Origin of the sequence: Massilia genomosp. 1 (assembly GCF_011682185.1) — a bacterium.
Taxonomy (GTDB): Bacteria; Pseudomonadota; Gammaproteobacteria; order Burkholderiales; family Burkholderiaceae_D; genus Telluria_A; species Telluria_A rubra.
The window spans coordinates 57672-110348 of the sequence record NZ_WHJF01000009.1 but is presented as its reverse complement, the minus strand read 5'-3'; the positions used below and the strand labels follow the sequence as shown (position 1 = coordinate 110348).

The 52677-nt window shown below is 64.9% G+C and carries 48 protein-coding genes; 3 read left to right on the top strand and 45 right to left on the bottom strand.

Annotation, left to right across the window (positions count from 1 at the left end; genetic code table 11):
- Positions 1 to 225, top strand: a 225-nt coding sequence (locus tag F1735_RS05635; RefSeq protein WP_167236007.1) for a hypothetical protein, incomplete at its 5' end; no start/stop codon positions are given.
- Between the two features lie 554 nt (positions 226 to 779).
- Here F1735_RS05635 and F1735_RS05630 read toward each other — a convergent pair.
- Positions 780 to 1154: a DUF5412 domain-containing protein gene (locus F1735_RS05630; RefSeq protein ID WP_167236006.1), complete on the bottom strand. Its 375-nt coding sequence runs from the start codon at positions 1152 to 1154 to the stop codon at positions 780 to 782.
- A gap of 126 nt (positions 1155 to 1280) precedes the next feature.
- Positions 1281 to 2534 (bottom strand): NADP-dependent isocitrate dehydrogenase, encoded by a 1254-nt coding sequence (gene icd / locus F1735_RS05625; RefSeq protein WP_166890744.1) that lies wholly within the window; start codon positions 2532 to 2534, stop codon positions 1281 to 1283.
- A gap of 233 nt (positions 2535 to 2767) precedes the next feature.
- On the opposite strand from icd, the gene F1735_RS05620 reads away from it, so the two are divergent.
- Complete coding sequence (locus F1735_RS05620; RefSeq protein WP_167236005.1) at positions 2768 to 3331, top strand: pseudouridine synthase; 564 nt, start codon at positions 2768 to 2770, stop codon at positions 3329 to 3331.
- A 399-nt stretch (positions 3332 to 3730) separates the two neighbouring features.
- On the opposite strand, the gene rpsT is transcribed toward F1735_RS05620, so the two are convergent.
- Positions 3731 to 3994 (bottom strand): 30S ribosomal protein S20, encoded by a 264-nt coding sequence (gene rpsT, locus F1735_RS05615; protein WP_054267030.1) that lies wholly within the window; start codon positions 3992 to 3994, stop codon positions 3731 to 3733.
- Between the two features lie 233 nt (positions 3995 to 4227).
- On the opposite strand from rpsT, the gene murJ reads away from it, so the two are divergent.
- Entirely contained in the window at positions 4228 to 5778 is a 1551-nt protein-coding gene (gene murJ / locus F1735_RS05610; RefSeq protein WP_167236004.1) for a murein biosynthesis integral membrane protein MurJ, read from the top strand.
- A gap of 12 nt (positions 5779 to 5790) precedes the next feature.
- Here the strand turns inward: murJ and F1735_RS05605 are convergent, their stop codons facing one another.
- The 42 genes from F1735_RS05605 to F1735_RS05405 form a co-directional block, all read right to left on the bottom strand.
- Positions 5791 to 6177 (bottom strand): Rap1a/Tai family immunity protein, encoded by a 387-nt coding sequence (locus F1735_RS05605; RefSeq protein WP_167236003.1) that lies wholly within the window; start codon positions 6175 to 6177, stop codon positions 5791 to 5793.
- Between the two features lie 76 nt (positions 6178 to 6253).
- A complete protein-coding gene (locus F1735_RS36360; RefSeq protein ID WP_229505640.1) occupies positions 6254 to 7117 on the bottom strand; it encodes a type II secretion system protein in 864 nt (287 codons plus the stop codon).
- Positions 7083 to 7472 (bottom strand): type II secretion system protein, encoded by a 390-nt coding sequence (locus tag F1735_RS05595; RefSeq protein ID WP_229505639.1) that lies wholly within the window; start codon positions 7470 to 7472, stop codon positions 7083 to 7085. The genes F1735_RS36360 and F1735_RS05595 overlap by 35 nt, the downstream gene beginning before the upstream one ends.
- A gap of 17 nt (positions 7473 to 7489) precedes the next feature.
- Positions 7490 to 7969 (bottom strand): type II secretion system protein, encoded by a 480-nt coding sequence (locus F1735_RS05590; RefSeq protein ID WP_373888477.1) that lies wholly within the window; start codon positions 7967 to 7969, stop codon positions 7490 to 7492.
- Positions 7969 to 9885, bottom strand: a complete 1917-nt coding sequence (locus tag F1735_RS05585) for a secretin N-terminal domain-containing protein (RefSeq protein WP_308626725.1) — start codon at positions 9883 to 9885, stop codon at positions 7969 to 7971. The genes F1735_RS05590 and F1735_RS05585 overlap by 1 nt, the downstream gene beginning before the upstream one ends.
- A 35-nt stretch (positions 9886 to 9920) precedes the next feature.
- Positions 9921 to 10454, bottom strand: coding sequence for a hypothetical protein (locus F1735_RS05580; protein WP_167236000.1), 534 nt, complete (start codon positions 10452 to 10454; stop codon positions 9921 to 9923).
- Positions 10451 to 11017 carry a hypothetical protein gene (locus F1735_RS05575; RefSeq protein ID WP_167235999.1) on the bottom strand — a complete coding sequence of 189 codons (567 nt, stop codon included), beginning with the start codon at positions 11015 to 11017 and terminating at the stop codon, positions 10451 to 10453. Before F1735_RS05575 ends, F1735_RS05580 begins: the two co-directional genes overlap by 4 nt.
- Positions 11014 to 11559, bottom strand: coding sequence for a PilN domain-containing protein (locus F1735_RS05570; RefSeq protein WP_167235998.1), 546 nt, complete (start codon positions 11557 to 11559; stop codon positions 11014 to 11016). Before F1735_RS05570 ends, F1735_RS05575 begins: the two co-directional genes overlap by 4 nt.
- A complete protein-coding gene (locus tag F1735_RS05565; protein WP_167235997.1) occupies positions 11556 to 12368 on the bottom strand; it encodes a hypothetical protein in 813 nt (270 codons plus the stop codon). Before F1735_RS05565 ends, F1735_RS05570 begins: the two co-directional genes overlap by 4 nt.
- Positions 12361 to 14049 (bottom strand): GspE/PulE family protein, encoded by a 1689-nt coding sequence (locus F1735_RS05560; RefSeq protein WP_167235996.1) that lies wholly within the window; start codon positions 14047 to 14049, stop codon positions 12361 to 12363. The genes F1735_RS05565 and F1735_RS05560 overlap by 8 nt, the downstream gene beginning before the upstream one ends.
- A complete protein-coding gene (locus F1735_RS05555) occupies positions 14046 to 15233 on the bottom strand; it encodes a type II secretion system F family protein (protein ID WP_167235995.1) in 1188 nt (395 codons plus the stop codon). Before F1735_RS05555 ends, F1735_RS05560 begins: the two co-directional genes overlap by 4 nt.
- Before the next feature lie 41 nt (positions 15234 to 15274).
- Positions 15275 to 15718, bottom strand: coding sequence for a type II secretion system major pseudopilin GspG (gspG, locus tag F1735_RS05550; protein ID WP_167235994.1), 444 nt, complete (start codon positions 15716 to 15718; stop codon positions 15275 to 15277).
- 282 nt (positions 15719 to 16000) lie between these two features.
- Positions 16001 to 16615 (bottom strand): NF038129 family PEP-CTERM protein, encoded by a 615-nt coding sequence (locus tag F1735_RS05545; protein ID WP_167235993.1) that lies wholly within the window; start codon positions 16613 to 16615, stop codon positions 16001 to 16003.
- A gap of 10 nt (positions 16616 to 16625) precedes the next feature.
- Positions 16626 to 19673, bottom strand: coding sequence for an ExeM/NucH family extracellular endonuclease (locus F1735_RS05540; RefSeq protein ID WP_229505638.1), 3048 nt, complete (start codon positions 19671 to 19673; stop codon positions 16626 to 16628).
- 249 nt (positions 19674 to 19922) lie between these two features.
- Complete coding sequence (locus F1735_RS37405; RefSeq protein WP_267876645.1) at positions 19923 to 20051, bottom strand: hypothetical protein; 129 nt, start codon at positions 20049 to 20051, stop codon at positions 19923 to 19925.
- A gap of 55 nt (positions 20052 to 20106) precedes the next feature.
- Positions 20107 to 20460 carry a hypothetical protein gene (locus F1735_RS05535; RefSeq protein WP_167235992.1) on the bottom strand — a complete coding sequence of 118 codons (354 nt, stop codon included), beginning with the start codon at positions 20458 to 20460 and terminating at the stop codon, positions 20107 to 20109.
- A gap of 142 nt (positions 20461 to 20602) precedes the next feature.
- Positions 20603 to 21625 carry a TIGR03790 family protein gene (locus F1735_RS05530; RefSeq protein ID WP_167235991.1) on the bottom strand — a complete coding sequence of 341 codons (1023 nt, stop codon included), beginning with the start codon at positions 21623 to 21625 and terminating at the stop codon, positions 20603 to 20605.
- A 48-nt stretch (positions 21626 to 21673) separates the two neighbouring features.
- Positions 21674 to 22117, bottom strand: coding sequence for a hypothetical protein (locus F1735_RS05525; RefSeq protein ID WP_167235990.1), 444 nt, complete (start codon positions 22115 to 22117; stop codon positions 21674 to 21676).
- A gap of 396 nt (positions 22118 to 22513) precedes the next feature.
- Positions 22514 to 23941 carry a mannose-1-phosphate guanylyltransferase/mannose-6-phosphate isomerase gene (locus tag F1735_RS05520; RefSeq protein WP_167235989.1) on the bottom strand — a complete coding sequence of 476 codons (1428 nt, stop codon included), beginning with the start codon at positions 23939 to 23941 and terminating at the stop codon, positions 22514 to 22516.
- Positions 23942 to 24050: 109 nt separating this feature from the next.
- The gene (locus tag F1735_RS05515) at positions 24051 to 25196 is read right to left on the bottom strand and encodes a sugar phosphate nucleotidyltransferase (RefSeq protein ID WP_167235988.1); all 1146 of its coding nucleotides are present in this window, start codon (positions 25194 to 25196) and stop codon (positions 24051 to 24053) included.
- Between the two features lie 43 nt (positions 25197 to 25239).
- Positions 25240 to 26238, bottom strand: a complete 999-nt coding sequence (gene galE / locus F1735_RS05510) for a UDP-glucose 4-epimerase GalE (RefSeq protein ID WP_167235987.1) — start codon at positions 26236 to 26238, stop codon at positions 25240 to 25242.
- A gap of 44 nt (positions 26239 to 26282) precedes the next feature.
- A complete protein-coding gene (locus F1735_RS05505) occupies positions 26283 to 27023 on the bottom strand; it encodes a hypothetical protein (RefSeq protein WP_167235986.1) in 741 nt (246 codons plus the stop codon).
- Positions 27011 to 28291 carry a nucleotide sugar dehydrogenase gene (locus F1735_RS05500; RefSeq protein WP_167235985.1) on the bottom strand — a complete coding sequence of 427 codons (1281 nt, stop codon included), beginning with the start codon at positions 28289 to 28291 and terminating at the stop codon, positions 27011 to 27013. The genes F1735_RS05505 and F1735_RS05500 overlap by 13 nt, the downstream gene beginning before the upstream one ends.
- Before the next feature lie 62 nt (positions 28292 to 28353).
- Positions 28354 to 29091 (bottom strand): WecB/TagA/CpsF family glycosyltransferase, encoded by a 738-nt coding sequence (locus tag F1735_RS05495; RefSeq protein WP_373888476.1) that lies wholly within the window; start codon positions 29089 to 29091, stop codon positions 28354 to 28356.
- Positions 29088 to 30212, bottom strand: a complete 1125-nt coding sequence (gene wecB / locus F1735_RS05490) for a non-hydrolyzing UDP-N-acetylglucosamine 2-epimerase (protein WP_167235984.1) — start codon at positions 30210 to 30212, stop codon at positions 29088 to 29090. Before wecB (F1735_RS05490) ends, F1735_RS05495 begins: the two co-directional genes overlap by 4 nt.
- Positions 30213 to 30713: 501 nt before the next feature.
- A complete protein-coding gene (locus F1735_RS05485) occupies positions 30714 to 32708 on the bottom strand; it encodes a heparinase II/III domain-containing protein (RefSeq protein ID WP_167235983.1) in 1995 nt (664 codons plus the stop codon).
- A complete protein-coding gene (locus F1735_RS05480; protein ID WP_167235982.1) occupies positions 32705 to 33757 on the bottom strand; it encodes a glycosyltransferase family 4 protein in 1053 nt (350 codons plus the stop codon). Before F1735_RS05480 ends, F1735_RS05485 begins: the two co-directional genes overlap by 4 nt.
- On the bottom strand, positions 33757 to 35232 hold the full coding sequence (locus F1735_RS05475; RefSeq protein ID WP_167235981.1) for a phenylacetate--CoA ligase family protein: 1476 nt from the start codon (positions 35230 to 35232) through the stop codon (positions 33757 to 33759). The genes F1735_RS05480 and F1735_RS05475 overlap by 1 nt, the downstream gene beginning before the upstream one ends.
- A gap of 13 nt (positions 35233 to 35245) precedes the next feature.
- A complete protein-coding gene (locus F1735_RS05470; RefSeq protein ID WP_222852949.1) occupies positions 35246 to 36412 on the bottom strand; it encodes a glycosyltransferase in 1167 nt (388 codons plus the stop codon).
- A gap of 64 nt (positions 36413 to 36476) precedes the next feature.
- On the bottom strand, positions 36477 to 37760 hold the full coding sequence (locus F1735_RS05465) for a glycosyltransferase (RefSeq protein WP_167235979.1): 1284 nt from the start codon (positions 37758 to 37760) through the stop codon (positions 36477 to 36479).
- On the bottom strand, positions 37757 to 38914 hold the full coding sequence (gene wecB, locus F1735_RS05460; protein WP_167235978.1) for a non-hydrolyzing UDP-N-acetylglucosamine 2-epimerase: 1158 nt from the start codon (positions 38912 to 38914) through the stop codon (positions 37757 to 37759). Before wecB (F1735_RS05460) ends, F1735_RS05465 begins: the two co-directional genes overlap by 4 nt.
- A gap of 17 nt (positions 38915 to 38931) precedes the next feature.
- The gene (locus F1735_RS05455; protein WP_167235977.1) at positions 38932 to 40416 is read right to left on the bottom strand and encodes a lipopolysaccharide biosynthesis protein; all 1485 of its coding nucleotides are present in this window, start codon (positions 40414 to 40416) and stop codon (positions 38932 to 38934) included.
- Between the two features lie 61 nt (positions 40417 to 40477).
- Complete coding sequence (locus F1735_RS05450; protein ID WP_167235976.1) at positions 40478 to 41629, bottom strand: glycosyltransferase family 4 protein; 1152 nt, start codon at positions 41627 to 41629, stop codon at positions 40478 to 40480.
- Positions 41630 to 41643: 14 nt separating this feature from the next.
- Positions 41644 to 43161, bottom strand: coding sequence for an O-antigen ligase family protein (locus F1735_RS05445; protein ID WP_167235975.1), 1518 nt, complete (start codon positions 43159 to 43161; stop codon positions 41644 to 41646).
- 31 nt (positions 43162 to 43192) lie between these two features.
- Positions 43193 to 44800, bottom strand: coding sequence for an exosortase B (gene xrtB, locus F1735_RS05440; protein WP_167235974.1), 1608 nt, complete (start codon positions 44798 to 44800; stop codon positions 43193 to 43195).
- Positions 44797 to 45675, bottom strand: a complete 879-nt coding sequence (gene epsG, locus F1735_RS05435) for a chain length determinant protein tyrosine kinase EpsG (RefSeq protein WP_167235973.1) — start codon at positions 45673 to 45675, stop codon at positions 44797 to 44799. Before epsG ends, xrtB begins: the two co-directional genes overlap by 4 nt.
- A 34-nt stretch (positions 45676 to 45709) precedes the next feature.
- A complete protein-coding gene (gene epsF, locus F1735_RS05430) occupies positions 45710 to 47116 on the bottom strand; it encodes a chain length determinant protein EpsF (protein ID WP_167235972.1) in 1407 nt (468 codons plus the stop codon).
- 54 nt (positions 47117 to 47170) lie between these two features.
- Positions 47171 to 47959, bottom strand: coding sequence for a polysaccharide export protein EpsE (gene epsE / locus F1735_RS05425; RefSeq protein WP_167235971.1), 789 nt, complete (start codon positions 47957 to 47959; stop codon positions 47171 to 47173).
- A 50-nt stretch (positions 47960 to 48009) separates the two neighbouring features.
- Positions 48010 to 48996, bottom strand: a complete 987-nt coding sequence (locus tag F1735_RS05420) for an EpsD family peptidyl-prolyl cis-trans isomerase (protein WP_308626712.1) — start codon at positions 48994 to 48996, stop codon at positions 48010 to 48012.
- A 244-nt stretch (positions 48997 to 49240) separates the two neighbouring features.
- Positions 49241 to 50623: an undecaprenyl-phosphate glucose phosphotransferase gene (locus F1735_RS05415; RefSeq protein ID WP_166890637.1), complete on the bottom strand. Its 1383-nt coding sequence runs from the start codon at positions 50621 to 50623 to the stop codon at positions 49241 to 49243.
- Between the two features lie 8 nt (positions 50624 to 50631).
- Positions 50632 to 51876: an XrtB/PEP-CTERM-associated polysaccharide biosynthesis outer membrane protein EpsL gene (gene epsL / locus F1735_RS05410; RefSeq protein WP_229505637.1), complete on the bottom strand. Its 1245-nt coding sequence runs from the start codon at positions 51874 to 51876 to the stop codon at positions 50632 to 50634.
- A 40-nt stretch (positions 51877 to 51916) separates the two neighbouring features.
- Positions 51917 to 52636: a CAAX prenyl protease-related protein gene (locus F1735_RS05405; protein ID WP_222852948.1), complete on the bottom strand. Its 720-nt coding sequence runs from the start codon at positions 52634 to 52636 to the stop codon at positions 51917 to 51919.
- Positions 52637 to 52677: the final 41 nt, after the last annotated feature.

Here is a 52677-nt window from a genome sequence, read left to right as displayed (position 1 = left end):
ACCGCTCCTGCCGTGCTCGACAGTTTCATGTCGTCCACCGCGATGGTCGCGCTGCCGTTGGGGATCGAGATCGACAGCCCGTTCGGGGACACATTTTGCTGGGCGAAGACAGATGTCGTTGCCATGCCAAAAGTGATGCAGGCGATTGCGCCGAGGAGGCGGCGCGACATTCGGAATACAGCAGGGCTGGTCTGGGACATGTTCTTTTTTATTGTGATGAATTAAGGCGCGCCGAAACGCGCCCAGGGAAGGCATCAATCTTTGTGTTTCGTTAGGAGCCATGCTTTGCTACGCTTTGACGAACAGAATCCAGGCAAGGCGGCATAATGCCTTTCGTGTTGCAGTGAAGAAGGACGCCGAGCAAATCACACGGCCCGGAAACGTCGCCTGGCGAGGTCAACGGCGTCATTTCCGCTCGCTTTGACTGGCCCCTCAGGCGGCAGGACGGCCCGCTTGCATCGTCAGTAAGGCGCGTAGCTGACAAACCCTCGAAGGCTTCACTGATACCAAGGGCAGCCACCGTCCTATCAAAAATGACAATAGTGCAGCGGGGAAATCTTATCGAAAATAGTTCTCAGTTTCAATGATTTTATGAGATTTGGTTTTGATCGGAACAAAATGAGACGGTCATCTGAAAAGCGGAAAGTGACTGGCTGACCTGCATTGATTATGGTAGAACTGTAAAGACCGCAATGTGTTCTTGGCGCCGGGCACGCGCTGATGAATGTCCCGATCAGTTCCACACGCGCCAGGCGCCTCAGCCGGGCAGATGACTACGGTTACAGCGGCTCGTCGTCATAACGGATCTGCATGCCATTGAACACGCGTATTTCCAGATACACGCTCTTGCCGGCCGAACGCCGGATGCGCAGCACGTCGTGGCTTTCCCATGCGGCGGTGACGGGCGTGCCCCCCTCCGATACCAGCACATAGGTGCTGTTGTCTTCGCCGTCGAAGGCAGTGCCGCTCGAGCGCACTGCAACGACTTTCGCGTAGCCCACGGTGGCGCCGCAGTTTCTCCTGAAGGTCGTCACCGTCGAATATCCGTTCGGCGAGGTCGATTCGGATAAGACGTCGTTTCCGCACGGTCCACTCAAGTCCAGGCAAGCGCTCAGAGACGATGCCAGGGCCAGCATTGCAAGCGAACGCATCATGCAGTTCTCCCTGTTAAATCGCATGCACCAAGCATGCGGGTCGGTTCCGGATAACAAAAAGCCCCGCTCTCCTGCGAGAACGGGGCTGTGCGCGCCGCGCCTGGGCGCGGCGGCAATCGTACATTCTTACATCTGCTCGATCATCACATCGCCGAAACCGGAGCACGACACTTGGGTCGCGCCTTCCATCAGGCGGGCAAAATCGTAGGTAACCTTTTTCGAGGCGATCGATTTCTGCATCGACGAGATGATCAGGTCGGCCGCTTCCAGCCAGCCCATGTGACGCAGCATCATTTCAGCCGACAGGATCAGCGAACCCGGGTTCACATAGTCCTTGCCTGCGTACTTCGGCGCGGTGCCGTGGGTCGCTTCGAACATGGCGACCGAGTCCGACAGGTTGGCGCCCGGAGCGATGCCGATACCACCCACTTGTGCGGCCAGCGCGTCGGAAATGTAGTCGCCGTTCAGGTTCAGGGTCGCGATGACGCTGTACTCGGCCGGACGCAACAGGATCTGCTGCAGGAACGCGTCCGCGATCGAATCCTTGACGATGATGTCCTTGCCGGTCTTCGGATTCTTGAACTTGCACCATGGGCCGCCATCGATCAGCTCGGCGCCGAACTCTTTCTGTGCCAGTGCGTACGCCCAATCGCGGAAGCCGCCTTCGGTGTACTTCATGATGTTACCTTTGTGAACGATGGTCACGGAAGGCTTGTCATTGTCGACGGCGTACTGGATCGCCTTGCGCACCAGGCGCTCGGTGCCTTCGATCGACACTGGCTTGATGCCCAGGCCCGAGGTCTCAGGGAAGCGGATCTTGGTGACGCCCATTTCCTTGATCAGGAAATCCATCAGTTTCTTGGCGCCTTCGGAACCTTGCTGGTATTCGATACCGGCGTAGATGTCTTCCGAGTTTTCGCGGAAGATGACCATGTCGGTCTTCTCTGGCTCACGCACTGGCGACGGCACGCCGGTGAAGTAACGCACCGGGCGCAGGCAGACGTACAGGTCGAGCTGCTGGCGCAGGGCGACGTTGAGCGAACGGATGCCGCCGCCGACCGGGGTCGTGAGCGGTCCCTTGATCGACACAACGTAGTCCTTCAACACTTCCAGGGTTTCTTCCGGCAGCCACACGTCCGGGCCGTACACGGTCGTCGACTTCTCGCCGGCATAGATTTCCATCCAGCTGATCTTGCGCTTGCCGCCGTAGGCCTTGGCCACGGCTGCGTCGATGACCTTGATCATGACCGGGCTGATATCGACGCCGGTGCCATCGCCTTCGATGTAGGGAATGACTGGATTATCTGGTACATTCAGCGAAAAATCGGCATTGACCGAGATTTTTTGGCCGTCAGCAGGTACTTTGATATGTTGATACATCGTGATCTCCGAAGTGGACGCATAGCAGGCGACAACAATGTTGCGTCTGTCAGGCATGGTCTGCAATCTGAATTGGTTACTATAAATACGACGAGAGTAGTAGTCTTCTATAAGACATAAGACGCGCGTTTCATATTATGCACCAGTATTTTACTAGGCGCTACGGTTTTGCGACACTAACAAATGGCTTGCCGGCCGAACGGCGGGCCGAACATCTTTCCAGCGACTCAATTATGCCCCTCATTCTCTTTAACAAGCCGTTCCAGGTGCTGTGCCAGTTCTCGCCCCAGGCAGGACGCGAAACGCTGGCCGACTACCTGCGCACGCCCGAGATCTACCCGGCCGGCCGGCTCGACGCCGACAGCGAAGGCCTGATGCTGCTCACCGACGATGGCCGCCTGCAGCACAGCATCGCCCATCCGGACCACAAGGAAGCGAAGACCTACCTGGTGCAGGTGGACGGCGCGCTCGGTGTGGACGCATTGGCGCGACTGCAGGCGCCGCTCGACCTGGGCGATTTTGTCACCAAGCCATGCAAGGCGGTGCAGATTGCCGAACCGGGCTGGCTGTGGCCGCGCACGCCGCCGATCCGGGTGCGCGCCGACAAGCCGACCAGCTGGATCGCGATTACTTTGCAGGAGGGGAAGAACCGCCAGGTGCGCAGGATGACGGCGGCGGTGGGCTTGCCGACCCTGCGGCTGGTACGCAGCAGCATCGGGCCGTTTTCGCTGGCCACGCACCCCCTGATGCCGGGGGAATGGGTGGAAGTGCCGGCCGGGGACATGAAGAAAATCTGAAGCGTATCCCGAACCGGGCTTGTTTCTACGCCGGGGTCAGACCCCGGTTTTGCTTGTCTGGGGTCTGACCCCGGTGTAGAAACAAGCCCGGTTTTGCTTGTCTGGGGTCTGACCCCGGTGTAGAAACAAGCCCGGTTTTGCTTGTCTGGGGTCTGACCCCGGTGTAGAAACAAGCCTGGTTTTGCCCGATAAAGAGGACCCGGGCAGTTTCCAAATCGCAATTCTTAAACCGGGGTCAGACCCCAGGCACCCAACACCGGGGTCTGACCCCGGTTTAAGAATTGCGACTTGAAAACCAAAGCGCAGACGAAAAAAACCCGCCGGACCGAAGCCAGGCGGGTTTTTGTCATGCTCACAAGCTCAAACCAGCGGACCGAAGTCCACCGGCGGCACAGACTATTAAGCCAGCGCTTTCAGAGCGGCAGCCAGACGGCTCTTGTGACGCGCTGCTTTGTTCTTGTGGATGATTTTCTTGTCGGCGATGCTGTCGATGGTCGACACGGATGCCTGGAAGATCGACGCTGCGGCGGCTTTGTCGCCAGCCTGGATAGCCTTGCGCACTGCTTTGATAGCGGTACGCAGGGTCGAACGCTGCGACGAATTGTGAGCGTTTTGCTTAACTGCTTGACGAGCGCGCTTGCGTGCTTGTGCGGTATTTGCCATGGAATTTCCTAAATCGAGGTCAAGTTGCGTTTGCAAACAATAGCGTCTGTCAAACCAGTGTTTTTTCTACACCTTGTGTGTCAAACCAGTGCCTGCCAAACATTAGTGTCTGCGTAACAGAATTCTGTACAGCCTTCGATTATAGCGAAAAGTTCCGGTAAGGGCAATTCAAAAATCAACATTTGTCGGCCGACCCCGTCCGCACCACCCTTGCCGGGCTATAATCCCGGCCCATGAACTTGCTCAAAACCCTGGCTGCCATCTCCAGCATGACCATGCTGTCCCGCGTCACCGGCCTGCTGCGCGAAAGCCTTTTCGCGCGCGCCTTCGGCGCTTCGGAATTCACCGATGCCTTTAACGTCGCCTTCCGTATTCCCAACCTGCTGCGCCGCATGTTCGCCGAGGGCGCCTTCGCCCAGGCCTTCGTGCCGATCCTGGCCGACGTCAAGACCCAGCACGGCGACGAAGGCACGCGCCCGCTGGTCGACAGCGTCGCCACCGTGCTGATCTGGTCAACCCTCCTGATCACCATCGCCGGCATCATCGCCACCCCGATGCTGATCATGTGGATCATGGACACGTCGAAACAGACGCCGCAGGCCGAGCAGGCCGCCGTCTTCATGACGCGCATGATGTTCCCCTATATTATCTGCATGGCTTTCGTCTCGCTGGCCAGCGGCATTCTCAACACCTGGCGCCAGTTCAAGATTCCCGCCTTCACGCCTGTCCTGCTGAATATTTCCTTCATCCTGGCGTCGCTGTTCCTGGCCCAGCGCCTCGAGCAGCCAATCTACGCGATGGCCTTCGCGGTGGTGGTCGGCGGCCTGCTGCAGGTGGGCATCCAGATTCCCTCCCTGATGAAAATCGGCATGCTGCCGCGCATTTCGATCAATCCCATCGCCGCCCTGCGCGACCCGGGCGTACACCGCATGCTGAAAAAGATGGGACCGGCCGTGTTCGCCGTCTCCGCCGCCCAGATCAGCCTGCTGGTCAATACCGGCATCGCTTCGCGCCTGGGCGCCGGCAGCGTCTCCGCCCTCACCTACGCCGACCGCCTGATGGAATTCCCCACGGCGATGCTGGGCGTGGCCTTGGGCACGATCTTGCTGCCCAGCCTGGCCAAGGCGAATGCCGAGGGCGATACCTCCGAATACTCGGCCCTGCTCAACTGGGGCCTGCGCCTGACCTTCCTGCTGGCCCTGCCCGCCTCGGTCGGCCTGGCCATGCTGGCCGAACCGATGATCGCCACCCTGTTCCACTATGGCGCGTTCAGCGCCAGGGCGGTCCACGCCTCGGCCATGCCGCTGATGGCGTACAGCGCCGGCCTGGTCGGCATTATCCTGGTCAAGACGCTCACGCCGGCGTTTTATGCGCGCCAGGATGTGCGCACGCCGGTGCGCATCGCCATCGGCGTGCTGGTGGCGGTGCAATTGATGAACCTGGTGTTCGTGCCGTATTTGAAAGTGGCGGGCCTGGCGCTGTCGATCGGCCTGGGCGCGTGCATCAACGCGGCCGTGCTGTACACCATGCTGCGCAAGCGCGGCATTTATGTGCCGCAGCCGGGCTGGATTGTGTTCTTCGCCAAGCTGGTCATCGCCGTCGCCGTGATGGGCCTGATCGCGTACTACTGCAAGATCCAGCTCGACTGGACCGCGCTGCAAGCGCGTCCATGGCTGCGCGCCGGCGCCCTGTTCGCCATCGTGGCCGGCAGCGGCCTGGCTTACTTCGTGGTGTTGTTCGGACTAGGCTTCCGCTTCAAGGATTTCAAGCGCAGCGGGCGCTGAGCGGCGCGGGCGTCATCGTCGCGCCCCAGCCGCTTTACAAGGATACAGGCGCGCCAGGACGGCGAGCACGGCGGGAGCGGCGTCCCCCTTGAGCTTGTCCTTGCTCAGGCGCGATAAGTCTTCGACGATCAGATAATTCAGTTCATGGGGCACCGATTTTCTATCGGGACACCACTGATGTCCGGCAGCCGCACCCATGACGCCATCGATATAGCCCATGGCACGCTCGCGCCGAACCGAATTGAGCTGTCCTTGCGCAGGATCGGCAAGCATATCGCGAACCAGCTTTTCTCCCGTCATGTGCGAGTCGTAGGGGCGTGGCGGCGCGCCATGCGCGTGCGTTGCCACCATGATCAGCGCAGAGACAACTGCTCTGACGCGTTGAGCGGCGTGCTTCATGATCCAGATGCCATTTCCATGTATTACCTCCTGAGCCATGCTGACAACATGCTATTACCAATAACGTTTTTTGCGCCTACTTTTCCCTTTTAGGTTCGTTGCGGCGGCCGTCGTCGCGCTGGCGTTCGTCGCGCTGGCGCGCCTCCTGCCCCGCGCCGTCTTTCCCATCCCCCTCCTGCCCGGTCGTACCGGATTGATCTTCCTGCGGCGGCTCCACCGGTTCGTCCGGCTTGTCGGCCGGCGGATCGGCCTTCTCGGGCTGCGCTTCCTCGGGTGGCGTGGTGGCCTCGACGGGCGGCTCCTGGGCGGGTGCTGGCGGCATGGCCGGCGCCGGCTCCGGCGGCTTCGGCGCGCCGTCGGCGGGCGGGAACAGCGGCGCCGGCTGGCCCGGCTGGTTCTGGCCAGGCACCGTCAGCGGTTCCTGCGGCGCCATGGTCAAGGTCGACAAGGTGAACTTCCACTCCGACAGCTTGCTCTTGTTTTCCATGTTCAGGAAGCGCGCGTCGAAATTGCCGACCTTGAGCGGCGGCGAATCCGACAGGCTGTAGACCCCGAGCACGCCCTGCTTGTCGCCCACGTACATCACGCCCCATTCGGCCTTGCCGGTGATCGGGTCGACGAAAATCTTGCGCAGGTGGCGCCGGGTGCCGGGAAAGCGCGGGTCCTTGAGCAGTTCCTGCAAGGTGGGCGGCTGCTGCGGCTGGCCCGGCGGCGTGGCGGCGGCGTAGCTGCGCAGCGCATCGCTGAAGGCGGCGCCGATGGCGAGCAGTTCTTCTTCGGCGGCGGCGCGCTGCATGAGCGAGCCGACCTTCAGGCTGGCCGCGCCCACCAGCCCGATCACGGTGACCAGGATGATCAAACCCAGATAGGTAAAGCCGTGCGCGCGCGTCAAGCGCGGCGCGGCCCTACCAGTCGAGGTACGGTTTGCCGTTGCGGTCATTGCCGGGCGCCCCACTCTTGATGCTGTACAGGTTGCCCTTGGTGGTGTCTTCGGGAGCCACCAGGATCCAGCTGGTGCTGCTGTCGGCCACCGGGTCCACGGGAATACTGCGCAGGTATTTTTTCTCGACCAGCTGTTCCAGCGAATCGGGATAGCGCCCGGTGTCGGCGTAGTACTGGTCGATCACGGCGCGCGTGTTGCGCAGGTTGTCGGCCAGGATCGTATCCTTGGCGCTGTCGATGCTCGGAAAAAAGCGCGGCACCGCGAGCGTGAGCAGCAGCGCGACAATGCCCAGCACCACCAGCAGTTCGATCAGGGTGAAGCCGCGCGCCGGGCGGCCTTGGTTTGCTTGCATCCGTGCTTGCATCCTCTTTACCATTTGCGGTACGGTACATCGTTCAGGCCGACCCGGTCCGAGGTCGAATACACATCGTACACGTCCTCGCCTTCGCGCGGGTCAAGGGCCTCGCTGGCGTAGCTGCGCTTGCCCCAGGTCTGGGCGGGATTCACATCGCCGCTGGCGCTGAAAGGGTCGCGCGGCACGCGGCGCAGGAAAAAGATCTTGGCGCGGGTGGGACTGCGCACATCGGGCACGCCGTCGACCAGTTGCTCGAGCGACTTCGGGTAACCATTGCTGTTCAAGGCGCGCGCGATCCGACCCTCGTCGTAAGCGCGCTTGTAGGCGTCGATGCCCTGGCGGATTTCGCGCAGCGAGCGGCGCAACTCCTGCTCCTGCTGGCGTTGCATGGTCACTTGCGTCACCGGCACCACCAGGGTGCCGAGCAGGGCCAGAATCGCCAGGGTCACCAGCAATTCGATCAGCGTGAAGCCGCGGCCCCGCCCGTGCGCCATCATTGCTCCGGCGCGGGCGTGGTTTCCGGGACCGGCACCGGGGTGACGGCGGCGGCCGGCGCTTCCGGTAGCGCCGGGGCCGGGGCCGGGGCACGCACGCCCGGCGACGGCGGCATGAGCACCGGCGCGCGCGGCGTGGTATCCGGACGGCGCCGGAAGCTGGTCTCGGTACCGGCGCTGAACTCGGACGCGCTGGCCGGCGGACGCACGATGTTGCGGATCAAATGCGGCGTAATCGACAGCACGATCTCGGTGCGGTCGGCGCCATCGGCGGTGCGTCCGAACAGGCGACCCACCACCGGCAGGTTGCCGACACCAGGAATCTTGGTGCCGTTGCTGCGGTCTTCATTGTTGATCAGGCCCGCCAGCACCTGGTTTTCGCCATCCTTCAGTTGCAGCATGGTCGACGCTTCGCGGTTGCCGATGCGGTACGCCGTGGTGCCCGAGGCGGTGGTGATGGTGTCGAGCAGGCTGCTCACCGTCAGGCCGACGCGGATGCCGATTTCGTTATTCAGATAGATGGTCGGCTCCACGTTCAAGGTCAGGCCGACGTCAAGATACGTGATCGATTCCTGCGAAAAGCCGTTCGCCACGCCACCCGACGACAGGGTGGTGGTGATGTTCGGGACCTTGTCGCCAATAACGATCTTGGCCTTTTCCTTGTTGCGCACGCGGATGCGCGGATTGGCCAGGGTGTTCGAGTCGCCGTCGGTCTTGCGCGCGGTGATCGTGGTCGACAGCGACGACAGGCCGATATCGGCGCGTCCCAGCCCGCGCACGGTGTCGAGCGTGAGCGGCCCGCCGCCGGGCGTGGTCAGGGGCGCCAGGGTCAAGGTGGTGGGCCACGAGACGCCCAGTTCCAGCAGGCGGCTGCGCTTGATTTCCAAAATCTCGACTTCGAGCATGACTTCCGGCTCGGCCACGTCCTGCAGCGCCACCAGCTTGGCGGCCAGCTTGATCGCTTCCGGGTTGTCGCGCAAGATCACGAGGTTGAGCTTTTCGTCGATGACCACGTCGCGCGACTTCAAAATGGTCTTGAGCGTGTTGGCCACCACCTTGGCGTCGGCATTGGCCAGGAAGAAGGTCTTGACCGTCATTTCCTGGTATTCCTTGAGCTTGGTGGCCACGTTCTGGTACACCAGCAGGGTATTGCCGTCCATGACCTGGTAGTCCAGCTGGTTCGACACCATCAGGTAGTAGATGGCCGATTCGACCGTGCTGTTTTTCAGGAAGATGGAGGTCTTCTGGTCGGTCTTGACGTCCTTGTCGAAGATGAAGTTCAGGTTCGAGCGGCGCGCGATCACGTCGAGCACCTGCTTGAGCGGAGCGTCGCGGAACTCGATGCTGATCGGCGTCTTGTAGGCGGCCGACAGGCCGGTTTCGGCGACCGGCGCGGCGGTCTTTTCGGCCACCTGCAAGAGCAGCTGGCGCGCCGGTTCGTACTGCGGACGCTCGATCAGGATCGCGGCGGCACGCGCGCGGGCCGGCTCGTATTCCTTGCGCTCGAAGGCGGCCGTGGCCTCTTCCATCGCCCTGGCGTGGCGAGCGTCCATCTCGATCAGGCGCAGGCCGGCGCGGGCGCGCTCGTTGGCCGGGTCGAACCCCAGCACGCGCTGGTAATCCTGCAGCGCCGGGGCCGGCCTGCCGGCGGCGAGCGCGCGGTCGGCCTGGTCGAGCAGGCGCGTGGCGGCGCGGTCGCGCGCGCGCAGATAGGCGGCGCGAAAGACCGGGTTTTCGGGCTGGGCGTCGACTGCCTGGCGGTACTTGATCAAGCCCGCCTCGATTTCATCTTTCTCGACCAGCGAATTGCCTTCGAGGTAAGCGGCCTGCCCGGCGCAGCCAGCCAGCGCCAGCGCCATCAGAGGCGCCATCAGCGGACCGGCGGCGGCGCGCGCAAGGCGGCGCCAGGGTGGCAAATTCAGGCAACGTGTGCCAATCCGGTGACTAGCCATCAGTCGAAGACTCCAATGTTGAGCTGTTGAACCTGGTTCAAAGGCAGATAGGTCAGGGTCAATGTGGGCGGCGCGATTGCGTCCACCCGGTACACGCCGTCGATCACCATCTTGTTAAGTACGATATAGGTCTTGTCGCCGCGCGCGAGGAACACTTCCCAGGCGCCCTCGCCCACCGCTTTGCCGATGAAGACGAACGGCAGCGGCGGCGCGCTTGGCGGCGGCGCGGGCGGCGCTGGCGTGTTGTCCACCGGCGGCGCGGCGGGCGGCGGGTTCAGGTTGCGGCTGCCGAACACGCCGGCACCGAAGGCGTCGTCGTCGCCGATCAGGGTGTCGCGCGCGGCCAGGCGCAGGATCGCAGGTTCCGCCGCTTGGGCCGGCGCGGCGACGCTACTTGCGCGCACCACGGCGGCCTTCGGCGCGCTGCGTTCGACCGCTTCGGCCAGGTCCGACCCGGGCTTGTTGTCGCCGAAGATGAGCAGGCCGGAGGCCGCCAGCGCGGCGGCGCCCATGACGAGGTGGCGCGGGTTCATTGCGGCGCTCCCGCTGCATCTTGCAGGTAAAAGGTCATGCGCACGCGCGCTTCGAGCGCCGGCTCGCCGAGGTTGTCGCGCTTGAAGCTGATTTCGTCGAGCGAGGCAAAGGGAATGGCGCGCAGCGACAGGATGGTGAACTTCCAGATGGCGCCATAGCTGCCCTTGACCGGCAAGGTCACCTGATAGGTATGCAGGCGCGCGTTGCGGTCGTACGCGGCCTTGTAGTCGCCCTGCGAGAGCGACAGGCCACTCTTGGCGGCGATGCCGAACAGGGTCTTGACCTGCTGTTCGGCGTAGCGCTTCTCGCCCAGGGTGGCATAGAACAGGGCCAGGTTTTCATTGGCGATGACGGGCGCCGGCTTGGCGAGCGGTGGCGGCGTGCGCGCCAGGCCGAGGGCGACGGCGTGGCGCTGCGCTTGCAGCGCGCCCTGCGGCAGCAGCCAGGCGACGGCCGCGCCGCCGGCCAGCAGCAGCACGCAGGCGCCGCAGAAAAACGGGCCCCGAGCGGCTACGGCCAGGCGCGCGCGCAGCGCCAGCCTGGCCAAGGTCGGCGCGCTCATGGCGCCACCCATTCGGCTTCGAGCTGGAAGCGGATTGGCTTGTTCGGGTCCTGCTCGTTGATTTCGTGGCGGATCAGGGTCACGCCGGCGAACAGTTCCTCGCGTTTGAGCAGTTCGACGTATTCGATCATGGCATCGCTGCTTTTCGCTTCGGCGGTGATTTTCAGGCTGCGTTTGCGCGCGTCCGGCTCCAGCGCCAGCATGCCGATGGCGGGCGGCGTGGCGGCGGCGATGGCGTCGTACAGGGCGCGCCACGGCAGGTTCAGTTGCAGGATGGCGGCGTTCACGCCGGCCGCCTGCGCTTCCGACATGCGCGGGCCTTGCACCACGGGCGCCACCACCAGCGGCGCGCGCGAACGCAGGCGCGCCGCGTTCAATTCGGCGCTGTCGGCGCGCTGCTGCGTTACCAGGCGAAAGCCCAGGGCGGCGGCGCCGGCGCACAGCGCCAGGCCCAGCACGGCCACGGCCCAGGCGCCGGGACCGGCGCGGTGCAAGGTGCGCCGCATGGAGGGCGGCGCGAAATCGATGCGGACCGGCTTCATGCCCGGCTCCCGGTGGCCGCCAGGCGCGCGCAGTCGGACCAGCCGGCCCCCTGCCCCTGACCCAGCAAATGGCAAGCCAGGGCCGGATGGGCGGCGCCCTTGCTCCAGGCGGCGGGCGCGTGTCCCGATACGCACAGGCGCGCCGGCACCGATAAATTGAGACGCAGCGCTTCGCGCGCCACATGCGCGGCCAGCCAGTCAAGATCGGCGCCCTCGGGCAGCGCGGCGGCGCGCACGGCGCGGATCGCCCCGTCCTCGATGGCGGCAATGGTCAGCACGCGCTGCTGCACCAGGCCATACCAGGCGCCGGCCTTGAGCGCCGCGCGCCACTGGTTAAAGCCGGCGACGAATTGCGGCGCCAGTTGCACCAGCGGCGCGCGCTGGGCGGCGCACACCTGCTCGATCAGCGCCAGCAGGTGGCGCGGCAGCGCGGCCACCAGGAACGGCTGCGCCGCATCCCAGCCGGCGGCCAGTTGCCAGGCCCCGGTCGGCTCGCCGAACAGCGTTTGAAAGCGCAGCGCGGCGGCCGCTTCCAGGTCGGCCAGGCGCGCAGCGCCCGCGGGCGGCGTCACCTGCCAGATGCGCACCAGTTCATCGGCCAGCACGATGCTGACGGGCCAGTTGGCGCTGCCGGCGCCTTCGAGCAGCAGGCGCAGGGCGCCGGCGATCGACTCGGGGTGGCTGCCGCCGTCGAAGGCCAGTTCGGCCACCAGGTCGGGCGCGCTGCCGCCAAAGCGGCTGGTTTTAAGGAGCGCGACGGCGCCGGGCGCGATGCCGACCCGCAGCGATTGTCCGAACCGTCTACGCATGCAAGGTCACCCGCTTGATTTCGGTGAGCGTGGTGGCGCCGCGCTTGACCAGGTCGAGCGCGGCCAGGCGCAGGCTGCGGGTGCCGTTGGCGTGGGCCGCGGCCTTGATCTGGCGGATCGGGCGCTTGTCGACGATCAGTTCGCGGATCTCGTCGTTCAGGGTGAGGATTTCGGCGATCGAACGACGCCCCTTGTAGCCGGTGCCACGGCAATCGCCGCAGCCCTTGCCCTGCATGAAAACATAATCAATCACGTCGGCGCGTTCCAGGTTGACGGCATCGAGTTCGGCCTCGCTCGGGGTGAATTGTTCCGCGCAGTGCGGGCAGTTCATGCGCACCAGGCGCTGCGCCCAGATGCCGTTGAGCGCCGAGACGAAGGCGTAGGGGTCGATGCCCATGTGGGTAAACCGGCCGAACACGTCGAACACGTTGTTGGCGTGGACGGTGGTGAGCACCAGGTGGCCGGTCAGGGCCGACTGCACCGCGATTTCAGCGGTTTCGCGGTCGCGGATCTCGCCGACCATGATTTTGTCGGGGTCGTGGCGCAGGATCGAGCGCAAGCCCTTGGCAAAGGTCAGGCCCTTCTTTTCGTTGACCGGAATCTGCAAGATGCCGGGCAGCTGGTATTCGACCGGGTCTTCGATGGTGATGATCTTTTCGCGCCCGTTGTGGATTTCGGTCAGGGCCGCGTACAAGGTCGTGGTCTTGCCCGAGCCGGTCGGGCCGGTCACGAGCAGCATGCCGTAGGCTTCCTGCGCCAGCATGCGCAAGGACACCAGCGAGGCCGCGTCGAAACCGAGCGCCTCCAGGGTGAGCGCGCCGTAGGCTTCGATCATGGCGCGCTTGTCGAGAATACGGATCACCGCGTCCTCGCCGTGAATGCTGGGCATGATGGACACGCGCAGGTCGATTTCGCGTCCGCCCGATTCGACCCGGAAGCTGCCGTCCTGCGGCACGCGGCGTTCGGCGATATCGAGTTCGGCCAGCACTTTCAGGCGCGAGATGATGTGCTCGGCCACTTCGACGCCGCCGACCGAGGTGGCGTGATCGAGCACGCCGTCGACCCGGTACTTGACGGCCAGGCCGCCGGCGGTGCTTTCGAGGTGAATATCGGAGGCGCCGGCCTTGAGCGCGTCGTACAGGGTCGAGTTGACCAGCTTGACAGCCGGGCTGGCGGCCTCGGACACCGAGGCGAACGACAGCACGGCGGCGGTCTTGCCGTCGCGCCGGGCGTCGCCCACATTGGCCACCAGGGTGTCGACCGCGCGCGCCGATTCTTCCTGCTTGGACAGGTAAGCCTGGATATCGGCTTGCAGCGCCAGGCGCACATGCAGCGGCGCGGCGGGCGTGGCGCGCGCGCGGGTGCTCAACCAGGTTTGCAGGTCGACGTCGAACGGATCGGCGATCACGCCCAGCACCTGGCCGCCGGGCTCGCGCAGCAGCACGCAGTGGCGCGCCAGCGCCTGCGCCAGCGGCAGCAGGTCGAACGCGGTCGCGCAGCTGAGCATCTCGGCCGTTTCCATCACCGTCAAGCCAAACGGGTCGGCCAGGGCCTGGACGATCTGGCGCGCATCCAGGCCGCTGGCCGCTTCCAGTTCGGCCACCAGCGGGCGCTGCGTCTGCAGGCTGCGCGCGCGGGCGGCGGCCAGCAGGCTTGGATCGAGGACAAGGGAAATACTCAAGACATGTCTCCGGCCAGGTCGAAAATCGGCATATACAGCAGCACCACAATGGCGCCGACAACGAGTCCGATGGCGGCCATCAGCAAGGGTTCGAAAGTGCGGGTGAAGCGGTCGATCCAGCGGCTGATTTCGCCGTCGTAAAAGGCCGCCGACTGGGTCAGCATCGGCCCCATGTCGCCGGTGCGCTCGCCGACCCGCAGCATGCGCAGCGAAATCGGGGTGGTCAGGCTGTTCGCCTCGAACGCGCTGGAGAGCGGCAGGCCGGACTCGATGCTGATGCGCGCCGCGCCCAAGGAAGCGCGCATCGAACTCGACACCATGGCCTGCACGGTATCGATGGCGTTGACGATGGTGATGCCGCCTTCGCTGAGCATGCCGAGCGTGAGGTACAGGCGCGAGAGTTCGTATATGCGCACCCGTTCGCCGATGCCGGGCAGGCGCGTGACCAGGCGCGCCAGGCCGCCGTTGCGGGCCAGGCGGCGCCACAGCAGCACCAGCGCGCCCGCCAGCACGGCCAGGCCGCCCAGCAGCACGCTGGTGTGGCCGCTGGCGAACTGGCCCCAGCCGAGCAGCATCTGCGACATCCACGGCAGGTTGCGTCCGGCGCCCTGGTAGACCTCGGCAAAGCGCGGCACCACGTAGGTAATCAGGAACATGCTCACGCCGCCGCCGACCAGCAGCAGGATCATCGGATAAATGGCGGCGCTGACGATCTTGCTGCGCACCACGTCGATGCGCTGCTGGTAATCGATGTAGCGCGCAAGCGAACGCGGCAGGTCGCTGGTGCCTTCGGCGGCGCGCACGATGCCGATGTAGAGCGGCGAAAACAGGTCGGGCTGGTCGGCCAGCACGCTGGAAAAGCGCTTGCCTTCGCGCAAGCCGCCGAGCAGGCGTTCGAGCACGCTGCGGGTCGAGACGCTGGTTTCTTTTTCGAGCAGGGCTTCGAGCGCTTCGACGATGCCGAGGCCGGCCGTCAGCAAGGCCAGCAGTTCCTGGCTGAACAGCACCAGCGACAGGCCGGGGCCGCGGCTGCGGCGCAGGCCGGCGGCGCGCACCGGTTCGACCGCGCTGACGAACAGCCCGCGCGCCTCGCACTGGCGGCGGGCATCGGCCTCATCCTGGGCGTCGACCACCTGGCTGCTAATGCCCAGATCGGGCGCGAGGGTACGGACAGCAAACTGCATGAGGCCTTTGCGGAGAAAGGAAAAACTGCGGGGTCAGGAAACTACTGGGACGTGATGTCGGCGTTTTCGCCGGTGCCGCCGGGTTGGCCGTCCTTGCCGGTCGACATGATTTCGTACTCGCCCTTGGTGCCCGGCGCGCGGTACTGGTAGGGGCGGCCCCACGGGTCCTGCGGCACCGCCTTTTTCAGGTAAGGACCGTTCCATTTGGCGCCGGCGGTGGCGGGCGCGACCAGCAATGCGGCCATGCCTTCCTCGGTGGTCGGATAGCGTCCGACGTCGAGGCGGTAGGTGTCGAGCGACTTTTCGAACGCTTCGATCTGGGCCTTGGCGACCGTCACTTCGGACTTGCCGAGCTGGGCGAAATACTTCGGCCCCACGTAAGCGGCGAGCAAGCCGATGATGACGATCACGACGAGTAATTCAAGCAGGGTGAAGCCCGCGCGGCGCGTGTGCCGGGAGTGGTTGATTTTTGTTGCTGCAAACATCCGTTCGACTCCTCAATGCTCAATTTGGCGTGCAAGGCTACCATGCCGCCGACGGTTGCGACAACTATTCTTTCATAGCGGGCGCGCGGATATTTAGCATGCTTTCGAGCAAGGTTTTTCGGGGCGCGCAGGCGAAAAAAAAGCACACTCGCCGTCACCGGAAAATGTGCGATCGATGGAGGCGGGCCGTACGGCCCGCCCCGGGCGTGCCTGGCGCGCCGCTTGGCGCGTCGCCTGGCGCGCCGCTTGGCGCGTCGCTTGGCGCGTCGCCTGGCGCGTCGCCTAGCGCGCCGCCTTGCTGGTGCGACGACGCACGAAGGCAACCAGGCCCAGGCCGGTCATGACCAACAGCAGGTCGGACGGCTCTGGAACGGTGTTCGTGGTGACGGTCACGATACGGGTCGGCGTGTTGACGTCGATCTTTCCTGGAGGAGTCAGGCGGAACTCGAGCAGGTTACCGTTAGTGCCGTAATACTCGCCCGTGTTGAGGTCCACCAGCGCCACGCCGAATGTCGCGCCGAAGGCGCCCGGCATGGTTTCGAAGTCGCCATGGAATGCGACGTCGAAGCCGAACAGGCCACCGAGCTCGACATCCTGCGCCAGGTAGTTGTCCGCGCCGCTGTTAGCGAAGCTGACGGCGCCGGGAATATCGCCGTAGACACTGCCGCCACGATAGACTTCGTCCAGGAACGCGCCAGTGAAATTGCTAACATCCGCAAACGCCGAGGTGGCGGCTTTCAGGCTGTTGAAGCTGAACGTCATCGATCCGTTCTTGCCGGCAAATTTGCTGGAATCAATGGAAACGTGATAACTAGGACCCGCCCAGGCCGCCGTGGCGCCCATTGCAAAAGTAACAGCAAGCAGTGCTTTCGTGATGATTTTTTTGATATCGAACATTCTTTTTCCCTTAGAGTGAACCACTTAAAATTTTCGTGACGAAACCAACGCCTTTACGGGCGGGACTGCTGTAAACAACGGAAAGGGTGACTTGGGCGCCAACTGGTATTGTACCATTGTTAACAGTCATATATGGCTCGGTTCCCAACATTCCAGTCCGTGTAGCAACAGTTACGCCAGGAGTCAGTGAGGAAAATACAACATGGACCGGCCCGGTAATCGGCGCCTTGCTGGTGTTGGTGATGGTCAGGGTGCCGCTGTAGGTATGCTTGAAGATATCCACGCTCAAGCCGGAACCGCTGACCGCGAAACTGGACGTGACGTCGGCATAGGCCGGCGCCAGGTTCAGCGCGACCACCACCGGATCGTGGTCCGAGGAGCGGAAGGCATCATTCTTGAACAGGGCCTGGGCGGCGGCGCTCTTGGCGTCGGTGTTGTAGTCGATCACGGTCGGTTCATCCGCATTGGTATGCCATTCGGTGGCCCCGACCACCTGGGCGTCGAGCGAGGCGCTGGCCAGCGCATGGTCGAGGTAGCCGCTTTCGCCGTCGAAGACGTAGGAATAAGGAATGCCGGCCGGACGCACGAAGCGCTCGAGCTGGTTGACCAGGCCGGCCTGGTTGAGCAGGTGGATCGGATCTTCGAAGCCGTGCGCATTCATGTCGCCGATGACCAGCACGTCCGGGTCGCCCGCGCTTGCCACCACGTGCGGAATGAAGTAGCCAGCCAGGCGCTGCGCCTGCAGCACCCGGGTGGCGTTATTGCAGCTCTGGCCATCGCCCAGGTCGGCATTGGCGCCGGAACCGCAGCCGCCCTTCGACTTGAGGTGATTGACGATCACCGAGAACGTCGCGCCGTTGCCGGCCTTGAAGGTTTGCGCCATCGGCGGCCGGTTGTTGACGGCGTCGCCGTCGGACAGCGCGGCGCCGACCAGCGCCAGCCTGGCCGGCTTGTAGATCATGGCCACGCGGATCGCATCGGTGCCGGTGGCGGCCGGCTTGGGCACGTAGGCGTAGGTGTCGAAGCCGATCGCCGCGTTGAGCTGCCTGACCAGGTAGTCGACCGCGATGTCGTCGTTGTTCTGGATTTCCATCAAGCCCACCACATCGGCGTCGATGGCCTTCAGTTCAGCCACGATCTTGTCGCGCTGGCGCACGAATTCGGGCAGGTTGTCGGCGCCACGGCAGTTCGCGGCGCGCGTGGTCGAACCGACCTTGCAGCCCTGCCCCGTCCCGCCCCAGGCGTCGGCGCCGTCGAGGAAGGTGGTGAAGAAATTGAGCACGTTGGCGCTGGCCACTTTGACATTTCCCACGGGCAGTTCCGGTGCCGCCAGGCGCGGATTGCTGCGCGTAAACGATGGCGCCGCAGCCGGCTGGATCTTGAAAGCCGCGCCGCCGCCGCCGATGGCGCCGAAGTCGAGCACGCCAACGAGCTTGTCGACGGTGTCGCCGGCGCGCACCGTGCCATCCTGGCCGAGGTAAGGAATGCCCGAGCAGGCCACCACATCGGCGCACGGCGGGGTGGCGGGCGGCGGGGTGACGAACCTGCTGTCGTCGAGCACCAGCTGGTTGCCCGCGTTGGCCGCCGCCAGCGCCAGCGCCTCCGGCGTGCCCGGACGGAAGCGGTTGGTCGCGGTTTCGCGGCGCCCGACCGACAGGGTCAGCTCGCCCCGGTCGCCCAGGTAGCTGGTCTGGTTGACGGTCAGCGTATTGGTGATATTGACCAGCATCGCTTCGTAGCGCGCCAGGTCGATGCCCGGTTCGAAGGCGATATTGACTGGCGTCACGCTGTTGCCGCCGCCAAGCACATCGGTGCCAGTGACGTCCTTCATTTCAGTGTAGGTGCGCAGCGCGCCGGTCGGCTTGTACTCGACGATGGTGCCTTTCACGCGCACCAGGTCGCCCAGCGCCACGGTCGGCGCGGTGCCGGTGAAGACGAACAGGCCGTCCGAGGTGGCCGGGTCGCCGTCGCCGTTGGCATCCTGGATGAAGTAGCCGTTCGACACCTTGTGGGTGACCACGCCTTCGGTGCTCACGCTGACATTGGCGAACGGGCTGGCCGCGCCGGCGCCCTGGATTTGCGGAATCGTGGCCGCGCCCGAGACGCTGACATTGACCGGGCAAGTCGCTTCCTGGCCGGCATTGTTGGTGAAACGAATCACGAGCGGGTAACTGCCCGATGCCAGGGTCGCGCCCGCCTGCAGGTTGACGCTGGCGGACGCGCCATTCGCGCCGGCCGCCGTCAGGCTGCCCAGGCTGATGCCGGGCACGGCGCCGCTGGCGATGGCCGCGCCGTTGACGATGCTGTCTTCATCCGAGGCGCGCAGCAAGACCGCACCCGGTTTGCCCTGTTCGATGGCCAGGCTGGCCGGGCAGACGGGCACGATCGGCTTGGCTTGCGGCACGGTGGCGCCGCAGGTATTGCGCGCCGAGGCGCTGGTGCGCGGGGCCGGCGCGCCGGTGGCGAAATCGACGCTGTTATCGTCGCTATCGGCGCAGCCGCCGTTGGCGCGGAACAAGGCCAGCGCGGCCGACATGGCCGGCGCGCGCGTGCCTTCGGCGCCATTGGCGGTGCCGAAGCCGACCAGGTCGGCGATGTTATCGCCCGCCGGGGTGGCGCCGCTGAGCGTGACGGTGTCGCGCACCAGGGCCACTTTGCCGGTGGTTCCCGACATGTTAAAACCGCTTTGCGGCACGATCAGCGGGGTTGGCAGCGCCGGCTGGCCCGTGCCGCCGCTCTGCTGCTGGATCAGGATGTACTGGCCCGGCTCGACGGTGAAGGTCGGCAGGGCCGACTTGCCGCTCCAGGCGCCGGTGCTGGTGGCCGAGCCGTACTGCAGGCTCCACCCTTCGGCGGTGACCGGGGCGCTGCCGCGGTTGAAGATTTCGATGTAGTCGTGGGTAAAGAAAGTGGTGTTGGCATTGCCGCCGGCGCCGTACAACTGGCTGATCACGAGGTCGGGCGAGGCCGCCATGGCGGGAACGGCAAGACCTGCCATCAGTGCGGCCAGCACGGTAAGCCGGCCGGGAACGTGGATGGTTGCTACGGGCTTTTTCATCGAAACTTCCTGAAGGGAGTAGAGTGGAGTCGTCATTGCCATGCCGACCACGGGCGTTAGTCTTCTATGTTAGCAAAAAGTATTCTTCCATAGTAAATTTCATCATAGTTGTGATAAATGACAACATGATGACGAAGACGACTGGTGTGGATGCAATTTTCCTTACAGCGGCGGCATGCCGACGGAGCAGCTTACCCGCCGCGAAGGACAAGGCCGCTGCTCAGCGCAAGCGTGCGCGCTGGCCGGACATCAATGGTTCCAGCCGCGACAGGTCAACTGGCGCACGGTGTGGATCCCGGCCAGCTCGGCCGCGATGCCGAGTTCGCGGGCGTGCGCCCTGTCCAGGCAGGGAGAGCGCGCCCGCCCAGGCACATGCATGCTGCCATCCGACAGTTTTTTCGCCGTGATGAAGACCTCATGCGTCGGCCGGCGCTCAATAGCGCGAAGGGGCCGGGGAGCCGTCGGCGGATTTCTTCTTGTACATGACTTCCTTGTCGCCTATTCGGCCGCGCCTAAAGTTGGGGCCGATGAGCGGCTCATCGAGGGGCTCGATGACCTCCTCGTGGTCTGCGGGGGTCCCGTCGCACCAGGGGCATACGTCGACGAAATTGCGTGCTTCCATCAAGCCCGAGCCGTCGTCGTATCTGGTAAACGTTCCGGTGTTGTGGACTACCCCCGCTGACGTGCGCTGCTCGAAATGACCGTCCGGCATGAAACACACGGTATCGTAGGCGGACTGGTAGCAACCGAGCATATCCGGCAAGGGCTCGGCGCGGTCCAGGTACATGCGCAGGCCGATACACGAGGGGATCGCCAGCGCCAGCAGCCCGGCCAGGATCTTGACAATCCAGCCGAGCGTGGAGGCGACAAAACGGTTTCATGGATGGGGCGTGCCGATCTCGTGCACCGGCCCGGATTCGCCCAGCGGCTCAACGTCCATACGGCGCGGCCAGCGGTTCGCCGATGAACAGGCCCTGGGTCGGCCACGCCACGCTGCGCCAGTACGCTTCGATGGCGCTGCTGCCGCTCAGGTAATGCTTGAGCAGGATGCCGGGATGGGGAAACTTTTGCCAATGATTGCAAGGTTCGCTGACCGTGCCGTAGCTGGCCGTGGCGCCCGCTTCCAGCCAGCGCAGGCTGCTCATCTGGCTGGCGCCATGCAGGTCGCCGCCGAACGAGGTCAGGTGGTCGGCCAGCGCGCCCGGCAAAAACTTGACGCTGTCGAGCTTGTCGACCTTCGCCATGCCGGTCTGGTAGACCATGATGTCGCTCACGCCCTCAAGCGCGTCGCTGTGCAGGGTTTTGGTGCGGATTTTTTTGGCAGCGAGGTGTCCGTCGCGCGGAAACAGCTCGGCCCGCGAATTGCGCGCCGCCTGCGAGGTGACCAGGTAATACGCGGTGGCGTTCGGCACGCGGAAGCCACTGGCCACGCCACGGTCGATCAGGGCCTTGGCCTGCGCCACCGAATCGGTCGGCAGCAGCATCGACAGGCGCATGCGGAAGTCGGCCACGGGCTGGACCGAACTGGCATTGAAGTAGGCGCTGGGACGGCTGGGGGCGCAGGTATTGCCGCACTGGCCAGGGTCGAAGCCCATGGTGTAGGCGGCCGTGATGGCGTTGCAGTCAACGGCATACGGTGCGGTCCAGACCATCAGCACCGCTTCGATGCCGGGCGGAAGCTGGCTGTCGATACTGTCCTTCAGGGCTAGAAAGCGGGCGGCGTCGAGGCGCTGCGGCTTGCCGGGGATGCTCACATGGATGACGTTGGCGGCGGGAATGGCGCGCGCCTTGCGGTAATACGCGGCAATCGCCACGCTGTTCGGTTCGGCATCGTTGACGACCAGCGCCAGCTGGCTGGGGCGCAGGCGCGGCGCCGCGACGCCCTGGGCGCCGGCCTGGGCGGTGGTGGCGGCCAGGGCCAAAGTCAGGATCAGTGCTGCGCGCAGGGTCATGGAGTCGCCAGGGTCGGGTGAACGGGGCCACTTGCCCCGCAGCGCCGATTATAGCGGCTGGGCGGGCGTGACCACGAGCGGCGCCGCATCGGGCGGGCTGGCGGGACAGCCGGACGGCCGCGCCGGCTCGCAGGCCGCTTGCGCCGGGACAGGCTCGCCCTGCCCGCGCAAATGCTCGGGACGCTCCTGCGCGCGGCGCTGCATCTCGATCGAGAAGGCTTGCTCGTAGGGAACCATGCGCAGTTGCTCGGCTTCGCGCTCGGCCGCGCCGACCGCCGGCGCAGGGCGCACGGCGCCGGCGCTGGCGCTGGCGCTGACAGGAGTACTGGAAGATGATGGCAAAGGTAACTGCGAAGGCGACTGCTGCAGTGCGGAATTCGGTGCCGGCGGGATGCTGCCGCTGGTGCTGTCGACTGGCTCTCCACCGCCGCAAGCGCTCAGTGCAACGATGCCGGCGCTGACCAGCGCGTGCTTGAATACCTTAAAAAACATACTTCCTCACATCGGATAAATTCGGAGAACGGCTCGAATTCTATGCGTGGAGAAACAATTCTGCTGGGGAAATTTATTTCAGAATTTAACAAATTGCTTATTTTTATCATTTCTATGCGATGTTGACCAACTTTAGCCTAACGTAGCCGGAACATGTCTGTTAGGAAACATAAAAAATTTTCTGGAAACGTCAATTTTAGGACACGAAAAAAGCACTAAGTTGTAACTAAGTGTGTTTGGCAACATTTTGAGGCGCCGACGCGCTAGAAACCGCCGCATGGACTTTTGTTGCAACGCAGCATCCAAGTTGTCTGACAACTAATCGAACGCCCTCCTCGCGCTCGCCAATCAAAAAGGGAGCCGCGGCTCCCTTGCTTGCATTGCACCCGGCAAAGCCTAAGCGCGCTGGTAGATATCTTCGAAGCGCACGATATCGTCCTCGCCCAGGTAACTGCCCGACTGCACTTCAATGATGTGCAGCGGCAGCTTGCCCGGGTTTTCGAGACGGTGATTCATGCCGATCGGGATGTAGGTCGACTCGTTTTCGGACAGCAAACTCACTTTGTCGCCGCAGGTCACGCGCGCGGTACCGCTGACCACCACCCAGTGCTCGGCGCGGTGATGATGCATCTGCAGCGATAATTTTTCGCCCGGCTTGACGGTGATGCGCTTGACCTGGAAGCGCTCGCCCGCGTCGATGCCCTCGTAATACCCCCACGGGCGGTACACCTTGGTGTGATGCAAGTGTTCTGTGCGCTCTTTCAATTTCAGATGCTCGACGATCTGCTTGACCCGCTGCACCTGGTCCTTGTGCGCCACCAGCACCGCGTCCGGCGTTTCCACCACGACCAGGTCGGCGACGCCGACCACGGCCACGATGCGGCTCTCGGCGCGCACCAGCGAATTGCTCACGCCATCGAGGTACACATCGCCGCGCTGCACATTGCCCTGGGCGTCCGCGCCACGGCCCTGCTGCACCTGCCACAGCGCCGACCAGGAACCGACATCGCTCCAGCCGATGTCGGCCGGCACCACCACCGCATGACGGGTACGCTCCATCACGGCGTAATCGATCGAGTCCGAGGGGCAGCTGGCGAACGCCGCTTCGTCCAGGCGGCAGAAATCGAGGTCGCGGTAGCCGAGCCGCACGGCCGCTTCGGCCGCCACCGCAATGGCCGGGGCGAATTCGCCCAGCTCGCGCAGATAGCCTTCGGCGCGGAACAGGAACATGCCGCTGTTCCAGTAATAGCCGCCGTCGGCGACAAAACCTTCGGCGCTGGCGCGGTCGGGTTTCTCGACGAAACGGTCGACCTGGTAAGCGCCGCTGGCGCCGGCCGCCGGCGCGCCACGGTGGATGTAGCCGTAGCCGGTTTCGGGCGCCTGCGGCACGATGCCGAAGGTGGCCAGGGCGCCACCGGCCACCAGGGTCGCGGCCTGGGCCACCGCCTCGGCAAAGGGCAGGTTCTTGTCGATCACATGGTCGGCCGGCAGCACCAGCATGAGCGCGTCCGGATCGATGGCGCGCAGGTAATTGGCGGCCGCGGCCACCGCCGGGGCGGTGTTGCGCCCGACCGGTTCGAGCAGGATGCCGAGCGGGGTCACGCCGATTTCGCGCAGTTGCTCGGCCACCAGGAAGCGGTGCTCGTTGCCGCACACCACCAGCGGCGCCATCAGCTCGGGCCAGCCGGCCACGCGCAGGACAGTGTCTTGCAGCATGGTCTTGTCGGTCACCAGGGGCAGCAACTGCTTGGGCAGCACCGCGCGCGACAAGGGCCACAGGCGCGTTCCCGCGCCCCCGGACAGGATCACTGGGTAGATTTTCATTGCATCTCTTTCAGGTCGTTTTTATGCTGCTGTTTTTATGTGCCGCCCGGTGCTCACGCATGCCCGTACTTGAGCGCTACTTGAGCGCTACTTGAGCGCTACTTGAGCGCTACTTGAGCGCTTCCAGCGGCGCGTCGGTGCGCCGGGTAAAGCGGCGGTCGCGCGCATTGACCCACTCGTCGGACGCATACTCCGACACGTGCTTCATTTCGCCGGCCCGATCCACACTGTAATCCTTAAAGACGATCATTTCATCTAAAGTTACATCGCGCAAGACCCGTGTGTATTCGAACAACACACTGCGCACCACTTTCGCACCCGAGCAGATATGGCTGCCGTGCCCGATCCAGCTCGGCCCGATGATGGTCGCACCGGCTTCCACGCAAGCGCCCGAGCCGATGTAGACCGGCCCTTCGATGGTGGTGCCTTCCCACTCGATGCGGGTGTTCAGGCCCACCCACAGGCCGTCTTCGACCTGGATGCCGGGCACGTCCATGTGGGCGACTTCGCCCAGCAGCACGTTTTGCAGGGTCTGCCAGTAGTCGGACACGCTGCCGATGTCGATCCAGTTGAAGCCGCGCGTCTGCGCGTAGAACGGCATGCCTTCCTTGGCCAGCAGGGGAAACAGTTCGGAGCCGATGTCGAACGGCACGCCGGAGGGAATCAGGTCGATCACCTGCGGCTCGAAAATATAGATGCCGGTGCTGATGAAGTTCGACTTGGCCTCGGCTTCGGACGGCTTTTCCTGGAACTCGGTGATGCGGCCATCCTTGTCGGTGACCACCACGCCGTAGCTCGAGACCTTATCCCACGGCACTTCCTTGGTGATGACCGAGCACAGCGCGCCCTTGCGGCGGTGCTCGAACAGGGCCGACTTGAGGTCGAGGTCGATCAGGGCGTCGCCGCACAGCACGATGGTGGTGTCGTCGAAGAAGCCGCCGAATTCCTGGATCTTCTTCATGCCGCCGGCCGAGCCGATCGGCTGCGGCACGACCTCGCCCTCATCGTTGGTGTAGCCTTCGAAGGAGTAGCCGATCTGGACCCCGAACTGGTGGCCTTCGCCGAAATACTCTTCGATCTTTTCGTGCAGATAGCTGACGTTGACCATGATTTCGGTGATGCCGTACTTGGCCAGGTGCTCGACCAGGTAGGCCATCACCGGCTTGCCCAGGATCGGGATCATCGGCTTGGGCAGATCATAGGTCAGGGGACGCACACGGGTGCCTTTACCAGCGGCCAGGATCATCGCTTTCATGGAGTTCTTTCCTTGGTTTGTTCGTCGAGCACACGCTCAAACATTACTTGGGCAGGGATTGCCAGCGCCATGCGTCGGCGCACATCTGGGCCACGTCGCGCTCCGCCTTCCAGCCGAGCTCGTTTTCGGCGAGGCTGGCGTCGGCGTAGCAGGCGGCGATATCGCCGGGGCGGCGCGCCACGATCCGGTAGGGCACTTGCTTGCCGCTGGCCTGTTCGAACGCGTACACCATTTCCAGCACGCTGTTGCCGCGCCCGGTGCCAAGATTGTACGTAACAACGCCGGGACCTGTCGCCAGCTTGCTTAAGGTTTTGACATGGCCGATGGCCAGGTCGACCACGTGGATGTAATCGCGCATGCCGGTGCCGTCCGGGGTCGGATAATCGCCCCCGTACACCGACAGGAACTCGCGCCGCCCTTCGGCCACTTGCGCAATGTACGGCAGCAGGTTGTTGGGGATGCCGTTCGGCTCTTCACCGATCAAGCCGCTCTCGTGCGCGCCGACCGGGTTGAAGTAGCGCAGCAGCGCGATGCGCCAGCTCGGGTCGGCCTTGATCAGGTCGCGCAGCATGTCTTCAATGATCAGCTTGCTGCGGCCGTAGGGATTGGTGGCCGACAGCGCAAAATCTTCCTTGATCGGCACCGAGACCGGGTCGCCGTACACCGTGGCCGAGGAGCTGAACACCAGCGACTTGACGTCGTGGCGCGCCATGGCGTCGAACAGCACCAGCGAACCGGCCACGTTGTTGTCGTAGTAGCGCAGCGGCTGCGACACCGACTCGCCGACCGCCTTGAGGCCGGCGAAGTGGATCACGGCGCCAATCCGGTGCGCCTGGAAGACCGCGTCGAGGGCCGCGGCGTCGCGGATGTCGCCCTCGATGAAGGCCAGTGGCTGGCCGCTGATGCGCTGCACGCGCTCGAGCACGCTGCGCTGGCTGTTGGAGAGGTTGTCAAACGCGATCGGCTCATGGCCGGCCTTGATCAGTTCGACACAGGTATGCGAGCCGATGTAGCCAAGGCCGCCGGTAACAAGAATTTTCATGATGTGAGGCTTTCGGAAAAAAGTGAAGGCAGCCCGTGGCCGCCCTATTCGCTCTGCGGCAAAGCGCGCGCAAGGCTCATGCGATTAAACAGTAGGCCGACCGGCAACAGCACCAGTTGGTCGTCGAACTCGCCGCCGGCGGCCTGCGGATCGCGGCTCAGGGGGCGCTCGATGAAGGTGGTGATGGCGAGCGCGTTGAAGCGCTCATCGGCATTGGTGGCGGAGGCGTCGGGCTGGCGCACGCCATGCACGCTGGTGCCGCCATGCTCGCGCCCGTACGAAAACACCACGGCGGCGCCGCACTGGGTGGCCATCGAACATGCCGCCGCGCCGACCTGGCGTACCAGCCGGCCGTCGCGGCGCGTAACGATCGACTTGGTGCCGAAGGCCACGGTGGGATGGACCGGCGCCGCGCTCAGCGCCGGCGTGACGCTATAGCGCAGCAGCTTGCCCCAGCCGTCGCCGGGGGCCAGGCCCAAGCTCACCCAGGGCAGCAAGCCGCTGCAACGCTGTTCGCTGTCGCAGCGGCCGTCGAACTCGCGTCCGCCGCCGTCCTCCTGCGCCGGGCGCGGCAAGCGCCCGTTGACCAGCGCAAAGCCGATCAGCGCTTCGCGCGCCTGGGCCAGCGCGGTCGCGCTGCGCCGTTCCGGTCGCGCGCGCGTATCGGTCTTGCCGATCCCCGCCATGAGCAAGGAGGCCGCGCCCAGTCCCACCACGGCCAGCATCAGCAGCAGGGCGGCGCCGCGTTGGCGCCGCCCCGCCAGGACGCCCTTTACAGGCGCCATACCTTGATGCCGGCCTCGACCAGTGCAGCCTGGTCGAAGGCGGCCTTGACGTCGATGAAGACCCCACCCTTGATCAGCTTTTTCTGGAAGTCTTCGATCGAGGTGGCCATCAACTGGCGGTGCGAGACGGCGGCCACGATGGCGTCGGCGCGCGGCAATTCATCCCAGCCGACCAGCTTGACGCCGTATTCGTGCATCGCTTCGTCGGCGTCGGCGTACGGGTCGTGCACGAACACTTCGACGCCGTAGGTTTTCAGTTCGGTGATCACATCGGCCACCTTGGAATTGCGCAGGTCGGCGCAGTTTTCCTTGAACGTCAAGCCGAGCACGTTGACCTTGGCGCCCTTGATGTAACTGCCGGCGGCGATCATGTTCTTGATGGTGGTTTCGGCGATGAACTTGGCCATGCCGTCGTTGATGCGCCGGCCCGCCAGGATCACTTGCGGGTGGTAGCCCAGCATGTCGGCCTTGTGGGTCAGGTAGTACGGGTCCACGCCGATGCAGTGGCCGCCCACCAGGCCTGGCGAAAACTTGAGGAAGTTCCACTTGGTGCCGGCCGCTTTCAGCACTTCGGAAGTGTCGATGCCGATCTTGTCGAAGATGATGGCCAGTTCGTTCATCAGCGCGATGTTCAGGTCGCGCTGGGTGTTTTCGATCACCTTGCACGCTTCGGCGGCCTTGATGCTCGAGCAGCGATGCACGCCCGGCTTGACGATCGACTCGTACATGGTGGCCACTTTTTCCAGCGTTTCCGGGGTATCGCCGGCGACCACTTTCAGGATCGTGGTCAGCGTGTGTTCCTTGTCGCCCGGGTTGATGCGCTCCGGCGAGTAGCCGACGAAAAAGTCATCCTTCCACTTCAGGCCCGAGGCTTTTTCGAGCACGGGGATGCACACTTCTTCGGTCGCGCCCGGATACACGGTGGACTCGTAGATGACGGTGGCGCCCTTCTTCATGTGCTTGCCGACCACCTGGCTGGCGCCGATCAGCGGGCCGAAATCGGGATTGTGGGCGATGTCGACCGGGGTCGGCACGGCCACGATGATCAGGTCGGCGTCGCCCAGGCGGGCCGGATCGTTGGTGTACTCGGCATGCACGGCCGCGGCCATCTGCTCGTCCGACAATTCACGCGAGGGGTCGAGCCCGCGCCGGCAGGATTCGACTTTGGAGACCGAAATATCGAGGCCGATGGTCGGGCCCAGTTTCGCGAACTCGACAACGAGGGGGAGGCCGACGTAGCCAAGACCGATGACGCCAATTGTGCTCATAAAACTGCCTTTGAATGAATAGTGTAAATAGGATTCAGCAACGTGGATTCAGCAAGCGGGGCTCAGCGCCGGGTCGCTTCTTTGAGGAACAGCCAGATGAAGCCCATGTCGTCGATAAAGTAGCGGCGGAACATGCGGCGCGGCTCCTGCAGGAAGCGGTAGAACCACTCCAGGCCGCTTTTCTGCATCCACAGCGGGGCGCGCTTGACCCTGCCGACGGCAACGTCGAAGGTGCCGCCCACGCCCATCGCGAACGGAATTTTCATCTGCGCCTGGTACTGGCCCAAAAAATGTTCCTTTTTGGGCGAACTGATCGCCACGAACAGCAGGTCGGCCCTGGCGGCGGCGATCTGCTCGACCACGCCCGCTTCTTCTTCGGGTTTCCAGTAGCCGTTGCGGTAACCTGCCAGGGTCATGCCGGCGTATTTTTTCTCGTAGATGCGCTTGACGTCGGAGACGACTTCCTCGCGCGCGCCCAGCAGGTAGACGCGCCAGCCTTTTTCGGCGGCGCGCTTCATCAGCGCTTCGAACAGGTCGACCCCGGCCACGCGCTCCTTGAGGGGTTTGCCGAGCAGGCGCGCGGCCCACACCACCGGCATGCCGTCGACGTTGATCAGCGCGCATTCGTTGATGATGCGGCGCAGTTCCGGGTCGCGGTTGGCCTTGACCAGCTTGTCGACGTTGACGACCACGTGCTGGTGGGGGGTGCCGGCGGCAATGAAACCTTCCACTTTTCGCAAGGTTTCTTCCATCGTCAGGTTATCCATCAGACAACCCATCATCTCGATACGCTCGCTCACGCCGGTTCCTTGCTTGCCAGTTCCGTGGTCAACACGGCGACGATGCGCTCGGCCGCCTTGCCATCCCACAGGTGCGGACGGCGGCCCTGTTTGCCTTCGCCGCGCAAGACCTTGCGCGCCTCGGCCACGATGCGCGCCGGATCGGTGCCGACCAGCACGTTCGAACCTTCGTCGACGGTGACCGGGCGCTCGGTGTTTTCACGGATCGTGATGCAGGGCACGCCCAGCGCGGTGGTTTCTTCCTGCAAGCCGCCGCTGTCGGTCAGCACCACCGCCGCGTCCTTCCACAGGTTGAGGAAGGCCATGTAGGCTTGCGGGCCGACCAGGGTGACGTTCGGGCCCAGGTCGATGCCGAAGCTGTCGAGATTGGCGCGGGTGCGCGGATGCACCGGGAAGATCAGCGGCAACTCCTGGGCGATCTCGCGCAGGGCGCCGGCCAGGGTGCGCATCATGGCCGCGTCGTCCACATTGCTGGGACGGTGCAGGGTCACCACGCCGTAGCGCGCGCCGTTGGCGCTGCGCGTGGCCTTGATGGCGCTCGTTTCGTAGGCGGACGTATCGGCCGTGCTGAGCTTGTCTGCCTGGAACAACACATTATCGACCATCACATGGCCGACATAATGGATCGCCGACTCGGCCTTGCCTTCGCGTTGCAGGTGGGTCACGGCGCTGGGCTCGGTGACGAAGAACCAGTCGCTGATGCTGTCGGTGACGAGGCGGTTGATTTCTTCCGGCATGGTCATGTCGCCGCTGCGCAAGCCCGCTTCCACGTGGGCCACGGGAATGTTGAGCTTCTTGGCGGCGATCGAGCAAGCCAGGGTGGAGTTGACGTCGCCCACCACCAGCACGGCGGCCGGGCGCTCGGCCTGGCACAGCTCTTCGAACGCGACCATGATCTTGGCCGTCTGCTGGGCATGGCTGCCGCCGCCGGCGCCCATGAAGATATCGGGCTGGGGAATGCCCAGCTCTTCAAAGAACACATCGTTCATCTCGCGGTCGTAGTGCTGGCCGGTGTGGATGATCTTGAACGTGAGCGCGTCCTGCTGTTGCAAGGCGCGCACGATCGGTGCGATTTTCATGAAGTTGGGTCGAGCACCGGCAACCAGATAGATCAGTGGCATAGTCATCCAGATTTATAAAAAAAGCAATTATAATCGGAAAGGCAAATTCGTTGTCCGCACATTATCGAATGTGCGCGCCCGTCCGGCAAGCGGGCGTTGCGCCCGGAGCCGGTCCGTTGTCGAGACGCATCACGAAGCACGTTCTTGATGGCAACAAGGGGTGTTGAGGGTGAAGCGGATGGGGTCGAACGCCGGCATTGCGGCAAGTCGCTCAAGCGATGGCGGAAGGGGAAAGGCGGCGCTGCCGTTCAGGCAGCCCGTGTCGACCACGGGCCCGAACGCGCGCACCGGGCACCGCGCTTGCGTACCAGGTCCGCGTCGCCTTGCGCCAGCAGGCGCTGGCGCAAGGCAGGGGGAGACATTACGGGGCCTCGAAAAACCGTCGCGAGCGGTGCAAGTTTCGTCGCGGACGCGCATGTCCGAGAAGCGCAGCCGTACGAAGGTACGGTGAGCATCGCAGGGCGAAAATTGCGCCACGCAGTAGGTTTGTCGAGGCTCCCATCAGTTGACCGTCACATCCAGGTCGGTCACCGAGATGACACGTCCGCCAACCGTGATCTTCGCATTGGTATCGCTGAAAACGATCTCCGGTTTCACAGTCAGGCAGTTCGAACGCAGGACCGAGACGAAAAAGCCGCGGTTCTTGGCCGTCGAATAGTTAAACTTGTTCCAGAAATGCGGTCCCGCCGGCACGGTCGGCGCCGGCATGTAACCAACCGAGGTGCTCATCGCAAACGCGTCGGGCGAAGCCACCGTGCCGCACAGCTCGGCCGGCGCCAGGTCGGCGCGGAAGGCGGCCGCAGGACCGGTCACGGCCGCCACGGTGTGCAGGTTGTACTCGTACTTGCGCGGCGTAGCGCTGTTGAGCTGGTCGATCGTCACCAGGGTCGATGGACGAATGAAGACCACGGTGCGCTTCGCCTGGCTCAGCTTGCCCGCATAGGCGGCGGTGGCGTCGCCGGTGCTGATGTCATAGGCGGCCGTCTGCAGGAACTTGGTCAGCTTGCCGGACGCGGCGCGATCGCCCAGGCCGCCGGCGCCCAGGTACTGGCCCTGGCCGCCGTCGAAGGTGATCGCATTGTGCGCCTTGGTCTGCTTGTAGTAGTCGCGCCAGTGCGGCGAGTTGTAGTAGTCGTAGTAACCGCTGTCCATGGCCAGCACTTTGCCCTTCGAGTACATCACAAAGCTGTTCTGGTCGGCATGCGAGTGATTCACCGAGCCGAACGGGCTGCTCTTGAAGAACACCGAGGTGCGGGCACGGTCGGTCAGCGAGCTGTGCATGGCGGCCCAGCCGATCGCCGGGAAGTAGGCGCCGTTCGGCTGGGTGCTCGGCAAGGTGACGACACCGGAGTACTCGCGCGGGCTGAGCAGGATGTGCAGGCGCGCATAGTCTTCGCCGCTTTGCTGCTTGACGTACCAGCGCGACAAAGTGGTGTCGGAGCGGTTCATGACGGCCTTGCCGAAGCGGGCCCAGTCTTCGATCCGGTTCACTTCAGCGCCATCGCCAAATACGCCGACCGGCACGCCGGGCGGCAGCGCGTACGCCATGAAGCGGGCGAATTCGGCCAGCCAGGGCTTGCGGTAGAACGGCACGCCGAGCACACGCTCGATCAGGTCCCACATCAGCAGCGATTCGCCGGCTTCCCAGCCGGCATAGCTCGAACCGTTGGCGAAGCCGCCATCGTCGCCGCCCCACGGGCTGGTGCCGCTGACATATTGCGGCAGCGCGGTGCGCAGCCAGGCGTGGGTCTCGGGCATGTCGCCGCGCACGATCAGCAAGGCGCCGACGAATTTGCCCAGGGCGTTGTAGGCGATCCCGTTTTCCGGATACAGCTTGACCGTGTCGGCCACCTTGTTCAGGCCCGAGTTGCCGCAGGCGAGCACGATGTCCTTGACCATCTGCTTGTCGGCGGCCGTCATGGCGGAATAGGCAAAATCGTAGGCCAGGGCATAGAACCAGGCGTAATCGCGTGTTTCGGAAACGTCGCCGACGCATTTGCGCGCCAGGATGCCGGGCGCAAACAGTTGCATGCGGGCCCGCATTTCGGTCAAGAACCAGGGATTCTTGGTCATATGATAGGCCACGGCCGCCTCGGCCATGCCTTCCAGGAGGCGGTCCTGCTGCCACCAGGTTTCCATGCGCACCGTGGTATTGCTGGAATTAATCTGCGTCTTCAGGGCGCTGGTGACATTGGCCACCGAATTGCGCTGCAAATAGCCGGTCACGGCGACGATGGACGAGGTGCGCTCGGCCTTGGTGGCGGCCACGATGCCCAGGTAATCGGGCTGGCCCTTGAACAGGCGCGGGTGGCCCATCGGCACGCCGGCGTCGAATTTATCGATGGCGGCGGTCAGGGACGTTGGGGCCAGGGCGTTGGCCGTGGCGGTCAGCTCGGCCGTGGTAAACCGTGGCGCGACGGTGGTGAAATTCTGGGCCAGGGCGGGCAGGCACAAGGCCGCCGTCGCCAGTGAAATAACCTTAACTAATCTTATCATGCTGCCAACTCCTCATAACGTTGTCGAAGACGCCGCAAGACTGTCCCGACCATGTACTCGGACTCGACACGTGCCAGTCCGCGCTCGGAGATCATATCCGCCAAGACATTATCATCCAAAATGCGCAAAATACAGGCAGCGAGCTGGGGTATATTGCTCACTTCAACGAGAAAACCACACTTTCCTTGATCCAACATATGTGGCACAGCGCCAACATTGGTGGCCACGACTGGAACCGTTGCCATCATGGCTTCCAAAATTGACATCGGCATCTGTTCCTTGTGCGATGGCAGCACGAAAACGGCCGCTTCGGCCAGCAAGGCGGCACGCGCGCCGGCATCGACCCAGCCCGGCAGGCGTACGCAGTCGGCCACGCCGAGTTCGGCCGCCAGTGCGCGCGCGCCATCGGCGTCGCCGTCGCCGGCCAGCACCAGGCGCGCCTCGGGCGATTGCGCATGCACGGCGGCGAAAGCGCGGATCAGGTCGAACACGCCCTTCTTCTCTTCCAGCCGTCCCAGGAACAGCACGCTGCGCCCGGGCCGGCGCGCCAGCGGCGCGGCGCCGGCGATCGGGTTGGGAAACACCTCGACCGTCTTGAGCCCGGCGCGCGTGCGCAGCCAGGCGGCCGAGACCTCGGTCAGGGCGAAGGCGGCGGCGGCATCGCGCAGCAGGCCGAGCGCGACGCGCTGGCGCCAGCCGGACAGGCGCACGTCGACGAAGTCGATGAATTCCCCCCCGTGCAGGTGGACCAGCACGGGACGGCGGAACAGGCGCGCCGCCGCCATGAAGGGCGCCTTGCGCCAGAAGCTGACCCCGGAGGCCAGATGCACATGCAGCACCGAGACGCGCCCGCGCAGCAGCAGCGCCAGCAATTGAAGCAGCGCGGCCAGCGCGCGCAGCGCCTTGCGCAGCGGCCCGCCGTCGACGTGGGTGGCGATGAAGCGGCAGCGCCCGCCCTCCTCGTAGCCGTGCGCCAGATAGGTCTGGATCACGCTGGCCATGCCGCCGCGCGCTGCCGGCGACGGGCCGATCATGATCACCGACTTCATCAGAGCGTCCCGGCGCTGTCGCTCTCGCGCTCGATATGGGCCGCGCCCAGGTAGCCGGACAGGTCGAGGCGCTGGACCAGCAGCTTGTGCTTGCCCGAGCCGGTGCGCGGGATGCCATCGACCCGCACGATCTCGATATCGAGCCCGCCCTGGGTCTTGGCCAGCACGCCGGCCGCCAGCGCGGCGCGCGCGCGCGGGGTCAGTTCGGTGTCGGACATGACCTTGAGGGTGGCCTTGCCGGGCGCGTCTTGCTCGAACTGCATCATGTCGGCGCTGGCGAGCTGCTCGAAGTGGGCCGCGCCGATGGTGCAGATCGACACCAGGCGGTGATCGCGGCACACCAGGAATTCCTGCAGCCGCCCTTCGATCCGTTCGACCACCGCGAAGCCCGGGCGAATGGTGTTGGGCGCCTTGCTCCACATGGCCAGGTCGCCGGTGCGGTAGCGGATCAGCGGCATGACCCGGTTGTCGAAACCGGTGGCGACGATTTCGCCGATCACGCCCGGTTCCGTAATGGCGCGTCCGTCGTTGTCGACCAGCTCCACCTTGCCGTACAGGGGCCAGAAGAAATAGCGGCTGTCGTCAAGCAGCGAGATGGCCTTGACGGCGCGTTCGGAGTGGCCGTAGTCGAGCAGCACCGGGCAGCCGAACACTTCGCGGATCAGCTCGACCTGGTAATCGTAGACATTCTCGGAAAACAGCTGCACGGCGCGGATGCGCGCGACCAGCTCGGGCGCCGGATTGGCCTTGAACCAGTGCGCCAGCGGCACCAGCGCCGAGGGAAAGGCGTGGATGATGGTCGGCTTCCACTTGGCGATCGCTTCCACGTAGCCGGGCATGTACTGCGCTTCCAGGTGGTCCGACGACAGGTGCAGGTAGCGCTTGATCGGGTCGTACATCCACAGGGAGCCGCCCGGTTTGCCGGCGCCCGGCACGCTGCGCCCGCGCAGCGCCAGGATGACGTCGCCGCTGCCGACCCCGGCGACGGTATCGAACGTGCTGTTATAGGCAAAGTCCTTGGAGCGCGAGACATACTTTTCCAGGTACAGCTTCATCGGCACCGAGGTCGAGCCGCCGGTGAACGCCATCAGGTGGGTTTCCGGGCCCATCTTGTTGGACAGGTAACGGGTGCTGTCGGCCTTGAGCGATTCTTTTTCGAGCAGCGGAAAGGCGGCCAGCAGGCGCGTCGCGTCGGATGGATCGCGCACCTCGGCCAGCGCGCCTTTCAGGTGGGCGTAGGCGGGCACGGTCTCGATCGCCCAGCGCAAGGTAGCGAGCAGTTTTTCGTCGGCGCGGCGCGCGGTCCAGGCCACGTCGTTGCAGCGGTTGATTTCGGCCTGGAACTCATCGTACTTGGCGCCGTAGCGCAGGCGCGTCGGCGCCATCGAGTACACATGGCCGAGCGAGCTCTTGACCCATTGCGGGGCCGCCGTATAGAACTTCAGGAATGGATGGACAATGTCTTCGATCGGCATGTTGATGGGCTTTCTATGCTGTGGTGGTTGTGGTGGCGGCAGCGGCGCGCACGCCGGCCAGTCCGCGGAAGATGCTTTCGTAGCGCGTAATCATGTGCTGCACATCGAAGCGCGCGCGCACCGAGGCCAGCGCGCCCTGCCCCAGGCGCGCGCACAGCGCCGGGTCGCTCAAACGGGTCAAGGCGGCGGTCAGCGCCTTGACGTCGCCGGCCGGGTACAGCAGGCCGTTGACGCCGTCGTCGACCTGCTCGCGCATGCCGCCGACGTCGCTCGACACCAGCGGTTTACCGAGCGCCATGTATTCCAGGGTGGCGATCGGAAAATTCTCGTCGTGCGAGGTCAGGGTCATCACATCGCACATGCCGATGAAGGGCCGCACATCCTGCTGGAAGCCGGCCAGCAGGACCGCCTCGCGCAGGCCGAGCGCATCGATGCGCTCCTCGATCTGCGGGCGCGTCACGCCGTCGCCGACCAGCACCGCGCGCGCCGCCACGCCGTCGCTGCGCAAGCGCGCCAGCGCCTCAAGCAGGTCGCCGTGCCGTTTCTCCTCGCGGAAGATGGCGCACAGGCCGATCACCAGCTCGTGCGGCTTGACGCCGTGCTGGGCGCGCAGGGCGGCAGCCGGCTGCGCCACCAGGTCCGCCGAAAAATGCCCGAGGTCGACCCCGTTATGCACCACTTCGCTGCGGCGCAGCCCGACCCCGAGCTTGGCAAAGAACCCGCGCTGCAACTCGCTGATGAAGATGACGCAGGCGGCGGTCCGATAGAATTGACGATAGACGATGAAACGCAGGCGCGCGCTGCCGCCGCGCCGCACCACGCCCATGCTGTGGCAAATGAAGGCCTGCGGCGGGCGGCGCCGCGCGCGCCAGCCGGCCATGGTGGCGCACATCTGCGAATACTGCGAGGTGGCGATCACCAGGTCGGGCGCCAGGTCGTCCATCAGGCCGGCCAGGCGCTTCAGGGCGCCGAAGTCGACCCCGCCGCCCGAATGGCAGCAGACGATCGGCGCGACCCCGCCCCGTTCCAGCTCGGCGGCCAGTTCGTCGGAATCCTTCAGGTAGGCCACGGCCACCTTGTGGCCGCGCTGGGCCAGGCCGGTCGCCAGCGCCACCAGGTGGCGTTCGGCGCCGCCGAACTTGAGCTGGTCGGCGACGAACAGGAGGGTCATTGGCGTCATCTGGGCTTTCAAGCAATCATGGTCAAAGTTGCGACTCCCGCCGGGGGCGGGGCCGGCAGATGGTTCAGGCCTGGCGCGGCGCGGAAGCCTCGCGCCCCATCGCCAGTGCGATCTGGGCCTTCAGGGCGGCGGCCACGCGTGGGGCGGCGAAGCGTTCAGCGACCGCTTCCGGCCCGCCCTGCCCCGCCGCGCCGTCCAGCGCGGCCAGGCCGGTGCGCAGCATGCGGGTGACCGCTTCGATATCGTCCGGCGCGGCGCAGGCGTCGGCGCTGCCGGCCCACTCGGCGATCAGGTCGGCCGAGGTGCCCGGCGGCGTAATGCCCCAGACCGGGCGGCGCGCGCCGATGTATTCCACCAGTTTGCTTGGCAGGAACACACTGGGCAACTTGCTGGGCGCGTCGATCACCAGCAGCGCATCCGAGTCGCGCGCCAGTTGCAGCGATTCGCGGTAGCCGACCTGGCCGCGCATGCGCACCAGGCCAGCCGGCAGCGCCTTGTAAGCGTCCGAGGCGAGCAGGTTGGGCGAGACGTGGCCGACGAATTCGAAGGCGACCGCATCGAACGCGCCCGGCTGGCGTTCGAGCATGCGCGCCAGCGCGGCGAACAGCGGCTCGGGCGAGCGGGCGCCGTAGCAGGCGCCGATGTGGCGCACCACGTGGCGTACGCCGGGACGCGCCGCCACCGCCGGCGCCAAGGCTGGTGCCGGCGCGGGACCTGCGAAATTGTCCATGTCCCAGGCGTGCGGCAGCACGGCGGCGCGCGCGCGCCAGGCCGGCGGATACTTGGCCATCACCAGGTCCAGGGTGCGCTGCGAGGTGAACAAGACGCGGTCGGCGGCCTTGATCACGCGCCGCTCCAGCGCCGCGTTGACCCGGTGTTCCAGCCAGGTGTTCGGATGGAAGGGATTGTCCGACCAGGGGTCGCTGAAATGCGCCAGCCACGGCAAGCCGGTGCGGCGCTTGATGTCCAGCGCCAGCAGGTGGTCCGACATCGGCATGCCGAAGCTGACCAGCGCCTCGCTGCCGCTGGCGGCGATCCGTTCCAGCGCCGGAGCGAGCGCGCGGCGGCGCCACGGACCCAGGCCGTCGGGAATGGTGTTATACAGCGGCAGCAGGCGGCGCGCGACCTTGTGCAGGAAGCCCTGGAAAAAGGTGCCGGGGCTGGGCACGCACAGCGAGCCGATGCGCTCGAAAAAATCGGGATACTGGTCGTAGGCGTCGGAAAACTGCGGATCGCTGCCGTGCAGCAGCTCGACCCGCGCGTCCAGGTGGTACAGCTGGCGGCCGATCTGGATCGCCTGCGGGGTCAGCTTGGGCGGCGCGTAGTAGCAGATTGCAAAAATCTTCAAGCGCGCTCTCCGAAGCCGGCCAGGGAGTCGAGAATGCGCCGCGAGGCGTGGCCGTCGCCATAGAAATTGCCACCGCTACCGTCCCGCACTTCGCTGTCGAGCAGGCCGGCCACGGCCGTCACGATGCGTTCGCGGTTGGGGCCGACCAGATGCACCATGCCCGACGCCGCCCCTTCCATGCGCTCGGTGACGTCGCGCATGACCACCACTGGCTTGCCCAGGCTCGGCGCTTCTTCCTGGACCCCGCCGGAATCGGTCAGCACCACGGAAGCGTTGATCATCATCGCCACGAACGGCAGGTAGTCGAGTGGCTGGCACAGCACCAGGTTGGCGAAGCCGGCCGGCACCAGATAGCGTTCGACGGCGCCGCGCACAGCCGGATTCGGATGCACGGGGAACACGAAATCGGTCTCGGGATAGCGCGTGCATAGTTCCGCGATGGCGGTGCAGATCGCCTCGAAGCCGGCGCCGAAGCTTTCGCGCCGGTGCGCGGTGACCAGCACGAAGGGGCGGCGCGGCCCGATGAAGCGGTTCAAGCCCTGCGGCTCGAGCGCGGCGGCGACCTGGGCGCGGCAGGCCGGGTCTTCCTGCAGGCGCGCGCGCACCAGGTACAGGGCGTCGATGCCGGTATTGCCGGTGATCAGGGTGCGCTCTTCGGCAATGCCTTCGCGCAGCAGGTTGGCCTTGGCCGGCGCGGTCGGCGGGAAGTGCATTTCGGCGATGGCGCCCACCAGCTTGCGGTTCATCTCTTCCGGGAACGGTTCATAGATATTGCCGGTGCGCAGGCCCGCTTCGACGTGGGCCACCTTGGCCTTGGCGTAAAACGCCGCCAGCGCGCCGGCAAAGGCGGTGGTGGTGTCGCCCTGCACCAGCACCCAGTCCGGACGCTCCTGTTCCAGCACGGGCGCCAGGCCGCCAAGCACGCCGGTGGTCAGTCCTGTCAAGGTCTGGCCCGGCTTCATCAGGTTCAGGTCATGCTCGGGCACAATGCCGAAAAAGGCCAGCACGCTGTCGAGCATTTCGCGGTGCTGGGCGGTGACGCAGACCACGACCTCGAAGCCGCCGTGGGCGCGTGCGGCCAGCACCACCGGCGCCAGTTTGATGGCCTCGGGGCGGGTGCCGAAGACGAAGAGCAGTTTTTGAAGTGCGGGCATGGTCGATCCTGGAATGGTTAATCGTGTTGAGTTGGCGATGCGGGCGATACGGCCGGCGCCTGGGGCAGGAACAGGGCGCGCGCCTCGGGCAGCGCGCCGGCCAGCTTGAGCAGGGCGACATAGGACACGGCGAAGGCGGCGCCGATCAGCACCGCTTCGAGCAGCGGCGCGCGCACCAGGTTGGCCGCATCGAGCAGCGCGGCCAGCGCGCCGGCGCCAACGCAGGCGGCCAGGATGCGCAGCAGCGCGCCCCACTGTTGCAGGCGGCGCAGCGGCACCCCGGTCACGCGCGAGACGCGCCAGAAGCTGAAGGCGTTGCCGGCGGCCAGGGTCACCACATTGCCGAGCGCGGCGCCGGGCACGCCGAACAGCAGCGCGCCGCTGATGCCGGCGGCCAGGCTGACGAACAGCAGGCAGGCGTCGGCGGCCAGCAGGAAGCGGCCCTGGTTGAGCACCACCGTGAGCGTGCTGACCTCGACCGCCACGCCCAACAGGGCCAGGCAATTGATGCGCATGACGTCGGCGGCGAGCAGGTATTTGTCGGTGTAGACCACGGTCACGATATGCACGGCCAGCACGGCCGTGAGCATCAGGGTCGGCAGCAGCACGAAGGCGCTGGCCAGGTTGGCGCGCTGGTTCAGGCGCAGCATGCCGTCCTGGTCCTTGTTCGATTCGAGCGCGGACAGGCGCGGCGCGATGGCGTTGCTGACGCTGTTGCGCACCAGGGCCACCACCGGCATGATGACGGCGCCGATCGAGAAGGCGGCGAAGGCGGCGGCCGGGAACATGGCGGCCGCGACCCACTGGTCGGCCTGGCCGCGCAGCAGGAACAGGGCCGACGCCAGGCCGAACGGCACGCAATAGACCAGCTGGGTGCGCAGCACCGGCATTTGCAACGGAAAGACGCGCCAGCCGTAGTGGCGCCCGATATGCAGCAGCACCAGCACCACCTTGATGGCGGCGTAGGCCACCAGGGCCCCGAACACCACGTCGGCGCGCCCGGACCAGGCGGCGGCGGCCACCATCACCACGCGCAGGATGGCCAGCACCAGGATCATCCTGGCCTGGCCGGCCACGTCGCCGCGCGCATTGGGCAGGAATTCGATCAGGCTGGCCGCCACCCACAGGGTGAGGAAGGCCGGCATGAACCAGGCCGCGCTGTGCATGGCGCGCAGGCTGGCCGGCAGCAGCGGATTCCACGGCCCCAGCGCCAGCCCGGCGCAGGCGCCGCTGAGCAACAGCAACAGCAGGGTCTGGTGTACATACGGCGCGCGCGCCTGCCCTTCATGGCGCGGCAGGAAGTAAAACAGACTGCGCGGCAGCGCGAAGGGCGCGATCGCCATGGCCGTGCCGATCGCCAGCCAGGCCAGGCGGTAATCAGCAAAGGCGGAGGTCGGCAGCAGGCGCACCAGCGCGATCGGCATCAAAAATTGCAGGCCGAAGTCGAGCATGTTGGCGGCGGTCAGGGTGATCGCGCCGCGTTTCAGGCTGGCGCCGGTCATCGCACGCGCCCGCTGGGCAGCGCGCTCATCGCTATGCGCGCGTGCTGGCCGTGTTGCAGGTTCATGCGAGCAGCGCCGACAGGTAGGGGGCGGAGACGGTCTCGGGCGCGAGACGCGTGATGGCGTAGGCGCGGCAACGCGCGCTGCAGGCGGCCAGCTCGGGCGGATCGGCCAGCAGCGCGCGCGCCGCCGCGACGGCGCCGGCGACGTCGGTCACCGCCACGCCCAGGCCCAGGCGGGCGATGATGCCGTCCGGGTCGAACGTGGCGACCACCGGGACGCCATTGGCCCAGGCTTGCAGATAGGTGTTGGGAAAGCCCTCGAAGGACGAGGTGTTCACAAAAATGCGGGTGCGCGCGAACAGGCTGCGCGTGGTGCCGAACTTGACCTGGCCGTGGAAGCGCAGATTGGGCAAGGCGCGGCTGCCCCGTTCGGTGCGCACGTACAGATCGAGCTCGGCCGGATTGGCGCCGCCGGCCATCTCGCAGACCAGTTCGGGCAGCTCGCGCACCATGTCGATGAACCACTCGGGACGCTTCATCGAGCGCATATTGGCCAGCCACAGCAGGTCGGTGGCCCGCTCGGCGGGCGCGAGGACGGTCTCGGGCAGGTCGGAAAACATGCCGGCCACTTCGGCATGCAAGCCATAGTTTTTCAGCAGCAACGCGGCTTGCTTGTCGGTTTGCGCCAGGATCGCGTCGGCACGGCGCAGGCCATAGTGATACAGGGCGCGGTCGCGCGCGTTCGAGAGCATCAATGTATCGGGCGCGCAATCGGCGTCGGAGGCGATGCGGAACACCAGGCGGCGCCCGTGGCGCTGGCAAAAGGCGGCGACGATGCCAACGCTGGCGCCCGCACAGCTGACGTAATACACGTCGGCGGCGGCCGCCTTCAGGCCGGCCCAGGTGGCGGTCAGGCGCGGCGCGAAAAAGCGCAGGCCGGGCACGCCGGCATCGAGGGCGAAGGTCTTGCGCACGGTCACGCCGCCGACCTGCTCGACCGCCTGCTGGCCAAAGTCGCCCACCAGCGAGGTGACCTGGTGGCCGCTGCGCGCCAGGTAGCGAGACATCAGCGCGTGCTGCACTTCTTCGCCGCCGATGTGGACGTTTTTTCCATCCAGGTCGGCAATGACGCCCCAGGCGTTATAGTTCAGCATGCAGATGCGCGCCGATGTGCGCTGTGCTGCATGACCGTGTACCGAGTCGCGCTGCATTGAGTTGATATCCGTCACGTTGCCAGCTCGTCTTTCCGTAGGTCAAAGGGCTTGTCGTGCCAGGGCGCCGGTTCCCGATGCCGGTTCCTGTCCTTCAGGCGGTACACGCCGCCGCAACCCATCAGGATGCCAAGCATGATCCAGAAATACGATTGCGAAAATGTGGGGGTGAACATATCGTCGGTAAAGCCCTGGATGAACCACACGGGAATCATCACGGCGCCGCCGGCGAACATGCCTTGCAGGCTGGGGCTGGCATGCTCGCGCGACAGGCGCAAGAATTCGCGCCGCACGAACAGCAGGAAGGCCAGCACGAAGCCGAAGCCGACCAGGCCCAGGTCCATCAGGCCGCCCAGCCAGGCGCTGTGGGTCTGCGCCACCGGCAGCATCTTGTTCAGGCGCACGGGCGGGCTCCACAAGAGCGAGCGCACGCCTTTCGGCAACACCGGCTCTTCCAGCACATACGGCAGCAGCGGCAGCCAGATGCCGTCCAGGCGGCCGGCGGTGACGGCGCCGCGGTCGCCGTTGCCGACCCCGGTCAGGGCGCGTTCGAGGATCGGTTCGATCACCAGCGGGCCGATGCAGCCGGCCACGATCACGCCGATGATGACGGTCTTGACGCTGATGCGCTTCCAGAAGTAAATCAGGTTGACCAGGATGAAGCCGACGAAGCCGCCGCGCGAGAAGGTCATCAGCACGCACACGGCGAACACCACGGAAGAAACGAACAGCAGGCGGCGCTGGGCGTCGCCGGCCCCGCGCAGCGAGAACAGGGTCACCGCGTACAGCATGTTCAACAACAAGCTCATCTCGTTGGCGTGCATGCCGAGGGTGCCCAGGAAGTCGCGCGCCAGGGGCGAGGCCAGCTGGCGCAGCGACATGCCCGAGATCAGCAGGCGCCAGCCCACCAGGGCGCAGAATGTCCAGCCGGACATGAGCATCAGGTACAGGAATTTTTCCGGCTTTTTGCTGTGGCGCACCGACAGCCCCACCATCAACGCCAGCAGCACCAGGAATTGCGGCTTGATGAACATGTCGCGCAGATAGCCGAAGCCGTCGTGGTACTGGATCAGGCGTTCGGCTTCGAAGCGCGGCGGAATCAGGTTGACGTTGGACATGCCGACCACGCAGGCGATGCCGATCGGCAGCACATACCAGGCGAGCAGGCGCATCGGCGCGAGCGGATCGTGCCAGCGCCGCAGTCCGGCATGGACGACGTAGGAGACGATGGTCAGGAACAAGATCATGTTGAGCGGATTGAGACCGCGGATGCCCAGCATTTCGTGCGGAAAGAAGGCCAGCGCCGAGAGCGGCATGATGACGATGGCGGCGGCCACCCCGACCCGGAAATCGAGCATGACCCACAAGCTGAGGGCGCACATGATCACGGCCGCCGGCACCAGCACGCCCAGGGTCGGCACGGCGGCCCCGAACAGGGCCGCGAGCAGCAGCAGCGCAACGATGCCGACCAGCGCCGTCCACTTGCTGCCGCCCTTGTAGCGGCGCGACTGGGGAACCGGGTGCTCGATCATGCCGGCCCCTGTGCGTTCGATCCGCCGCGCATCACGCAGGAGCGCCGATCAGCTTGGCGCGCACGGATGGCGCAAGGTGCTTCATCAGGTCGTTGACAAAGGCATCCTGGACGGCAAACGCAGCCTGGTCGTCGGTCTCGATGGACGAGACGCGGAACAGGTAGCCGTCGGGAATGTAATCGGACAGGGCGTACTTGAGCTGCACGATCTGGCGGTCGAGGTAGCTGCGCACCACGCTGCTGCCCATGGTGAACCAGTACGTGACCGGTTCGTTGCGCGGACCATGGCTGGCCACCATGCGCGTGACGGGCACCGGCAAGCCGTCGAACACCAGGTTTTCATTGTGCAGGTCGCGGATCTGGAAACCCTGGGCCGCGTAGCAGACTTCCTGGCGGTGCGCGCGCATCGACTGGGTCTGGTTGGAGCCGTAGGCGATGGTCAGCATCACGCGCTGGCCGCGGCTGTTGATGTAGGTGCGCGAGAGGGTCTGGCTGTAGATGGCCGCCACTTTTTCCTGCTGCACGGACGAGGGCACCATGGCCACGGCGTCGGGATCGATCTTCCAGTCGCCGAAGGCGGCCGGGACGCTCGTATCGAGCATGATCGCGGGCAGGCTGTCGGACAGCATTTTCTGCGGCTTGATGGCGATTGTCGCCAGCAGGGCCGCGCCCATCAGCAGCGCGGCCGGAATCGCCATGCGCAGCGGGCCGTAGTTGGCCGACAGGGCCGGCGGCCCGGCTTCGCTGGCGAACAGGGGCAGCGCTTCCTTGTCGGACGCGCCGAAGCGCAGCAGCGAATCGGTGGCGATGATCAGGAGCAGCGCCGAGACGAACAGCACCATGCCGGCGAAGCCGTGCAGGAAGCCCTGCCCGGCCGCGTCGCCCAGGTGGTAGGTAATGAGCGTGAGCACCATGACCCGGATCACATTCGACATGAAGGAGATCGGCACGATCAGGATCGCCAGGGTGACGTTGCGGAACAGCGAATTGTGGCGCACCACATTCAGGTACAGCAGGCCCAGCGCTTCGAGCGTAAACAGCGTGTGCAGGCCGGCGCAGGCGTCGGCCACGAGCAGCTTGTACTGGCCGATCTGGAGGATCACGCCGCTGCGCGAAATCGGATAGCCGACCCAGTACAGCACGTTGCCGACCACCCAGGAAACGGCGGTTTTCATGGGCATGGTCAGCATGTCGACCAGGGAACCGGGCAGCGGCAGCATGAACAGCATGAAGAAGAACGGGAACCACTGGGCGCGCAGGGCGCGCGTGCCGCGCATGAGCAGGATGAGCGCCATCAGGGTGCCGAGGTAGGAACCGATCTCGAAGATGGCGATGCCTTGCGAGCGCCCGATGAAGTAGACCAACACCGACAGCACCAGCAGCGGCCAGCCCAGCGGACTGCTGCGTTCGCCTTCGCTGACGGCCAGCATCTGGCCCCAGTTGCGGTACAGCAGCCAATGCGCGATGCCGAGGATGATCGGGCCGTGCGCCTGCTCTTCGGTCGCCCACAGGCCGGTAAACATGTCGTAAAAGCTCGGCACATACAGCAGCAGCAGGCCGAGCGCGAGCGGCGCCCAGGACGGCAGCGCGCCGTTGCCGGACAGGCCGGCCGGCATGTTCGACTTGGCCTGCGTGCTCATTTGAAGTCCACCAGCACCGACCCGACCACCACGGCGCCGTTCTGGGCCACCTGTTCGGCCAGGGCGTTGACGTCGCCCATGTGGGTCTTGTTCTTGCGCGCGACGATCAGCACGCCGCCGGTGCGGGCGGCCAGCACCAGGGCGTCCAGGCCGGTCTGGCTGGCGGCCACGTCGTACAGGGTGACGTCGTATTTCGATTCGAGCTGGGCGTTCAGGCCGGCGAAGTTGCTGCGGCTGAGCAGTTCCTGGGGATTCGGCGGCAAGGTGCCGGCGCCCAGCACCGACAGGTCGACGAAGGAGCCGATATGCGCGGTGACGTCGAGCTCCGCGCGCCCGGCCAGCACGTCGGACAAGCCCTGCTTGCCGGGAATGTTAAAGATGGTGTGCTGGGCCGGTTTGCGCAGGTTGGCGTCGACCAGCAGGGTGTGCTCGCCCAATTGCGAAAACACCACCGCGAGGTTGGCCGCGAACAGGCTGGCGCCGTCGCCGCGGTCGATGCCGACCACGGTGAGCGACTTGCGCCCGCGCGCGAACCAGCGCAGCATCAGCTGGCTGCGCACGGCGCGCAGGGTTTCGACCTGCGGGCTGAAGGGATCGTAGGCGGCCACCAGGTGCGGCGAATAACTGCCCTCGCCCGGCTGCAGGTAGGGATAGTCGAACTGGCGCGCCAGCACTTGCTGGATGTCGGCTTCGTTGATCAGGCCCAGGCGCTGGGCGGCCTCGCCGAAGCGGATCCCGAGCTCCTTCTGCATGCGCAGCACGCGCTCGGCGTTTTCGGGGGTGATCTTGCCCGATTCGAGCAGCAAGCCGCCGATGCTCGAATCGGCGCGTTTCAATTTCTCGGAGGCGGCCAGGGAAAGCTCGGTCTGCGTCATGGTATTTCCTATTGTTGGTTCGGGCGCGGGCGGGCTAGCCCAGGCGCAGGCGGCGGGGCAGCAGCGAATTGATCGCACTGTAGCGGCGCTTGGACGCGGCCCAGTCGATCACGCCGAGCACCGGCATCTGCAGCACTTCGGCCATATCGGTTTCGGAGCGCACGCGGCGGTCGATCATTTCGGTCAGCAGGGCAAAGCCCAGGCCCAGCATCACGCCCAGGAAGGCGGACAGCATGGTATTGAGCATCACGCGCGGACCGCTGGCGCCCAGCGGCGCGGTGGCCGGATTGAGCACGGCGATATCGGACTGCTCGGAAGCGCCTTCGATGCGGGTTTGCGAGAAGCGCTGCGAGGTGGCGTCGAAGGCGCGCTGGGCGCTCTCGACATCCTTGACCAGCACGCCGAGTTCATCGCGGCTGCGGTTCAGTTCCAGCACTTTGGCCTTCTGGGCCGCCAGCGCCGCGCGCACCGCGCCTTCGCGTTGCTGCAGGATGGCGGCGTTGTTGCCGACGCTGCTGGAGGCCGAACGCTGCTGGGAAGACAGGTTGGCGTTGATCTTGTCGACTTCAGCCTTGATGCTCAGGTATTGCGGATGGTTCACACCGAGGCGCTGGCCGGCTTCGGCCAGGCGCGATTCGGCGCCGGCCAGTTGCACCTTGAGGTTCTGGACCAGCGGATTGGAAGCCACATCGGGCGAATCGGCGCCGCGCGCGCCCTGCGCCATGCCCTGGCGCGAATTGGCTTCCATGGCCTGGCCCTGGGCCGCGACCAGCTGCGCCGACAGGTCGTTGAGGCGGTTCGATTCGACGTCGAGACGGTTGTCGACGCTGACGATGCCATTGTCTTGCTGGTACTTGGAGAGGCGGCTCTGGGCCGCTTCCACGTTACCGCGCAGCATTTTGGTCTGCTCGTTGAAGTAGGCAGCCGCCTTTTTCATCGGTTCGACCTTCAGCTCGATGCTCAGCTTCTGGTATTCCTCGGCGAAGGCATTCGCCACGGACGCCACGAATTGCGGATCGGCGCCCTTGAAATTGATTTCGACCACGCTGCTTTCGCGCGAGGGGACCACGTCGAGCTTGTGCAGCAGCAGGTCGGCCAGCCAGTCGCGCACGGTGCCGCGACCGCCGGTGGCTTTCTTGAACTGCTCGACCACGGTCGGGTTTTCCGCCATTTTCAGCTGGTCGACCACGCGCCCGGCCACGTTCTTGCTGCTGATGATGTCGATCTGGGTCGCCATATAGCCCGGCAACAGCTGGCTCGGCATGGCAATCCCGGTCAGCGGATCGACGCCCTTGTAATTGAGCAGCACCGACGCCGTGGACTGGTAAGTCTTGGGCATCGACAGGCTGACCATCAGGGTCAGCGTGACGGTGACGAGCAAGGTCGCCAGGATGATGTACTTGCGCGCATACAAGATCAGCAGGAACTGGGATAAATTCATTTAGCAACTCTCAATGTGGTGCGGCGGCCAGGAGCGGGAGCCCGGGCCGGGAAATCAGAACCAGCTTTCCTTGACGAAGACGACATCGTCCACTTGCAGCAGGTCGTCCTGCTTGGCGTCGATCAGGCGGATCTTGCCATCCGCATCGCGGCGCTTGATCACCAGGCCGCGTTCGGTGCCGCGCATGGACAGGCCGCCGCCGGCCGACAGGGCTTGCACCACGGTCATCGAACGCTCGAGGCGGAACGCGCCCGGGCGCTGGACTTCGCCGTAGATATAGAACTTGGGTGCGCGCTCGACGTACAGGACGTCGTTGCCGGACAAAACGTAATCCTTGTTCAGCTGGCCGTTGCGGACCATCTCGATGACATCGATCTCTTCGCGCGTGGTCTTGCCGTCGCGGGTGCGGATCAGGCTGAGACGGTCGCCGCCTTCGCCGTTGATGCCGCCGGCCATGGCCAGCAAGTCGATCAGGCTGCGCTTGCCTTCGATCGGGTAACGGCCGGGACGGTTAACCTGGCCCAGCACCGCGACCTGCTGGCTCTGCACGGCGGTGACGATGACGTTGACTTGCGGCTTCTTGACGAAGTTGCCCGCTTCCAGCATGGAAGCGATCTTTTTTTCCGCAGCGGCGGCCGACAGGCCGGCCACCGGCACCTGGCCGATCAGCGGATAACTGATATTGCCGCCTTCGCTGACCCGGGTTTCCAGGGTCAGGTCGGGGCTGCCGTAGACGGAGACCTTGAGCACGTCGCCCGGTCCGAGCGGCAAGTCGGCCGCCATGGCCGCGCCCATTGTCAGTGTCGCCAGAAAAGCCATCAGGCCGTGTACCAGTGTTTTCATCTAAGTCACCTTCTCATCAGTTTCAGTTGTCGGAATCGCGGCCGGGCCGCTTATTTCAGGCCGGCCACGCCGCGCGCGGTGGCCGCATCGTCGGAGGCCGGCGTTGCCGCTGGCTCGGCCGGGGCTGGCGCGACGGCCGCTGGCGCTGGCGTCGCGGCGACCGGAGCGGCTGGCGCGGCGGCCAGGGTCGGGGCCTTCAGGTAATCGATCTTGGCGGCCGTGCGCAAGCGTTTGAGCTCGGCATCGGCGGCGTCCTTGGTACGCTTGTTGAACAGGAATTTCTCGATCTGCGGCGCCGCCACCTCGAGCGTGGCCGGGTTGTCGCGCACGTCGACGATCGAGACCAGCATGCTGCGCTCGCCTTCCTTGACGATAAACAGCTGGTTCTTCGGCATGCTTTTCAGCTTGGCCGACATGTCCGGGGCCAGGTCGGAGGTGGTGCGCGAAGCCTGGGTGCGCATGTACTTGACCTTGTTGGCGTCGAACCAGGCGGCGACGTCGTCCAGCGACTTGGCGTGCTCGGCCACGGTCTTGACTTCCTCGCTCAGGTCCTTGGACTGGATGACCAGTTGCTTCATGTCGAACTGCTTGCGGTTGGCAAAGAAATCCGGGTTCTGGGTGTAGTAAGCATTCACTTCCGCGGGGGTCGGACGGGCCACGCTGCCGACTTTTTTCTGCATGTAGGCCTGGGCGATGATCAGGGCCTTGGCCCGTTCGATCGCCTGCACCACTTTGGGGTCGCGGTCGGTCTTGTCTTTGGCCGCTTCGTTTTGCAGCAACTGGCGGTCGATCAGGGCTTCGACCAGCTTCTTGCTGGCGTCGGTCTGCTGGGCCGGCGGCACGTTGGCCAGCATCAGCTCCTCGCTCAGCTGCATTTCGGTGATCTCTTCTCCATTGACGCTGACCAGCGCTTGCCCCACTTTGGGTTTGCTGTCTTTATTGCCGCAGCCGGCCAGTCCGGCCAGCGCAACCATCAGGGCGGCGCACAGCAAACGTTTGTGTGAAGGGGGCGACATGGCCAGGGTGGAGTTGTTCAATTTGGTCCTCGATTTTTTTGTTATAAAGCTTGATTAATACACAACGACATTGCCGGGATTATTACACATATCGGCAAATCGATGCGTTTAAATGGCGCCGTTATTCCGCCCCGCATCATGCCGCCGGACTGTTCCGGAGCACCCTTGCACGGCTTCATTTTAACGCGTTAGCGATGACAGCGAAACAACTTTGCTGCACTGCGGCAGAGGCTTAAGCCTCCCCTAATCCGCCCCTGCAACAAACTCAGTGCGCGTTCTCGCGGCTGAACACCACTTTCACCGTTTTGACGATGATCCACAGGTCGAGCCAGAGCGACCAGCTGCGCAGGTAGTCGAGATCGTACTGGATCCGCGCCTCCATCTTGTCCAGCGTTTCGGTCTCGCCGCGCATGCCGTTCACCTGGGCCCAGCCGGTGATGCCGGGCTTGACCTTGTGGCGCAGCATGTAGCCCTTGATCAGTTTGCGGTACTGCTCATTGTGCGCCACCGCGTGCGGGCGCGGCCCGACGATGCTCATGCGCCCCTGCAAGACATTAAAGAACTGGGGCAACTCGTCGAGCGAACTCTTGCGCAAGAAGGCGCCGACCCGGGTGATGCGCTGGTCGCCCTTGCGCGCCTGCACCACGGTGTCGCCATTCTCGGTCACCGTCATCGAGCGGAACTTGTAGACGATGATTTCTTCGCCGTACAGGCCGTAGCGGCGCTGGCGGAAGATCACCGGTCCGGGCGAGGTGAATTTGACGGCGGCGGCGATCACCAGCATGATCGGCAGCAACATCAACTGGATGACCAGGCCGAGCACGATATCGCTGCTGCGCTTGATCATGCTGTTCAAGCCCATGAACGGGGTTTCGCAGATGGCGATCACGGGCATGCCGCCGACGTTGTCGAAGCGCGCCTGCATCAGGTCGAAGATATAGATATCGGGCAGGAAGTAGACCGAGGCCGTGGTGTCCTGCAGCTCGTCGAGCAGCTTGCGGATGCGCGGCTGGGCCGAAATCGGCTGGCTGATAAAGATCATCTTGATGTTATGTTCGCGCACATAGGCGGCGATATCGGCCATCTTGCCCAGCATCGGATGACCGAGGTTGGCCGGATGGCGGTCTTCGGTGCGGTCGTCGAAAAAGCCGTACACGCGCATGAACAGGTTCTTGTGGCGCTCGCAGATGCCGGCGAACTTGATGCCGACGTCGTTGGCGCCGATCACCACCACCGAGCGCATCTCGGTATTGTTGCCGGGACCGACGGAGACGCGCCGCACCGCCAGGTGGCTGACCAGCATCACCAGCGGGGTGGCGACGAACCAGGCCAGCACCACTTGCTTGTCGTAATAACCCGACAAGCCGCTGGCCGAACCGAGAAACAGCAGCACGCACACGGTCAGCACCCAGCCGAACACGGTGTCGCGCACATAGGCGACCATGCGCCCGCTGCGCCAGGTGCGGTAAGGGTCGACGTGCTGGTAGACGGCCGAGGACACGAAGAACGCGAGAATCATCAATACCAGCGAATACCCCGTGAACGGTTCATGGAAGTACATCGACGATACATACAGGGTCCCCATGATGATCAGGGGATCGAGCACGCGCTGGAAAAACGAAATTAAGGGGATGTCATTGACCGTCATGGGCACCTTTAGAACTGCGCATTGGCGTTCACCGAAACTGTGTTCGCCTTGAAACTTCCATTACCGAGGAACTGCGCGCCGCTGCGCTCCTGGTGGATGAAAGAGGTAGAAAATTGCACTGTTTGCAGGGGCGACCAGCTCGCGCCCACGCTCGCCTGGCGCAGTGTGTCGCTCAGGTCTTCCGGCGAATTATCGAGCAGCCGTCCTTCGTAGGAGCGCTGCTCCAGGCTCATGTTGGCGTCCACGCGCACCTTGGCGCTGGCGTCCCAACTGGCGCCGGCGCTGGCGCCGCGGTTCAGGCTGAACGTATAGAAATAGTTCTCGATGGCGGAAAACTCGCGCCAGACGGCGCTATTGAGGCGCAGTTTCTGGCGCGGATTGAAGCTGGCCGTGACCCTCCCGTTAAAACCGCTGACGTCGCGCGGGCCGGACTGGGCATTCTTGCGCCTGGCGTAGCCGGCCAGCGTCTGCACCGTGGTGGTCGGGGTGGCGCGCCAGACGATGCGCGCCTTCAGTTCATCCTGCTCGTAATCGTCGTCGCGCAGCACGCCGCCCAGGATGCGCTCGTTCAAATACTTGCCGGAGAGGCGGCGCACGACCAGGCCGGCCGTGCTGCCGCTGCGCGGCAGATAGTCGACGCCCGCTTCGAGCGCGTCTTCGGTGCGGTCGTTGTAGCGCTGCGCGCTCAGCTCATAGGTATACTTGTCGCGCGAGGCGGCCCCGCGCACGCGCCAGCTCGGGTGCATGCGCCAGGCGGCGTCGCCAAACTGGCGCCGCTGCACCCGCAAGTTGCGCTCGCGGCTCTGGAAATCGGTGTACGGCGCCAGGGTCTGGGCATAGGTTGCGCCCAGGCTGCCCTCGAGATGGTTGGCCAGCTGCCAGTTCCAGGTGCCCTGGAAATCCTTGCCGTCGTAGTCGAGTTGCTTGAAATGCGAAAAAGCCACCTTCGACAGCTTGCCCTGGGCCTGGATGCGCTGGCGGCTGTAGGTTTTATCGAACAAGACCCCGACCACGCTCTGGCGCGAGGAATCGCTGCGCTGGCTGTCGTAACCGGGCGCCTCGTCGCTTAAACGGAACAGGTTGTCGTCGTAAGAATAGCCGAGGCCGCCGTAGACGTGCAGCGCATCGGACGGCCCGGCCCAGGCCGGGCTGGCGGCGACGGCGCCCACGGCGAGGGCCAGCGCCAGGGCGCGCGACGCAGCGCGCGGGGCGACGCGCGGACGGTGCTGAGAGGATGGCAAGGGTGAAGGCATTTGTTAGTCTTTGTTCAAGGCATGTCGAATTGGCGAGATATTACCAGTATGTCCAATTTCCTGTTCGCACAATCCACACCCCGAGAAGGCCGTTGGTGACGGCGTGCGCGAGGATGGAAGACCACAGGCTGCGTTGTTTCATGTACAACAGGGAATAGGCGGCGCCGGCGACCATCCCGGCCAGCCAAAGGTTATGCTCAAATCCAAACAGCACGACCCCGATCACAAAACTTTTGAGGCTTATTTGCGCTGGATCAAGCAATTGAAAGTGATCCGAATCGATCCAGCGCATCAGGAAGGAACGCCAGAACAGTTCTTCCATGAGCGGGACCACCAGGGCGGCGCCGGCGATGCGCACGGCCACCATCAGCCAGTCGAGCTGGCCGCCGGTGGTGGGATTGAAGCCGTCGGGGGCGCCGATGACCATCCAGCTGGCGTTCAGGCTGACCCACAGCACCAGCACCAGCACGCCGGCGGCAATGGCGATGGCGAGCGCCAGCGGGCCCGCATCCCAGCGGTGCAATTCGGTGTAATCGCGCCAGAACCAGGCCAGGGTGGCCAGGACGGCGCCGATCTTGAGCGCGTACATCCAGCGCAGCGCCTGGAGGTCCACGCCCAGCCGGGCCAGCACATCGACCGCGATGATGAAGGAGATATAAACCAGGAAAGGCAGGATGCGGGACCATGCCGCGCGGCTGAACATCGGAACGTTGGCAGCGGCAAGCGCCGTCAGGTCGTGTTGTTCATTGCGTTCGGACATGGTTCTTCATCTGCCAGGCATGTGTGCCTGCTCCTGTTTAT

What these genes read in the sequence shown, in the direction of transcription:
- F1735_RS05630 (WP_167236006.1), bottom strand. Translation starts at nt 1,154, where the DNA reads ATGATGCGTTCGCTTGCAATGCTGGCCCTGGCATCGTCTCTGAGCGCT.
- icd (WP_166890744.1), bottom strand. Translation starts at nt 2,534, where the DNA reads ATGTATCAACATATCAAAGTACCTGCTGACGGCCAAAAAATCTCGGTC.
- F1735_RS05620 (WP_167236005.1), top strand. Translation starts at nt 2,768, where the DNA reads ATGCCCCTCATTCTCTTTAACAAGCCGTTCCAGGTGCTGTGCCAGTTC.
- rpsT (WP_054267030.1), bottom strand. Translation starts at nt 3,994, where the DNA reads ATGGCAAATACCGCACAAGCACGCAAGCGCGCTCGTCAAGCAGTTAAG.
- murJ (WP_167236004.1), top strand. Translation starts at nt 4,228, where the DNA reads ATGAACTTGCTCAAAACCCTGGCTGCCATCTCCAGCATGACCATGCTG.
- F1735_RS05605 (WP_167236003.1), bottom strand. Translation starts at nt 6,177, where the DNA reads ATGAAGCACGCCGCTCAACGCGTCAGAGCAGTTGTCTCTGCGCTGATC.
- F1735_RS36360 (WP_229505640.1), bottom strand. Translation starts at nt 7,117, where the DNA reads ATGACCGCAACGGCAAACCGTACCTCGACTGGTAGGGCCGCGCCGCGC.
- F1735_RS05595 (WP_229505639.1), bottom strand. Translation starts at nt 7,472, where the DNA reads ATGCAAGCAAACCAAGGCCGCCCGGCGCGCGGCTTCACCCTGATCGAA.
- F1735_RS05590 (WP_373888477.1), bottom strand. Translation starts at nt 7,969, where the DNA reads ATGGCGCACGGGCGGGGCCGCGGCTTCACGCTGATCGAATTGCTGGTG.
- F1735_RS05580 (WP_167236000.1), bottom strand. Translation starts at nt 10,454, where the DNA reads ATGAACCCGCGCCACCTCGTCATGGGCGCCGCCGCGCTGGCGGCCTCC.
- F1735_RS05575 (WP_167235999.1), bottom strand. Translation starts at nt 11,017, where the DNA reads ATGAGCGCGCCGACCTTGGCCAGGCTGGCGCTGCGCGCGCGCCTGGCC.
- F1735_RS05570 (WP_167235998.1), bottom strand. Translation starts at nt 11,559, where the DNA reads ATGAAGCCGGTCCGCATCGATTTCGCGCCGCCCTCCATGCGGCGCACC.
- F1735_RS05565 (WP_167235997.1), bottom strand. Translation starts at nt 12,368, where the DNA reads ATGCGTAGACGGTTCGGACAATCGCTGCGGGTCGGCATCGCGCCCGGC.
- F1735_RS05555 (WP_167235995.1), bottom strand. Translation starts at nt 15,233, where the DNA reads ATGCAGTTTGCTGTCCGTACCCTCGCGCCCGATCTGGGCATTAGCAGC.
- gspG (WP_167235994.1), bottom strand. Translation starts at nt 15,718, where the DNA reads ATGTTTGCAGCAACAAAAATCAACCACTCCCGGCACACGCGCCGCGCG.
- F1735_RS05545 (WP_167235993.1), bottom strand. Translation starts at nt 16,615, where the DNA reads ATGTTCGATATCAAAAAAATCATCACGAAAGCACTGCTTGCTGTTACT.
- F1735_RS05540 (WP_229505638.1), bottom strand. Translation starts at nt 19,673, where the DNA reads ATGAAAAAGCCCGTAGCAACCATCCACGTTCCCGGCCGGCTTACCGTG.
- F1735_RS37405 (WP_267876645.1), bottom strand. Translation starts at nt 20,051, where the DNA reads ATGCATGTGCCTGGGCGGGCGCGCTCTCCCTGCCTGGACAGGGCGCAC.
- F1735_RS05535 (WP_167235992.1), bottom strand. Translation starts at nt 20,460, where the DNA reads ATGTACCTGGACCGCGCCGAGCCCTTGCCGGATATGCTCGGTTGCTAC.
- F1735_RS05530 (WP_167235991.1), bottom strand. Translation starts at nt 21,625, where the DNA reads ATGACCCTGCGCGCAGCACTGATCCTGACTTTGGCCCTGGCCGCCACC.
- F1735_RS05525 (WP_167235990.1), bottom strand. Translation starts at nt 22,117, where the DNA reads ATGTTTTTTAAGGTATTCAAGCACGCGCTGGTCAGCGCCGGCATCGTT.
- F1735_RS05520 (WP_167235989.1), bottom strand. Translation starts at nt 23,941, where the DNA reads ATGAAAATCTACCCAGTGATCCTGTCCGGGGGCGCGGGAACGCGCCTG.
- F1735_RS05515 (WP_167235988.1), bottom strand. Translation starts at nt 25,196, where the DNA reads ATGAAAGCGATGATCCTGGCCGCTGGTAAAGGCACCCGTGTGCGTCCC.
- galE (WP_167235987.1), bottom strand. Translation starts at nt 26,238, where the DNA reads ATGAAAATTCTTGTTACCGGCGGCCTTGGCTACATCGGCTCGCATACC.
- F1735_RS05505 (WP_167235986.1), bottom strand. Translation starts at nt 27,023, where the DNA reads ATGGCGCCTGTAAAGGGCGTCCTGGCGGGGCGGCGCCAACGCGGCGCC.
- F1735_RS05500 (WP_167235985.1), bottom strand. Translation starts at nt 28,291, where the DNA reads ATGAGCACAATTGGCGTCATCGGTCTTGGCTACGTCGGCCTCCCCCTC.
- wecB (WP_167235984.1), bottom strand. Translation starts at nt 30,212, where the DNA reads ATGCCACTGATCTATCTGGTTGCCGGTGCTCGACCCAACTTCATGAAA.
- F1735_RS05485 (WP_167235983.1), bottom strand. Translation starts at nt 32,708, where the DNA reads ATGATAAGATTAGTTAAGGTTATTTCACTGGCGACGGCGGCCTTGTGC.
- F1735_RS05480 (WP_167235982.1), bottom strand. Translation starts at nt 33,757, where the DNA reads ATGAAGTCGGTGATCATGATCGGCCCGTCGCCGGCAGCGCGCGGCGGC.
- F1735_RS05475 (WP_167235981.1), bottom strand. Translation starts at nt 35,232, where the DNA reads ATGCCGATCGAAGACATTGTCCATCCATTCCTGAAGTTCTATACGGCG.
- F1735_RS05470 (WP_222852949.1), bottom strand. Translation starts at nt 36,412, where the DNA reads ATGACGCCAATGACCCTCCTGTTCGTCGCCGACCAGCTCAAGTTCGGC.
- wecB (WP_167235978.1), bottom strand. Translation starts at nt 38,914, where the DNA reads ATGCCCGCACTTCAAAAACTGCTCTTCGTCTTCGGCACCCGCCCCGAG.
- F1735_RS05455 (WP_167235977.1), bottom strand. Translation starts at nt 40,416, where the DNA reads ATGACCGGCGCCAGCCTGAAACGCGGCGCGATCACCCTGACCGCCGCC.
- F1735_RS05450 (WP_167235976.1), bottom strand. Translation starts at nt 41,629, where the DNA reads ATGCAGCGCGACTCGGTACACGGTCATGCAGCACAGCGCACATCGGCG.
- F1735_RS05445 (WP_167235975.1), bottom strand. Translation starts at nt 43,161, where the DNA reads ATGATCGAGCACCCGGTTCCCCAGTCGCGCCGCTACAAGGGCGGCAGC.
- xrtB (WP_167235974.1), bottom strand. Translation starts at nt 44,800, where the DNA reads ATGAGCACGCAGGCCAAGTCGAACATGCCGGCCGGCCTGTCCGGCAAC.
- epsG (WP_167235973.1), bottom strand. Translation starts at nt 45,675, where the DNA reads ATGACGCAGACCGAGCTTTCCCTGGCCGCCTCCGAGAAATTGAAACGC.
- epsF (WP_167235972.1), bottom strand. Translation starts at nt 47,116, where the DNA reads ATGAATTTATCCCAGTTCCTGCTGATCTTGTATGCGCGCAAGTACATC.
- epsE (WP_167235971.1), bottom strand. Translation starts at nt 47,959, where the DNA reads ATGAAAACACTGGTACACGGCCTGATGGCTTTTCTGGCGACACTGACA.
- F1735_RS05415 (WP_166890637.1), bottom strand. Translation starts at nt 50,623, where the DNA reads ATGACGGTCAATGACATCCCCTTAATTTCGTTTTTCCAGCGCGTGCTC.
- epsL (WP_229505637.1), bottom strand. Translation starts at nt 51,876, where the DNA reads ATGCCTTCACCCTTGCCATCCTCTCAGCACCGTCCGCGCGTCGCCCCG.
- F1735_RS05405 (WP_222852948.1), bottom strand. Translation starts at nt 52,636, where the DNA reads ATGTCCGAACGCAATGAACAACACGACCTGACGGCGCTTGCCGCTGCC.